This is a genomic window from Ochrobactrum sp. PL_is501, from assembly GCF_055816895.1.
The window spans coordinates 226,202-282,835 of record NZ_JBVPGR010000036.1 but is presented as its reverse complement, the minus strand read 5'-3'; the positions used below and the strand labels follow the sequence as shown (position 1 = coordinate 282,835).

55 protein-coding genes and 1 riboswitch (2 of these 56 only partly in view) are annotated in these 56,634 nt (G+C 56.9%); of the genes, 35 read left to right on the top strand and 20 right to left on the bottom strand.

Annotated features, from left to right (window positions below):
* The 3 genes in view from AC0TOF_RS14755 to AC0TOF_RS14745 are tightly spaced (each overlapping or abutting the next) and all read left to right on the top strand, a layout consistent with a single transcriptional unit that may run on beyond the window.
* Positions 1-485: the 3' portion of a polysaccharide deacetylase family protein gene (locus tag AC0TOF_RS14755; RefSeq protein WP_473768968.1), read on the top strand. Its footprint begins 304 nt before the window's first position; 485 of the gene's 789 nt are visible here — the last part of the coding sequence; the start codon falls outside the window, past its left edge; its stop codon occupies positions 483-485.
* A complete protein-coding gene (locus AC0TOF_RS14750) occupies positions 482-1,726 on the top strand; it encodes a glycosyltransferase family 4 protein (RefSeq protein ID WP_473768819.1) in 1,245 nt (414 codons plus the stop codon). Before AC0TOF_RS14755 ends, AC0TOF_RS14750 begins: the two co-directional genes overlap by 4 nt.
* Positions 1,726-2,865: a glycosyltransferase family 4 protein gene (locus AC0TOF_RS14745; RefSeq protein ID WP_473768818.1), complete on the top strand. Its 1,140-nt coding sequence runs from the start codon at positions 1,726-1,728 to the stop codon at positions 2,863-2,865. The genes AC0TOF_RS14750 and AC0TOF_RS14745 overlap by 1 nt, the downstream gene beginning before the upstream one ends.
* 197 nt (positions 2,866-3,062) lie before the next feature.
* On the opposite strand, the gene AC0TOF_RS14740 is transcribed toward AC0TOF_RS14745, so the two are convergent.
* Positions 3,063-3,602, bottom strand: coding sequence for a GcrA family cell cycle regulator (locus AC0TOF_RS14740; RefSeq protein WP_006471065.1), 540 nt, complete (start codon positions 3,600-3,602; stop codon positions 3,063-3,065).
* A gap of 740 nt (positions 3,603-4,342) precedes the next feature.
* On the opposite strand from AC0TOF_RS14740, the gene AC0TOF_RS14735 reads away from it, so the two are divergent.
* The 4 genes from AC0TOF_RS14735 to AC0TOF_RS14720 all read left to right on the top strand — a co-directional run bounded on the left by AC0TOF_RS14735 (position 4,343) and on the right by AC0TOF_RS14720 (position 9,791).
* Complete coding sequence (locus AC0TOF_RS14735) at positions 4,343-5,554, top strand: acetylornithine transaminase (protein ID WP_473768817.1); 1,212 nt, start codon at positions 4,343-4,345, stop codon at positions 5,552-5,554.
* A 4-nt stretch (positions 5,555-5,558) separates the two neighbouring features.
* Positions 5,559-6,485 (top strand): ornithine carbamoyltransferase, encoded by a 927-nt coding sequence (gene argF, locus AC0TOF_RS14730; protein WP_122000654.1) that lies wholly within the window; start codon positions 5,559-5,561, stop codon positions 6,483-6,485.
* 1 nt (position 6,486) lies between these two features.
* Positions 6,487-7,509 (top strand): Hsp33 family molecular chaperone, encoded by a 1,023-nt coding sequence (locus AC0TOF_RS14725; RefSeq protein ID WP_473768816.1) that lies wholly within the window; start codon positions 6,487-6,489, stop codon positions 7,507-7,509.
* Between the two features lie 185 nt (positions 7,510-7,694).
* A complete protein-coding gene (locus AC0TOF_RS14720) occupies positions 7,695-9,791 on the top strand; it encodes a glycoside hydrolase (RefSeq protein WP_473768815.1) in 2,097 nt (698 codons plus the stop codon).
* A 42-nt stretch (positions 9,792-9,833) separates the two neighbouring features.
* On the opposite strand, the gene apaG is transcribed toward AC0TOF_RS14720, so the two are convergent.
* Both apaG and AC0TOF_RS14710 read right to left on the bottom strand, forming a co-directional pair.
* On the bottom strand, positions 9,834-10,226 hold the full coding sequence (gene apaG, locus AC0TOF_RS14715) for a Co2+/Mg2+ efflux protein ApaG (protein ID WP_122000651.1): 393 nt from the start codon (positions 10,224-10,226) through the stop codon (positions 9,834-9,836).
* A gap of 240 nt (positions 10,227-10,466) precedes the next feature.
* Positions 10,467-11,660 carry an O-succinylhomoserine sulfhydrylase gene (locus tag AC0TOF_RS14710; RefSeq protein WP_473768814.1) on the bottom strand — a complete coding sequence of 398 codons (1,194 nt, stop codon included), beginning with the start codon at positions 11,658-11,660 and terminating at the stop codon, positions 10,467-10,469.
* A 91-nt stretch (positions 11,661-11,751) separates the two neighbouring features.
* A riboswitch (SAM riboswitch) is annotated at positions 11,752-11,831 on the bottom strand.
* Between the two features lie 194 nt (positions 11,832-12,025).
* Between AC0TOF_RS14710 and AC0TOF_RS14705 the strand changes: the two genes are divergently transcribed.
* From AC0TOF_RS14705 to AC0TOF_RS14685, 5 genes are all read left to right on the top strand, one after another.
* Positions 12,026-13,117, top strand: a complete 1,092-nt coding sequence (locus tag AC0TOF_RS14705; protein WP_122000649.1) for a 2'-deoxycytidine 5'-triphosphate deaminase — start codon at positions 12,026-12,028, stop codon at positions 13,115-13,117.
* A gap of 53 nt (positions 13,118-13,170) precedes the next feature.
* On the top strand, positions 13,171-14,181 hold the full coding sequence (locus AC0TOF_RS14700; protein WP_473768813.1) for a GlxA family transcriptional regulator: 1,011 nt from the start codon (positions 13,171-13,173) through the stop codon (positions 14,179-14,181).
* A gap of 191 nt (positions 14,182-14,372) precedes the next feature.
* On the top strand, positions 14,373-14,639 hold the full coding sequence (locus tag AC0TOF_RS14695) for a DUF6460 domain-containing protein (RefSeq protein ID WP_121982908.1): 267 nt from the start codon (positions 14,373-14,375) through the stop codon (positions 14,637-14,639).
* Positions 14,640-14,673: 34 nt separating this feature from the next.
* Positions 14,674-15,156 carry a CAP domain-containing protein gene (locus AC0TOF_RS14690; RefSeq protein ID WP_122000647.1) on the top strand — a complete coding sequence of 161 codons (483 nt, stop codon included), beginning with the start codon at positions 14,674-14,676 and terminating at the stop codon, positions 15,154-15,156.
* Between the two features lie 124 nt (positions 15,157-15,280).
* Complete coding sequence (locus tag AC0TOF_RS14685; RefSeq protein ID WP_473768812.1) at positions 15,281-16,636, top strand: MATE family efflux transporter; 1,356 nt, start codon at positions 15,281-15,283, stop codon at positions 16,634-16,636.
* On the opposite strand, the gene AC0TOF_RS14680 is transcribed toward AC0TOF_RS14685, so the two are convergent.
* On the bottom strand, positions 16,637-17,731 hold the full coding sequence (locus AC0TOF_RS14680; protein ID WP_473768811.1) for a quinone-dependent dihydroorotate dehydrogenase: 1,095 nt from the start codon (positions 17,729-17,731) through the stop codon (positions 16,637-16,639).
* On the bottom strand, positions 17,731-18,081 hold the full coding sequence (locus AC0TOF_RS14675) for a DUF952 domain-containing protein (protein ID WP_473768810.1): 351 nt from the start codon (positions 18,079-18,081) through the stop codon (positions 17,731-17,733). Before AC0TOF_RS14675 ends, AC0TOF_RS14680 begins: the two co-directional genes overlap by 1 nt.
* Before the next feature lie 113 nt (positions 18,082-18,194).
* Here AC0TOF_RS14675 and AC0TOF_RS14670 point away from each other — a divergent pair, with 113 nt between their 5' ends.
* Positions 18,195-18,653, top strand: coding sequence for a hypothetical protein (locus AC0TOF_RS14670; protein WP_473768809.1), 459 nt, complete (start codon positions 18,195-18,197; stop codon positions 18,651-18,653).
* 52 nt (positions 18,654-18,705) lie between these two features.
* Here AC0TOF_RS14670 and pip read toward each other — a convergent pair whose 3' ends face one another.
* Complete coding sequence (gene pip, locus AC0TOF_RS14665; RefSeq protein ID WP_473768808.1) at positions 18,706-19,656, bottom strand: prolyl aminopeptidase; 951 nt, start codon at positions 19,654-19,656, stop codon at positions 18,706-18,708.
* A 230-nt stretch (positions 19,657-19,886) separates the two neighbouring features.
* Between pip and AC0TOF_RS14660 the strand changes: the two genes are divergently transcribed.
* Positions 19,887-20,531, top strand: coding sequence for a response regulator transcription factor (locus tag AC0TOF_RS14660; protein WP_122000642.1), 645 nt, complete (start codon positions 19,887-19,889; stop codon positions 20,529-20,531).
* 51 nt (positions 20,532-20,582) lie between these two features.
* Here the strand turns inward: AC0TOF_RS14660 and AC0TOF_RS14655 are convergent, their stop codons facing one another.
* Positions 20,583-24,098 (bottom strand): PAS domain-containing hybrid sensor histidine kinase/response regulator, encoded by a 3,516-nt coding sequence (locus AC0TOF_RS14655; RefSeq protein WP_473768807.1) that lies wholly within the window; start codon positions 24,096-24,098, stop codon positions 20,583-20,585.
* Between the two features lie 319 nt (positions 24,099-24,417).
* Here AC0TOF_RS14655 and mscL point away from each other — a divergent pair, with 319 nt between their 5' ends.
* On the top strand, positions 24,418-24,831 hold the full coding sequence (gene mscL, locus AC0TOF_RS14650) for a large conductance mechanosensitive channel protein MscL (RefSeq protein WP_113475843.1): 414 nt from the start codon (positions 24,418-24,420) through the stop codon (positions 24,829-24,831).
* Positions 24,832-24,988: 157 nt separating this feature from the next.
* Positions 24,989-26,155 (top strand): pyridoxal phosphate-dependent aminotransferase, encoded by a 1,167-nt coding sequence (locus AC0TOF_RS14645; protein ID WP_473768806.1) that lies wholly within the window; start codon positions 24,989-24,991, stop codon positions 26,153-26,155.
* A 2-nt stretch (positions 26,156-26,157) separates the two neighbouring features.
* On the opposite strand, the gene AC0TOF_RS14640 is transcribed toward AC0TOF_RS14645, so the two are convergent.
* Entirely contained in the window at positions 26,158-26,580 is a 423-nt protein-coding gene (locus AC0TOF_RS14640) for a helix-turn-helix domain-containing protein (RefSeq protein ID WP_473768805.1), read from the bottom strand.
* Between the two features lie 73 nt (positions 26,581-26,653).
* Between AC0TOF_RS14640 and AC0TOF_RS14635 the strand changes: the two genes are divergently transcribed.
* Positions 26,654-27,136, top strand: a complete 483-nt coding sequence (locus AC0TOF_RS14635; protein WP_122000638.1) for a DUF2938 domain-containing protein — start codon at positions 26,654-26,656, stop codon at positions 27,134-27,136.
* Positions 27,137-27,187: 51 nt separating this feature from the next.
* Here the strand turns inward: AC0TOF_RS14635 and hemA are convergent, their stop codons facing one another.
* From hemA to AC0TOF_RS14615, 4 genes are all read right to left on the bottom strand, one after another.
* Positions 27,188-28,465 carry a 5-aminolevulinate synthase gene (gene hemA, locus AC0TOF_RS14630; RefSeq protein ID WP_122000637.1) on the bottom strand — a complete coding sequence of 426 codons (1,278 nt, stop codon included), beginning with the start codon at positions 28,463-28,465 and terminating at the stop codon, positions 27,188-27,190.
* A gap of 225 nt (positions 28,466-28,690) precedes the next feature.
* Entirely contained in the window at positions 28,691-29,392 is a 702-nt protein-coding gene (locus AC0TOF_RS14625) for a polysaccharide deacetylase family protein (RefSeq protein ID WP_473768804.1), read from the bottom strand.
* A 7-nt stretch (positions 29,393-29,399) separates the two neighbouring features.
* A complete protein-coding gene (locus AC0TOF_RS14620; protein WP_473768803.1) occupies positions 29,400-30,167 on the bottom strand; it encodes a glycosyltransferase family 25 protein in 768 nt (255 codons plus the stop codon).
* 190 nt (positions 30,168-30,357) lie between these two features.
* Positions 30,358-30,963, bottom strand: a complete 606-nt coding sequence (locus AC0TOF_RS14615; RefSeq protein WP_473768802.1) for a glycosyltransferase family 29 protein — start codon at positions 30,961-30,963, stop codon at positions 30,358-30,360.
* 335 nt (positions 30,964-31,298) lie between these two features.
* On the opposite strand from AC0TOF_RS14615, the gene AC0TOF_RS14610 reads away from it, so the two are divergent.
* Entirely contained in the window at positions 31,299-31,445 is a 147-nt protein-coding gene (locus AC0TOF_RS14610; RefSeq protein WP_122000730.1) for a YjiS-like domain-containing protein, read from the top strand.
* A 68-nt stretch (positions 31,446-31,513) separates the two neighbouring features.
* Here the strand turns inward: AC0TOF_RS14610 and AC0TOF_RS14605 are convergent, their stop codons facing one another.
* A complete protein-coding gene (locus AC0TOF_RS14605) occupies positions 31,514-31,699 on the bottom strand; it encodes a hypothetical protein (protein WP_122000634.1) in 186 nt (61 codons plus the stop codon).
* Between the two features lie 143 nt (positions 31,700-31,842).
* The gene (locus AC0TOF_RS14600; protein ID WP_473768801.1) at positions 31,843-32,733 is read right to left on the bottom strand and encodes a LysR family transcriptional regulator; all 891 of its coding nucleotides are present in this window, start codon (positions 32,731-32,733) and stop codon (positions 31,843-31,845) included.
* 109 nt (positions 32,734-32,842) lie between these two features.
* Between AC0TOF_RS14600 and AC0TOF_RS14595 the strand changes: the two genes are divergently transcribed.
* The 3 genes from AC0TOF_RS14595 to AC0TOF_RS14585 all read left to right on the top strand — a co-directional run bounded on the left by AC0TOF_RS14595 (position 32,843) and on the right by AC0TOF_RS14585 (position 35,839).
* The gene (locus tag AC0TOF_RS14595) at positions 32,843-33,250 is read left to right on the top strand and encodes a CidA/LrgA family protein (protein WP_473768800.1); all 408 of its coding nucleotides are present in this window, start codon (positions 32,843-32,845) and stop codon (positions 33,248-33,250) included.
* Complete coding sequence (locus AC0TOF_RS14590) at positions 33,237-33,932, top strand: LrgB family protein (RefSeq protein ID WP_122000632.1); 696 nt, start codon at positions 33,237-33,239, stop codon at positions 33,930-33,932. Before AC0TOF_RS14595 ends, AC0TOF_RS14590 begins: the two co-directional genes overlap by 14 nt.
* Positions 33,933-34,285: 353 nt before the next feature.
* Positions 34,286-35,839 (top strand): VOC family protein, encoded by a 1,554-nt coding sequence (locus AC0TOF_RS14585; protein ID WP_473768799.1) that lies wholly within the window; start codon positions 34,286-34,288, stop codon positions 35,837-35,839.
* 132 nt (positions 35,840-35,971) lie between these two features.
* Here the strand turns inward: AC0TOF_RS14585 and AC0TOF_RS14580 are convergent, their stop codons facing one another.
* Positions 35,972-36,925: a ring-cleaving dioxygenase gene (locus AC0TOF_RS14580; protein ID WP_473768798.1), complete on the bottom strand. Its 954-nt coding sequence runs from the start codon at positions 36,923-36,925 to the stop codon at positions 35,972-35,974.
* A gap of 224 nt (positions 36,926-37,149) precedes the next feature.
* Here AC0TOF_RS14580 and AC0TOF_RS14575 point away from each other — a divergent pair, with 224 nt between their 5' ends.
* From AC0TOF_RS14575 to AC0TOF_RS14535, 9 genes are all read left to right on the top strand, one after another.
* Positions 37,150-38,406, top strand: coding sequence for an alpha/beta hydrolase (locus tag AC0TOF_RS14575; protein WP_473768797.1), 1,257 nt, complete (start codon positions 37,150-37,152; stop codon positions 38,404-38,406).
* Positions 38,407-38,499: 93 nt separating this feature from the next.
* On the top strand, positions 38,500-39,369 hold the full coding sequence (panC, locus tag AC0TOF_RS14570; RefSeq protein WP_473768796.1) for a pantoate--beta-alanine ligase: 870 nt from the start codon (positions 38,500-38,502) through the stop codon (positions 39,367-39,369).
* A gap of 1 nt (position 39,370) precedes the next feature.
* Positions 39,371-40,198 (top strand): 3-methyl-2-oxobutanoate hydroxymethyltransferase, encoded by an 828-nt coding sequence (panB, locus tag AC0TOF_RS14565; RefSeq protein WP_473768795.1) that lies wholly within the window; start codon positions 39,371-39,373, stop codon positions 40,196-40,198.
* 59 nt (positions 40,199-40,257) lie between these two features.
* Complete coding sequence (locus AC0TOF_RS14560; RefSeq protein ID WP_473768794.1) at positions 40,258-41,208, top strand: NUDIX hydrolase; 951 nt, start codon at positions 40,258-40,260, stop codon at positions 41,206-41,208.
* 136 nt (positions 41,209-41,344) lie between these two features.
* Positions 41,345-42,316, top strand: coding sequence for a quinolinate synthase NadA (gene nadA, locus AC0TOF_RS14555; protein ID WP_473768793.1), 972 nt, complete (start codon positions 41,345-41,347; stop codon positions 42,314-42,316).
* On the top strand, positions 42,313-43,818 hold the full coding sequence (locus tag AC0TOF_RS14550; RefSeq protein WP_473768792.1) for an L-aspartate oxidase: 1,506 nt from the start codon (positions 42,313-42,315) through the stop codon (positions 43,816-43,818). Before nadA ends, AC0TOF_RS14550 begins: the two co-directional genes overlap by 4 nt.
* Positions 43,818-44,675, top strand: a complete 858-nt coding sequence (gene nadC, locus AC0TOF_RS14545; RefSeq protein ID WP_473768967.1) for a carboxylating nicotinate-nucleotide diphosphorylase — start codon at positions 43,818-43,820, stop codon at positions 44,673-44,675. Before AC0TOF_RS14550 ends, nadC begins: the two co-directional genes overlap by 1 nt.
* Positions 44,676-45,001: 326 nt before the next feature.
* A complete protein-coding gene (locus AC0TOF_RS14540) occupies positions 45,002-45,547 on the top strand; it encodes a hypothetical protein (RefSeq protein ID WP_473768791.1) in 546 nt (181 codons plus the stop codon).
* An 81-nt stretch (positions 45,548-45,628) separates the two neighbouring features.
* Positions 45,629-46,168, top strand: a complete 540-nt coding sequence (locus AC0TOF_RS14535) for a TetR/AcrR family transcriptional regulator (RefSeq protein WP_473768790.1) — start codon at positions 45,629-45,631, stop codon at positions 46,166-46,168.
* Positions 46,169-46,222: 54 nt separating this feature from the next.
* Here the strand turns inward: AC0TOF_RS14535 and AC0TOF_RS14530 are convergent, their stop codons facing one another.
* The gene (locus tag AC0TOF_RS14530; protein WP_473768789.1) at positions 46,223-46,999 is read right to left on the bottom strand and encodes a ferredoxin--NADP reductase; all 777 of its coding nucleotides are present in this window, start codon (positions 46,997-46,999) and stop codon (positions 46,223-46,225) included.
* Positions 47,000-47,171: 172 nt separating this feature from the next.
* Positions 47,172-47,780, bottom strand: a complete 609-nt coding sequence (locus AC0TOF_RS14525) for a superoxide dismutase (protein WP_473768788.1) — start codon at positions 47,778-47,780, stop codon at positions 47,172-47,174.
* Between the two features lie 243 nt (positions 47,781-48,023).
* On the opposite strand from AC0TOF_RS14525, the gene AC0TOF_RS14520 reads away from it, so the two are divergent.
* Positions 48,024-48,620, top strand: a complete 597-nt coding sequence (locus AC0TOF_RS14520; protein WP_473768787.1) for a helix-turn-helix transcriptional regulator — start codon at positions 48,024-48,026, stop codon at positions 48,618-48,620.
* A 6-nt stretch (positions 48,621-48,626) separates the two neighbouring features.
* Here AC0TOF_RS14520 and AC0TOF_RS14515 read toward each other — a convergent pair whose 3' ends face one another.
* The gene (locus AC0TOF_RS14515) at positions 48,627-50,057 is read right to left on the bottom strand and encodes an MFS transporter (protein WP_473768786.1); all 1,431 of its coding nucleotides are present in this window, start codon (positions 50,055-50,057) and stop codon (positions 48,627-48,629) included.
* 575 nt (positions 50,058-50,632) lie between these two features.
* On the opposite strand from AC0TOF_RS14515, the gene nspC reads away from it, so the two are divergent.
* Positions 50,633-51,730: a carboxynorspermidine decarboxylase gene (gene nspC, locus AC0TOF_RS14510; protein WP_473768785.1), complete on the top strand. Its 1,098-nt coding sequence runs from the start codon at positions 50,633-50,635 to the stop codon at positions 51,728-51,730.
* Positions 51,731-51,845: 115 nt separating this feature from the next.
* On the top strand, positions 51,846-53,087 hold the full coding sequence (locus tag AC0TOF_RS14505) for a saccharopine dehydrogenase family protein (RefSeq protein WP_473768784.1): 1,242 nt from the start codon (positions 51,846-51,848) through the stop codon (positions 53,085-53,087).
* Between the two features lie 57 nt (positions 53,088-53,144).
* Here AC0TOF_RS14505 and AC0TOF_RS14500 read toward each other — a convergent pair whose 3' ends face one another.
* A complete protein-coding gene (locus AC0TOF_RS14500) occupies positions 53,145-54,638 on the bottom strand; it encodes an anti-phage dCTP deaminase (protein ID WP_473768783.1) in 1,494 nt (497 codons plus the stop codon).
* A 70-nt stretch (positions 54,639-54,708) separates the two neighbouring features.
* On the opposite strand from AC0TOF_RS14500, the gene AC0TOF_RS14495 reads away from it, so the two are divergent.
* Positions 54,709-54,876: a hypothetical protein gene (locus AC0TOF_RS14495; RefSeq protein ID WP_473768782.1), complete on the top strand. Its 168-nt coding sequence runs from the start codon at positions 54,709-54,711 to the stop codon at positions 54,874-54,876.
* A 48-nt stretch (positions 54,877-54,924) separates the two neighbouring features.
* Here the strand turns inward: AC0TOF_RS14495 and AC0TOF_RS14490 are convergent, their stop codons facing one another.
* Positions 54,925-55,953, bottom strand: coding sequence for a trans-3-hydroxy-L-proline dehydratase (locus AC0TOF_RS14490; RefSeq protein ID WP_473768781.1), 1,029 nt, complete (start codon positions 55,951-55,953; stop codon positions 54,925-54,927).
* 452 nt (positions 55,954-56,405) lie between these two features.
* On the opposite strand from AC0TOF_RS14490, the gene AC0TOF_RS14485 reads away from it, so the two are divergent.
* Positions 56,406-56,634, top strand: partial view of an MATE family efflux transporter gene (locus tag AC0TOF_RS14485; protein ID WP_473768780.1) — the 5' end (the start) only. It continues 1,187 nt past the right edge of the window; the window shows 229 of its 1,416 coding nt (coding positions 1-229); the start codon lies at positions 56,406-56,408; its stop codon lies beyond the right edge, outside the window.

Sequence of the window (56,634 nt, the reverse complement as noted above, 5' to 3'; positions counted from 1 at the left end):
GCCATACCTATAGCCACCTCAATGTGCCTTACGTCAGTGCGCAGGAAATAGCGGCTGACCTTGATCGCAACACGGCCTATCTCGATGCGTTTGAGCCTGATCGCATCGAACAGCGCAGCTTTGCCTACCCCTATTGTGCTTCGTCCGTCATGTCGCGACGGCTTTTTGCCGACCGTTTCGCGACTTGTCGCGGCGGCGGCAATCGCATCAATCGCGGCATGATTGATCTTGCCTTTTTGCAGGCGGTGGAAATAAGACAGCCAGACGACGGGGCTGCGCGCCAGACCCGCTGGATCGACGATCTTAGTGCCAATCCTGGCTGGCTCGTCTTTTATACGCATGATATCAGCGATACGCCGACTGAATTCGGGTGCAGGCCTGAGACCTTTGAACGCCTCGTATCCCATGCGGCGAAGAGCGGAGCGGCTGTTCTTTCCGTTCGCGAGGCGCTGGCGCGCCTTGGCGTGCAACGAGGTGCTGCTTGACGCATGTAAATGACAGGGAACATCGCCTGCTGGCGATCAACAATTACTTTTATCGGCGCGGTGGCGCCGAAACAGTTTTTCTCGATCACATCAAGCTCTTTTCCGAAATCGGCTGGCAAACCGCACCCTTTGCCATGCAGCATCCAGATAATTTTGCGTCCGACTGGTCGTCCTATTTCGTGTCCGAAATAGAGTATGGACGGGAAAGCAGCCCGCTGACCAAAGTCGTGCAGGCGGGCAAGATCATCTATTCATGGGAGGCGCGGGACCGGATCAAGGCGCTGATCGAGCACTTTCGCCCCAATGTCGCCCATGCACATAATATCTATCATCATCTATCGCCGTCGATTTTCCCGGTTCTGAAAGACGCTGGAATTCCGACAGTCATGACGGCCCACGACCTGAAACTTGCCTGTCCGGCCTATAAGATGCTGTCCCACAACCAGATATGCGAGCGCTGCAAGGGCGGGCGCATCTACAATGTGGCGCTTCACAAATGCATCAAGGATTCCACGGCGTTAAGCGGTCTGGTGCTCGTTGAGACGGCAATTCATCGCATGCTCGGCCTATATCGCAACACGCTAGACCGTATCGTCGTGCCGAGCCGCTTCTATATTGCAAAGCTTGCCGAATGGGGCTGGCCTGAAGAGAAACTGGTCTACATTCCCAATTTCGCCCATACGGACGATCTGAAACCCTATACGGAGGAGGGCGATTATTTCGCCTATGTCGGGCGGCTGGCGCCGGAAAAGGGGATCGGTACGCTCATTCGCGCGGCGGCTCTTGCCGGACAGAAACTTGTCATTGCTGGCACGGGGCCGGAAGAACAATCATTGAAGGCACTTGCGACCGAGACGGGTGGCGATGTCACCTTTGCGGGCTATGTCTCTGGCGAGCGGCTGCATCGGCTGATCGGCGAGGCGAAAGCGCTTGTTCTGCCGTCTGAATGGTATGAGAACGCCCCCATCAGTATTCTGGAGGCCTATGCACTTGGGGTGCCGGTGATCGGCGCGGACATTGGCGGAATTCCCGAAATGATTATCGAAGGCGAGACCGGGATGGTTTCGCGTACGGGCGATATTGACGATCTCGCCCGCGTCCTGGGCGCTTTTGCGCGATTGGCTCCGCAGGCGCGGCGCAAGATGGGAGAGGCAGGCCGCCTCTGGGCGGGCAATGAATTCTCGCCACAGGCATACAGAAACCGCACGCTGGAGCTTTATGCCGAGTTGGGAGCACTTTGATGGTTCGAAACGACAAGCGGCCTCGCGTCATGATGCTGGGACTTCGCGGCGTTCCGAATGTGCAGGGCGGCGTGGAAAAACATGTCGAAGAGCTCGCCCGGCTTTATGTGACGAAAGGCTGGGATGTCGAGGTCATCGGACGCCGTCCTTATCTTGAAAAGAAGCAGCCCTATGTCTGGGAGGGGGTACAGGTGACGCCAGGCTGGGCGCCGACCTCCATGAAGTTCGAGGCAATTGTGCACACGGTGTTGGGCGTGCTGAGAGCCGGTTTCAGTCGTCCGGATATTTTGCACATTCACGCAATCGGTCCGGCGCTTGCCGTTCCGCTGGCACGCCTTTTCGGACTGCGTACGGTCGTGACGCATCACGGTTTTGATTATAACCGTCAGAAGTGGGGACGGCTTTCGCGCGCAATGCTGAAGCTTGGCGAATGGTGCGGCATGCGCTTTGCAAATGCGCGGATCGCAGTGTCCAACGATATCGCAAAAACCATGCGGCAGCATTATCACGTGCCGATCACCTTTATCCCCAATGGCGTCACGCTTCGGCCAGCCTGTACCGACACGACGTGGCTGGAAAAACACGGCCTCGCTCCGAAACGCTACATTGCTCTTGTGGCGCGGATCGTTCCAGAAAAACGTCAGCTTGATCTCATCGAGGCCTTCGCGAAGCTTTCCGATTCCTCTCTCAAACTGGCCCTGATCGGATCAGCGGAATATATGGCTGAATATGCCGCGACTGTTCGCGCAAGAGCTGAAACTGTGCCGGGCGTCGTGCTGACGGGCGCGCTGCGGGGGGACGAGCTCTCGGCATTGTTCAGTCAGGCGGCACTATTCGTGTTGCCTTCCAGCCATGAGGGCATGCCGATCGCGCTTCTCGAAGCGATGGGATACGGCTTGAACGTACTTGCAAGCGATATCACTGCGAATGTCGAAGTGGGGCTTTCGAAGGACAGCTACTTTCCACTTGGCGATATCGATGCTTTGGCGAGCGCGCTGCGGCAGAAAATCGATACACCTCTAACCAGCGAGCAGTCGCAGGAAATGATCGACTGGATTGCACGGGATTATAGCTGGAGCGGGATCGCTGATCGCACGCTGAAGGTCTATGAGGAAGGGAGTAGGGGAATAGGGGAGTAAGGGAATATGGATGGATGAACCTGTTCCCAAAAGTGGCCGGTGTGGCGGCAAATTGATCTGTACGCCCGGACCCGAAAGTCGCCCTTTCGCGCACATATGCCGTTCTTTGTTTCAGGCCCTGTGCAGGAATAGAAAAAGGGAGCTGCCGAACATGTTCGACATACTCCCTTATTCCGTTACTCACCTATTCCCTTAGATTATCGAGCCCGGCGACGCTCTGCCGTCGGCTGGAAGGCCAGACGCGAATGGTAGCTGCAATATGGGCTCGATTCACCGGATTCATGGCCGCAGAAATGGAAATCTTCGTTCAGCGGGTCACCGATCGGCCACTTGCAGGTGCGTTCGCTCAACTGCAATAGCGAAAGACGGCGTGAAATAGGCACAACCACGTCCGAAGCGGGCTTGACCACGGTCTCCGCCACGACGTCTACGGCGTAGTCCACCTGGAGGGCGGTGGCGCCGACCGTCTTGGTGACTGTGGCGGTGCGCATCGTCGTCGTATGCACGCCGGTTGAATGCTGTGCTGCAGGACGTGGCGCTGCGGCAACCGTATTGACTTTCTTGCTGCGCGGAGCAGCGGTCGTGGTCTTGCCACGACCCGAAAGCTTCAAACGGTGCACTTTGCCGATCACTGCATTACGGCTGACGCCGCCAAGCTGCGCTGCGATCTGGCTTGCGCTCAAGCCCTCGCTCCACAGTTTCTTCAGTAGTTCGACGCGTTCGTCTGTCCAGTTCATCGCCCTGGGCTCCAATCATTTTCGTTATCCGGAATCCGGCAGTGTTCTCGGATTACTCCGAGCAAAAACACCATATCTATCCGGGTGACTAGGTCCGCCGCACGAAATGTAGCTTTAATCTCTAAAAAGAAACTACAATATCCAACGACTCCATGACAAGGGATAGCCTTGTCAGGCGGATTCCATTTTTACGGTTTTCCCCAACTTGGGTGCCAAAGACGGTTTTTATTTGATCCGCCCGAAATTTTGCACGCAATTGCTTCTGAACTGAAAACCCGGATTGTTTCAGGATGGAACATCGCGGACTAACGAGCGCGTCGTCTGGCTGTCTCAGTCGAGGAAAGGTCATTCTCTATATGGTGTCGGGGTCCGCGTAAAGCCACCTTCGCCTCCCGTAGGTTACAAGAGTGCGAAAATGCATGAACTCATGCCGAAAGATGGCCTTCAAACCTCGCGCGCTTTGATTGACATTTTTTCTATGAACGCCAATATACGCGCGAGATAAATATGCCGCCCCGAGGGCGGTTTTTTATTTCTGCCGAGGCTCGTGCGAGAAGCATAAGTCATCGGCCCCATTCCTCTCATGTCTCATCGCATTTCGTGAGGGTTTGGAATGGGGTGTTGGGCGCTCATCGAACGGCGGGAACCGTTTCGGGCGCCTTGGGACTGTTAATGGGAAAACACAGCTTTGCCGGTACAGACGGGCAAGCTGCTAATAGAGGCTTTGGAGGCCTGACGCTATGACCGACGCTACGACCGTGCAACCGCTTTACGACACCTATAATCGTGCGGCTCTGCGCTTCGAGCGAGGTGAGGGCATCTGGCTTATTACCGAAAGTGGCGAACGCTATCTCGATTTCGCGGCTGGCATTGCTGTGAACTCGCTTGGTCATTCGCATCCGCATCTGGTGGAAACGCTGAAGACGCAGGCTGAAAAGCTCTGGCATCTGTCCAACGTTTACGAAATTCCGGCGCAGGAAAAGCTGGGGCGGCGTCTTGTCGAGAGCACTTTCGCCGACAAGGTCTTTTTCACCAATTCCGGCGCTGAAGCACTTGAGTGCGCGATCAAGACCGCGCGCCGCTATCATTATGTAAATGGCCATCCGGAACGCTTCCGCATTGTGACGTTTGAAGGCGCCTTCCATGGCCGCACGCTGGCCACGATCGCCGCTGGCGGCCAGGCCAAGTATCTCGAAGGTTTTGGGCCAAAGGTCGATGGTTTCGATCAGGTGCCGTTCGGTGACGAGGCAGCATTGCGCGCAGCCATCACCGATGAGACCGCTGGTATCTTGCTGGAGCCCGTGCAGGGCGAAGGTGGTTTGCGCGGTTTCCCGGAAGAATTCATGCGCATGCTGCGTACTATCTGCGACGAAAAAGGCCTTCTGCTGATCCTCGATGAAGTGCAGACCGGCGTTGGCCGCACGGGCAAGCTGTTCGCGCATGAATGGGCCGGCATCAAGCCCGACATCATGGCGGTCGCCAAGGGCATCGGCGGCGGATTCCCGATGGGCGCCTGCCTCGCAACTGCCGAAGCTGCCAAAGGCATGACGGCTGGTGTTCACGGCACGACCTATGGCGGTAATCCGCTGGCCATGGCTGTGGGCAATGCGGTTCTTGACGTTGTTCTGGCCGATGGCTTCCTTGAAAATGTCCAGGCTACGGCTCTGGTCATGAAACAGGGGCTCGCCTCCATCATCGACCGCTACCCGGATGTTGTTTCGGAAGTCCGCGGTCGTGGCCTGCTGATCGGTATCAAGTGCGTTGTGCCGAATACCAGTCTCATTCAGGCTCTTCGTGATGAGCATTTCTTGAGCGTTGGGGCTGGCGACAATGTGGTCCGTCTGCTTCCGCCGCTGATCACGACGCCCGAAGAAGCCCGCGAAGCGCTCAAGCGCATCGAAGCAGCGGTCGAACGGCTCGCAACTGCAAATCCGACCAGTAAGACAGCGTGATATCATGGCTAACGATAACGGGATCAAACACTTTATCGACCTCTCCGCTGTGCCCGCCTCGGAGCTTCGCGCGATCATGGAAGATGCCAAGGCGCGCAAGGCGCGCCTCAAGGCAGGAGAAATAGAAAGGCCATTCGCAGGCAAGGTGCTTGCGATGATCTTCGAAAAGCCGTCCACCCGCACGCGGGTGTCCTTCGATGTCGGCATGCGTCAGCTCGGCGGCGAGACAATCATGCTGACCGGCTCGGAAATGCAGCTCGGGCGCAGCGAAACCATCGCCGACACGGCCAAGGTCCTGTCGCGCTATGTCGATGCGATCATGATCCGCACCACATCTCATGACCGGATGCTGGAACTTGCCGAATACGCGACCGTTCCGGTCATCAACGCCCTGACGGACGACACGCACCCTTGTCAAATCATGGCCGACGTTCTTACATATGAGGAACATCGCGGCCCGATCAAAGGCAAGACCTTTGCCTGGATGGGGGATGGCAACAATGTCCTCCACTCGCTGGTCGAAGCTGCGGCGCGTTTTGATTTCAACGTCAATATCGCAACGCCGGAAGGCAGCGAACCCAAGTCGCAATATGTCGATTGGGCGAAAGCCAATGGCGCGAGCATCATGTCTACCATCGATCCGGAAAAGGCGGCGCAGGGTGCGGATTGCATCGTGACCGATACCTGGGTTTCGATGGGGCAGGAAGATCACGCTCGCGGCCACAACGTTTTCATGCCCTATCAGGTCAATGCGCGACTGATGGCAAAAGCTGATCCAAAGGCGCTTTTCATGCACTGCCTGCCCGCCCATCGCGGCGAGGAAGTGACGGATGAAGTGATCGACGGACCACAATCGGTCGTGTTCGATGAAGCAGAAAACAGGCTCCATGCCCAGAAAGCCATTCTGGCCTGGTGCCTGCAAGGAGCATAATTTGGCTGACAAGACCAGCAACGAGCATACCGAAGTCGAAACCATTCAGGTCAATCTGGGAGATTTCGGCTTCGCAGGCGATGATGCGGTTGTGCCCTTTCAGGTGGAAGGGCTCGACGTGCGTGGTCGCGCGGTTCAGCTCGGCGCCAGTATCGACGGTATCCTGAAACGCCATAACTACCCGGAAGAAGTGGCCCGCCTGCTGGCGGAAGCGACGGTGCTGACCGTATTGCTTGGCACTTCGCTCAAATTCGAAGGCAAGTTTATCTTCCAGACGCAGTCCGACGGTCCTGTGGATATGCTGGTGGTCGATTTCCGCACGCCGCGTTCGGTGCGTGCTTATGCACGTTTTGACGAAGAGCGTTTGAAGGAGGCGGTTGCCGCCCGCAGGACCAAACCTGAGGAATTGCTTGGACAAGGCACGCTTGCCTTCACGGTGGATCAGGGAGCCTATACCCAGCGTTATCAGGGCATTGTCGCGCTGGACGGCTCGACACTGGAAGAAATTGCCACGACCTATTTCCGTCAGTCGGAGCAGATTCCGACCGATCTCAGGCTGAGTGTTGCCAAGCTCGTCGAGCGCGGCATCGACGGAAAGCCTGTCGAACAGTGGCGCGCCGGCGGATTGATCATTCAGTTTCTGCCGGAATCCGAATTGCGCGCCCGTATTCCTGATCTGCCGGGTGGCGATGAGGATGAAGCCGAAGCCACCCTCCACCCGGAAGATGATGCGTGGGATGAAGCCCGCTCGCTGGTCGGAACGATTGAAAGCTCGGAACTGACGGACCCGCAAGTCGGCTCGGAACGGTTGCTTTATCGTCTGTTCCATGAGCGTGGCGTTCGTGTGTTCGACTCGGTGCCCGTGCTGGATGAATGCTCATGTTCGCGCGATAAGATTGCCGGTGTGTTGTCGGGTTTTACGGCCGAAGAAATTGCGGAAAGCGCGGATAACGGCAAGATTTCCGTAACCTGTGAATTCTGCTCGAAAATCTATGCGTTTGATCCGGCGGAGTTCGAGAACTGATGCTCTGGAGCGCATCCCGAAAAGTGCGAAGCGGTTTTCGGAACAAGATGCGCGGAGAGACAAATGGATAGAACGGTTGCGGCCATTTCGTTTTAATCGGAGCCGCAACACAAATTCATTAGGAATTTATCCCCGTATGCGGGCTGTCGGTTAATCCTTCACTGGTCAACAGTGGAGAATACGATATGCCCGACATTTGGTTACCGGTTACCCAGCAGAATCTCGAGATTGAGGCTGGTAGTCCGCTTGATTTTTCAACATTCCTATTGAATCCGCCGATTACCGAGGAACGACGGCTCATCGTCAATTCGGACGGTCACATCGCCTTGCAGAGCAATCCGTCAGCTCCTTATCGGCTGTTGTGCGGTGCCATCAGCAGCATTCCCGACAACGCGACTGCGGACAAGATGGCGGTCCAGTTGCGTCGTCATGGATATAATTGCGCACGGTTCCATTTTCTCGACATTGCCTTGATGGAGGGCCAGCTTCAGGATTTCGCATACCGGCAGGATATTCTTGATCGGTTCCGTTACTACATGGCCGCATTGAAGCAGAACGGCATCTACTGGATCATTGATGGCCTCACATCGAATGCCGGCGCGTTGGGCGGCGTAGCGGATCGTTGGGGAACGGAAGGCAGGCTGAAACTCAAGACGCATGTTGAAAATGCGGCTTTCGGCCACTGGCTGCGTTTTCAGGTCGATATCTTTGGGACAATCAATCCTTACACGGGGCTTGTGCCATTCGAAGACCCGGCGATGGCGGTTGTTGTGCCGTTCAATGAAAATGGCCTGTCGTTCAATTCGTGGGTTTACGCCCACGGCGACTTGCAAGCGCTGACGGAACTGAAGCGGCCATTCAATGCCTGGCTGAAGGAGCAGTATGTTGCCACAGCGGCCTTGCAGGTTGCATGGGGTGTCGAGTTGTTGGCGAGCGAGCAGATAGAAAACGCCACTGTCATGCTACCTGCCGACCGCTACGTTGCGTCCAGACGGCTGCGTGATTTTGCACGTTTTTGCGTTTCGGTCGAAACCGAGACTGCAAAGAAAATGAGCGACTGCATTCGTGCGATGGGCTTCAAGGGCATCATCGCACCATATAATAACGGATATGGTATCCAGACCATCCTGACCCGCCGCAATCAACAGGCTGCGGCGATGAATACCTATCATGATCCAAACGACAATATGACAGGTCCGATCCTCCAGACCAGTTCGTTTGAAGGGGCCGTGGCTTACATCCGGAATGCAGCTGCGACACGTCTGGCGGGCAAGCCGTTCGTAATAACGGAGTACGATCACGTTTTCTGGAACAGGCATCGCTATGAGGCGGGACTCGCAATGCCGGCTTATGCGGCTTTCCAGGATTGGAATATCTTGTGCCGCCACAGCAATGGAGCGCTTATCCTTGGTTATGGCGGCAGCGATTTTAACGAACAGTATATCCGTCCTTACAGAACGGCGTTGGATCCTGTTGCCCGTGCCGGTGAAACCTTGTCGGCACTGCTGTTCCGGCGTGGAGATGTTGCAAAGGCGTTGCACCGTGTGGTCGCGCAGATGCAGGATGTCGGAAATCTGGCCGGGCTGGACATGCAGGAACCGGATGCTGTGACGATCATGTCGCTGATGTCGAGTTTCGCGCAAGGCGATGCCTCGCTCACACCAGGCGCTGTGTCGGTCGGCTCTCCTCGCCAGATTGGCACCCGTGGGGATGCTGTCACATTCCTGCGCAACAATGGAGTTCTGGCTGCAACAAATCCAAGCGATGCGGCGTCGGGGATATATGTCAGCGATACCGGAGAAATCAGGCTTGATAGCGCGGCAAAACAGATGCGGGTCGTCACGCAGCATACGGAAGCGCTGGCATTCTCATCGATCACCCAGCCGGTACAACTCGGGCAGCTTTGGGTCGGCTCGGCGTCCGGTGCGGGTATGCTGGCGGTTTCCTCGCTTGATGGCCAGTCGGTAGCGGACAGCAGTAAGCTATTGCTGATCTTCACCACGGATGCACGTAATACCGACATGGCCTTCAGCGATAGCGAAGAAAAGACCGTCAGCAGCTTTGGCACCTTGCCGGTGCAGATCAAGGTTGGGCATATCTGGTTCAAGATGCCGATCAACACGGCTTGGCGCATATCCCCGGTCGGACTGGATGGCGTGGTGCAGCCTCCGGCGATTACGGGTAACGGATCGGATGGACTGAATGTCGAGCTTTGGAACAATGTTTCTGTTCTGCCGAACCCGCCCGGACCAACGACTTATTTTCTGATCGAACGCCTTTAAAAATCTTCTCACCGGGCGCCGGATTGCGCGCCCTGTTGAATCTCAATTCAATGTACGTCGCAGGTCCGGCATGTCAAGCGAGAAGGCGGGAATATCGACCTCGAACATGACGCCTCCGGTGCCCTGCATTTGGTACCGTCCCACCATTACGCCTGATGTGGTGCTCAACGGGCAGCCCGAGGAATATTGAAATGAATCGCCGGGCTCAAGTGTTGGCTGCTCGCCAACCACGCCCGCGCCGCGCACCTCTTCGACACGCCCGTTTGCATCGGTGATTTGCCAGTAGCGCGAGCGAAGCTGTACTGTTTCAGCGGAATTATTGGCGATCGTTATACGGTAGCCCCAGACATAACGGTTTTCGTCCGGCTCGGACTGGTCTTCCAGATAAAAAGGTTCGACCGAAACTTCGATCCCCCGCGTTACCGCTTTATACATGCGCACTGCCCTGCATTCACATCGGCCCTGACATCCTGCAATCTGGATCGCAAGGATGCTTGTCTATTTAACGGTTCGTCAGTTCAGTTTACGCCGCTATTCGCCCCTCCTATCGCCAAAGTTGCGGGAGAGGTCAACAATGTGGGACAGCAAATACGTCGCAATTGCCGAAATCTACGGCAATTGCGTCGTTTAGGTCTCTGTTTGCAGCCTAAAAGCCACAATATGGGGAGCCAGCGTTCAGCGAGCCACCTTCAACGCTGCTTCCACGTCTTCCACGAGATCGTCCGTATCCTCAAGGCCGAGCGATATGCGAAGCAGGCCGTCTGAAATACCAAGTTCGGCCTTGGCCTCGTCGGTAAGGTTCTTGTGCGTCGTGGTTGCCGGGTGCGTAATAAGGCTTTTTGCGTCACCCAGATTGTTGGAAATGCTGAAGACCTGCAAGGCGTTCTGGAACTTGAACGCAGCCTCCTTGCCGCCTTCCAGTTCCAGAGCGATGAGGGTTGAGCCACCGGTCATCTGCTTGGCGATAATGTCGGCCTGTGGATGGTCTGCCCGCCCCGGATAGATCACGCGCTTGACGCCTGGCTTGCCAGCGAGGAAGTCTGCAACCGCAGCCGCCGAATGCGTTTGCTGGCGCACGCGCACGGACAGTGTTTCAAGGCCCTTCAGCATGATCCACGCATTGAAGGGGCTGAGGCCCGGACCCGTGTGACGGAAATAATCCTGCAGGGTGTTTTCAATCCATTCGCGGTCGGAGAGAACTACGCCGCCAAGACAACGCCCTTGGCCATCGATGTGTTTGGTTGCCGAATAAACGACGATGTGGGCCCCAAGCTCCAGCGGCTTCTGGAAAAGCGGCGTTGCAAAAACATTGTCGACGATCAACTTGGCGCCCGCTTCATTGGCGACCTGCGCAACGGCAGCGATGTCGATGATTTCGAGCGTCGGATTGGACGGGCTTTCAAGGAACATAACCTTGGTGTTCGGGCGAACCGCCGCTTTCCAGTTTTCGATGTCGGAACCATCGATGATCGAGATTTCGACACCATATTTCGGCAGAAGCGTCTCGACGATATAGCGACAGGAGCCGAAGACGGCGCGGGCGGAAATCACGTGATCGCCGGCCTGCACCTGGCACAGAATGGCCGCGGCCACTGCCGCCATGCCGGATGCGGTGGCGCGTGCTTCCTCGGCGCCTTCCAGCGCGCACATGCGCTTTTCAAACATGTCCGTGGTCGGGTTGGCATAACGCGAATAGATGAAACCCGGGTCCTCACCCTTGAAGCGCGCTTCAGCAGCTTCGGCATTGGGATAAAGGAAGCCCTGCGTCAGAAACATTGCTTCCGACATTTCGGCAAATCCGGAGCGCAACGATCCGGCATGCACGAGTTCGGTTGCGGGGCGAAATTTGCGGGTACTCTCAGTCGTCATTTTTCCAACCTGTCGAAAAGCTGGTCGGCCGGGGCGGGAAGAAATGCCTCGGCGGCCAATAAAAAACCGGCCTTGCGAACACGCAAAAGGCCGGTAACGAACCGCGGCCTTTTTTAGCGAATTCTTTAACGTGGCTGCAAGCCGGCCGGCCAAATCACCACGGAACAGTTTTTCATTATGCCTGTTGGGCAAGGCCGTCAATGCCGAAACAGTCCCGTTTCAGGAAAAGCGCATCCGGGGCGCCACGAAAATACTCGGATTCCTGCGGAAAACCCGGTTTCCAGCTGCTCTAAGGGTTGGCATTGACGCCGCGACCGGTCAATGGTCTTTGTCAAGCAGTGCGTAGGCTACGGAGTATCGGGTTGATGATGCAGAAAGATGCTGGAATTCTGGCGGATGCGGATATTTCCGCGCTGTTTGAAAGCGGTTTGCTGGCGTCCCCACGCCCTCTCGATGCCGATCAGATACAGCCTGCGAGCCTGGATCTGAGGCTTGGCGCAAAAGCATATCGTGTTCGCGCCTCCTTCATGCCGGGCCCCGGCACGCCGGTCATAGATAAGCTGGAGCGGTTGAAGCTGCACGAGATCGACCTGACGGCAGGGGCCGTTCTTGAAACGGGCTGCGTTTATATCGTCCCGCTTCTAGAAGGCTTGGCGCTGTCGCCTGATCTTTCCGCATCAGCAAATCCGAAAAGCTCGACGGGCCGTCTGGATATCTTCACCCGCGTCATTGCCGATGGCGCGCAGGAATTCGACAAGGTGCCAGCCGGTTATAATGGCCCGCTTTATCTGGAAGTCAGCCCACGCACGTTTCCGATTGTGGTGCGTACGGGTTCGCGCCTGTCGCAGATACGCTTCCGCAAGGGGCGGGCCCAACTCGATGAGGCCGAACTCGCCGCGCTCCATGATGCGGAAACGCTGGTCGCTGCGGAAATGCCGAATATCTCCGGCGGTGGCATAGCGCTGTCGGTCGATCTCTCAGGCGGTCCTGACCGGCTGATCGGCTATCGCGGCAAGCACCATACGGCTGTGGTGGATGTGGACAAGCGTGCGGCGCACGACATCCTTGATTTCTGGGAGCCGATCTATGATCGCGGCGCGCGCGAACTCGTGCTCGACCCGGATGAATTCTATATTCTGGTCTCGCGTGAGGCCGTGCATGTGCCACCGCTCTATGCGGCTGAAATGACGCCGTTCGACCCGCTGGTCGGCGAATTCCGTGTCCATTATGCAGGCTTCTTCGATCCGGGCTTCGGGCATAGCGCTGCGGGCGGAACCGGCAGCCGCGCGGTACTGGAAGTCCGCAGCCACGAGGTTCCGTTCATTCTGGAACATGGGCAGATCGTGGGGCGCCTGGTTTACGAACACATGCTGCATCGCCCTTCGGCGCTTTATGGCGTCGATCTTGGTTCCAACTATCAGGCGCAGCAGTTGAAGCTTTCCAAGCATTTTCGTTGACTATAGTAGCCTCCTCCAAGCAAATATAATTCTGGTGGAGGAGCAAGGTCGACGTGACGAATGGAACTGAACGGGATCGAGACAAACGGCCTCAGGCGGCAACGGATGCTCCGCAACGCAGGCTGTCGGTGGGCGTTGTTGCGCTGCCGGGCTTTACGCTGACGGCACTCAGCCTTTTCCTCGATCCGTTTCGTCTTGCTGCCGATGAGCGGGACAAGAGCCGCCAGATACGTTGTGCATGGAAGATTTGCACACTGTCGGGAGATCCCGTCACGTCAAGCTCCGGCATGGTGATCGAGCCAACCGCTTCTATCGGCGAGCTTGATGATTGCGATTATGTTGCGGTTGTCGGCGGGCTGCTTGCGCAATATCGGCCGCGACAGCAGGCGTTGATCGATCTTCTCAAGCGCGCAGATCGACGCGGCAAGACTGTCGTTGGCCTTTGCACCGCTGCCTTTCTGCTGGCGGAAGCTGGCCTGTTGCCGGACCGCAATTGCTGCGTCAGCTGGTTTCATCGTGATGACTTTCTGGAGCTTTTCGACGGCTATACAGCCGATACGACGAGCCTGTTTCATCGTAGCGGAAGGCATTTTACCTGTGCCGGAGGGCTTGGCACGGCATCGCTGGCGCTTTCAATTATACAAAACGAGATTTCGGAGGAACTGGCGCGCAAGAGTGCGTCCATCCTCATGATCCCCTATGAGCTTGTCCGTTCCGAACAACCGGCGTTGAGCTTCAACGGGGTGCGCTCGCCGATGATCCGCAAGGCAATCCGCATTTTCGAGGAAACGCTGGAAGATCCGGTGCCCATGATCGACGTCGCGCGGCGATTGGGAATTTCCGTCCGCCAGATGGAGCGTGGCTTCAAGCTCGCCCTTGAGCGAACGGCGTTCGAGGTCCGTGAAGAGCTTCGGGTTAAAAAGGCCAAGGAACTTCTGTCGGAGACAAGCTTGTCGCTGCTGGAAGTGGCTGTTGCCAGCGGCTTTACCGATACGCGCAGCATGAACCGCTCGTTCTCGCGCCAGAAGCAGAAAGCCCCGCGCGACTACCGCAAGCAGCGCTGAGCGAGCACAGAACTTGCGAAGGCGGCAGGGACAGCCTATTTCTTGCGCGAAGAATCTGTCGCTTTAGAGCATGATTCCGAAAAGTGGGAACCGGTTTTCGGATAAAATCATGCTCAAACATAAGTTTAGAGCGGGATGGCGTTTCAACTTAAGGGCATCCGCTCTAATCAATAACCATACAGGAGATTTGCATGTCGGATGGTGTAAACCGTTTTCTTGGCGATACCCCGGCCCGCGTTCTGATCAAGCTGGTGCTGATTTCGCTGGTGGTTGGCGTGGTCATGAGCGCGTTTCACTGGACGCCCTATGACATCTTGTACGGCATCCGCGATTTCTTCCTCCGCCTCTGGAACATGGGCTTTTCGGCAATCTCAGGTTTTGTCGACTATCTGGTCCTTGGCGCGGCTGTCGTCATCCCTGCCTTTATTTTGCTCCGTATCCTCAGCTACCGGAAATGAACTCAATTCAATAATTGGATAGCTCAGACAGGCAATGCAGCAAAAACAAGGATTTATACTTAACCGGCGTGGCTTTCTTGTCCTCGCCGGAGGGGCGTTGGCACTGTCGGCAATGCCATTGAATAAGGCATCGGCTGCAGGAGACAACGATCCAACCGCGATTTTCAATGCGATCCGGAAGGCAAACGGCCTGCCGCTGATGGCAACGGATTCGAAGCTGGAGCAGGCTGCGCTCTATCAGGCAAAGCGCATGGCGAGTTACGGCAAGATCGGTCACAGCATCGGCTGGGGTAACGGTTTCGTCGCGCGGTTGCGCCAGGCAGGTATCCGTGGACCAGCGGCGGAGAACGTCGCGTCGGGACAACGCGATACGCAAGCCGTCTTCGACGCATGGATGAAATCGCCTGGCCACCGCAAGAACATGCTCGACCCGACTTTCGAGCATTATGGTCTTGCCTGGGCCACGCCTGAAAACAAACCAACCTATATATATTGGGCCATGATGCTCGGACTCTGATCGCGCATTCTCCTGACAGTTCGCTGTCAGGAGCTGCGACAATCCGGTGGCCGAATTATCTGTCGTTTCGATCGATTCCAGAGTAGATCAATTCGATCAGGGGGAAGCATTCGGGACAAGCACAATGGATCAGTCGCTGCAACGTAATGGTGGCGTAACAAGGCCGTTCGACGTAACGCACCGGATGGTGATGCTGATCGCCATTCCCATGACGCTTGCCGCAATCACGACGCCGCTTCTCGGACTTGTCGATATGGGCGTTGTCGGCCAGATGGGACAGGCTGAGCTGATCGGCGGTCTGGCGATTGGCGCACTTGTCTTCGATTTCCTGCTGTCGATATTCAACTTCCTCCGCTCCGGCACGACCGGGCTTGTCGCGCAGGCCGTGGGTGCCGAAGACGCCGTGGAAGAGCAGGCCATCTTCTGGCGCGCGATCATCATCGCGGTTATTGCAGGCGGTCTGATGATCCTGTGCCTGCCGATTATCATCGCTGTCTCTTCCAGCTTCATGCATCCGACATCGGCCACGCAGGAAGCGATGGCGACTTATGTTTCCATCCGCATGCTGTCGGCGCCGGTTGCCCTCATCAACTATTCGATCCTTGGGCTTATCCTCGGTCGCGGACAGGGCCTTGTCGGCCTCGGCCTTCAGGTGCTGCTCAATGGCATCAATATCGTGCTTTGCATCATTCTCGGGCTTGAATTGGGCTGGGGCGTCAGCGGTGTTGCCTGGGCGACGGTGACAGGTGAAACCGTCGCCGCATTTGTCGGCATGATCATCGTGCTGCGGCATTTCCGCAAGGATGCATCGCTGCGCCCCAACCGGGCACGAATATTCCAGAAAGAGGGAATTCTGCGCATGTTCGCGGTCAATCGCGACATCATGATCCGCTCGTTCCTGCTTCTCACGGCTTTCGCGTTCTTTACGCGGGCCGGGTCCGATCTTGGTCCCGTCACTCTGGCCGCCAATGCCGTTCTGATGAATTTCTTTCTCGTCGCGGGCTTCTTCCTGGACGGCATGGCGGCGGCGGCCGAGCAGATTGTCGGGCGGTCGATCGGGGCGCGTTACAGCCCGGCCTTTGTGCGCGGCGCCAAGCTCACTTTCGTCTGGGGGCTGGTCATGGCAAGCACCATTGCCTTTTGCCTGCTGGTTTTTGGCGATGCCATCATCGGACTGCTGGCCAAGGCGGAAGACGTCCATGCCGAAGCTCTGAAATATCTCCCCTGGGCAGCGCTGACAGGCATGACCGGACTGCTGGCCTTCCATATGGACGGCGTCTATATCGGCGCCACATGGTCGCGCGACATGCGAAACATGATGTTTCTGTCGCTCGCATTCTTCATGGTCGTTCTTTATGCGGCAAAGCCCCTGATGGGCAATCACGGGCTTTGGCTGGCTCTCAACCTGTTTCTGTCTATTCGCGGCGTCACGCTTCTGGCGATCCTGCCACGACGCTATCGAACAGAATTCATTGTCTGATTATGCCGACAGTTCGCGCCTGGCCCAGTCCTTGGTGTCCCGGTCGCGCAGTGCGGCGATGTTGGCAACGCCCTCGCGCTTGACCGCGGCTGACAGGCCGCGCACGATTTCAGCAGGCAGGCTTGGTCCGCGATAGATGAGGCCCGTATAAAGCTGCACGAGATCGGCACCGGCCTTGATCTTTGCCAGCGCCGTCTCGGCGCTATCCACGCCGCCGACGCCGATCAGCGGCATGTCAGGACCGACACGCTCGCGCATGCGGGCAAGAACGATGGTGGAGCGGTCGAAAAGCGGGGCACCGGAAAGCCCCCCCGTTTCATCGCGATTGTCGACGCTTTTCAGCCCGGCGCGTGAAAGCGTGGTATTGGAAACAATGATGCCATCCAGCTTCTGTTCGGTCGCCTCGGCGGCGATGTCGTCCAGTTCTTCATCCATCAGATCGGGTGCGATCTTGAGGAAAACCGGGCGTTTGAGGGTGCACATCTTGCCCTCTTCATTGCGGGCTTCCAGTACGCGGCTCAATAGCTCCCTCAGGCTGTCACGTGCCTGAAGGTTGCGCAGGCCCGGCGTGTTGGGCGAAGAAATATTGACCGTGAAATAGCGCGCCAGCTGGTAAAAACGACGAATACCGGCAACATAATCGGCAATGCGGTCTTCCGCATCCTTGTTGGCGCCGATATTGACGCCCACGATGCCGCTTTTGCCGGCGCGTTGCGACAGGCGTTTGAATGCCGCGTCATGGCCCTCATTATTGAAGCCGAGACGATTGATGACCGCCCTGTCATCCACCAGGCGGAAAATGCGCGGGCGTGGATTGCCGCTTTGCGGGCGCGGCGTGATGGTGCCGATTTCGGTAAAGCCGAAGCCCAGCTTCAACAGCGCGTCGGGCACTTCAGCATTCTTGTCGTAACCCGCCGCCATGCCAAGCGGATTTGGAAACTGGAGCCCTGCAACCTTGACGGAAAGAGCCGGATCGTTTGGCGCACCGCAGGTCACAAGACCGGTCTTCAGGCCAGCGATGGAAAGGCCATGTGCCTGTTCCGCATCGAAGGCAAAAAGGGCGCGTCGCCCGAGAGTTTCAAAAAGCCCGCTCATTAATCTTCCAGCTCCGGAAAAATGTGAAGACCATCGTCGCCCAGTGGCAGGGTTTCAACCTTCAAAACAGCTGCAAGCGGCAGCTGGCCATACAGATGGGGAAACAGGGCTCCGCCGCGTGAAACTTCAAACTTCAATGCTGCGCCAAGCACCGAGGCATTAACACTGATCAGAAGCAAATCCTGCTGGCCCGCAAAATGTTTGGCTGCCGTTTCCCGAACCTGCGTTGCAGTGGAAAAATGAATATAGCCATCGGCAATATCAACCGGCGCCCCGTTAAAACTGCCAGCCTGTTCTGCCTGCGCCCAAAGCCCGCGCGGGGCGATCTTATAGATGATCTCGTTGGTCATGGCTGCTCTCTAGACCGAATTTCTTCGGAAATCAAAGTCCCGCATGTTCGATTTTCGTCGTAAACCTCCCATATGATGGGGCATCGGAAAGAGAAGCTGAAGGGAATTGCATTATGTTCAACAGAAAGACACTGATGGTTCGTAATCTGGCTGCTGTTGTTCTTCTCGGTTCAGCGCTCGCCCCGGCCAATGCGCTCGCGCAGGAAAACGGGCGTTATCGGCTGGAAGGTACGGAAAACGGCTATGTCCGTCTGGACACACGAACCGGCGCGCTCTCCACCTGTGCGGAGCAGCAGGGGCAACTTGTATGCAAGATGGCGACCGAAGATCGCGAGGCCTATGAGAACGAGATCGCCAGCTTGCAGGATCGGGTGAAGAAGCTGGAAGACAAGGTTTCGGCCCTTGAAGGAAAGGGCGGAAGCGCTGCCTCGGGTCTTCCGACCGAGCAGGAGTTCGAGCAATCCATGAGCTATATGGAACGCTTCATGCGCCGCTTCATGGATATAGCGAAGAGCTTCGACAGCGAGCCGGAAACTCCCCGCAACGACGCCACTCCCGGCGGTCGAACCTGAGCCAAACAAAAGATTAGAGCGCCGATCTGATCCAGTCAGATCGGCGTTCTCATTACTGGGCGAAACGCTTTGTCGCCTCGATCAGTTCGTGGGTAATGCCGGGTTCCGTGACGGCGTGCCCCGCATCCTCAACGATTCTGAGATCGGCTTCGGGCCACATCTTCTTCAGCTGCCAGGCATTGATAAACGGCGTGCAGACATCGTAGCGGCCATGTACGATCACGCCGGGAATATGCCGGATGCGGTCCACATTGCGCAGAAGCTGATCGTCGGAATCGAGGAAGCCACGATTCTGGAAATAGTGGCATTCGATACGCGCAAAAGCGATGGCGTACTGGTCTTCACCGAAAGCATCGACGCGAGCCGGATCGGGCAGAAGCGAAATGACCGAGCCTTCCCAGCGTGCCCAGCGCCGCGCCGCTTCAAGCTGCACCTGCGGGTTGCGATCGGTGAGGCGCTTGTAATAGGCGGCTATCATATCGCCGCGCTCGGCTTCCGGTATATGCTCCTGATAGGCCTCGAAATGATCCGGAAAGAGAATGCTTGCGCCGTTGGAATACATCCAGTCAACTTCGAAACGGCGCACCATGAAGATGCCGCGCAGGACAAGCTCTGTGACGCGATCCGGATGGGATTGCGCATAGGCTAGACCGAGGGTCGATCCCCACGAGCCGCCGAACACCTGCCACTTGTCGATGCCGAGATGCGCACGAATATGCTCCATATCCGCGACAAGATCCCAGGTCGTGTTTTCGCGCAGTTCCGCGTGCGGGGTCGAACGGCCGCATCCGCGCTGGTCGAACAGGATGATGCGATAGCGCTCGGGGTCGTGCAGGCGGCGCATGGTGGGGGTGATGCCACCGCCGGGGCCGCCATGGATCATGATGACCGGCTTGCCGTCCGGGTTGCCGCATTGCTCGACGTGGATTCGATGCAGCGGAGAAACCTGAAGCATCTCTTCCTTGAACGGTTGAATTTCGGGATAAAGCGTATTGCGCGTCATGAAATGCCTTTTGGTTCCCTTCCATTTAGCTGGCGGGGGCCGCTTCTGTGTTATTTTCGATGTTTAGCCTAACATACAATGCGGCCAGATGGCGGCAATGAGGATTATGAAAAGGGGTTTGCAACGTGAATTTTGGTTGCCCGAGCCAAAAAACGGCATAAAACGGAATGGTCGACTGAATAGTCAGCACCGCGAGGGGAGGAGACCAGAAACAATGGCGCGCGAGGCTCATGCATTTCATCATCGCTGACGATCACCCGCTGTTCCGGGGAGCACTGAGGCAGGTCCTTTCAGGACAGTCGCAAAGTGTTGAAATCATCGAAGTCGGCGATTTCGACGCCGTCAAGAAGCTGGTTGGCGAGCGAGAGGATATCGATCTTCTGTTGTTGGATCTGACGATGCCGGGCGGAACGGGGCTTTCCGGTCTGGTGACGTTGAAGGCCTTGCAGCCAGCCCTTCCAGTCATCATCGTTTCGGCAACCGACGACGCGGCGACGATCCGCCATGCAGTGGAACTCGGCGCTTCTGGCTTCATTTCGAAATCCGCCAGCATGGAAACCATTGGCGAAGCCGTGCGCAACGTTCTGGCCGGTGATATCTGGACGCCAGCCGATATTGAGCTGGACCATCCGCACGACCCCGAAATTGAAGCGCTCATTGCGCGGCTGCGCACATTGACGCCACAGCAGACGCGTGTGCTGACCATGCTTGCCGAAGGCCTGCTGAACAAGCAGATTGCCTATGAGCTTGGCGTGTCGGAGGCGACCGTCAAGGCGCATGTTTCGGCGGTGCTGCAGAAACTGGGAGTCGATAGCCGCACCCAGGCGGTCATTCTTCTGTCACGCATCGGCAATGATGCGCTGAGTACGGATTAGAGCGGTCCAGCGATTCCGTTGAAACTGGGACCGCTCTGGATATTGCCCTTGCTACTGAGCGGCATTCTGCGCGGACTGGTTGTCCTGCCGCGCATGATGAAAATGCGATAACAGGGAGCGCAGGGCCGCAGGCCGAAGCGGCTTGTGCAAAACCGTGACGTTTTCATCTTCGGCGCGCTGGCGTACTTCCTTGGAACGATCGGCTGTCAGCAGAATGGCCGGTATCTCCATCCGAAACGTTTCGCGGGCAAAACCGATCATATCGAGACCGTTTTCGTTCAGCAGGTGATAATCGGCGACAATCACGTCGGGGGGAACGGAGTGGTCCGCGCAATAGCTTTTCAACGCAGCTCCGCTGTGCAGCGTCGTGACCCGGCATCCCCAGCCACGAAGCAGCGTCTCCATTCCCGACAATATGCTCGCGTCATTGTCGATGCAAAGAACATCGAGCCCCGTCAGTTCCAGCGCCCGTTGCAGGCCCCGGCGGCTCTTTACTTCGTCAGCGGGTACTTTTTCCTGCGAGACAGGAATGCGCAAGGTGAACCTCGTGCCCTTGCCGGGCGTTGACGCCAGAGCGAGCGGCAGCGACAAAAGCCTTGCGATGCGGTCGACGATGGAAAGGCCAAGACCAAGCCCTTCGGCTTCCCGCATTCCCTCATCCAGCCGGGTGAACTCGCGAAAGACGAGTTTCAGCTTTTGCGGAGGAATTCCTATGCCGGTATCGAGCACCTGCAATTCCACAAAGGCCCCACGGCGGCGGACGCCGAGCAAAATGCCGCCCTTGCGGCTATACTTGATCGAATTGGAGACGAGGTTCTGGATCAGGCGCCGCAGCATGTTGCGGTCCGTTTTGACGACGATGCTCGATGGCACAACGCGCAGTTTCAACCCCTTGGCGGCGGCAAGCGGCGTGAAGTCGGTTGCAATCTGGCTCATCAGCTTGTCGAGGCGAAACACCGAGAGTTCGGGTTTGAGCGATCCGGTGTCCAGCCGTGAAATATCCAGCACCATGCCGAGAATAGCTTCCACGGCTTCCAGCGAGGAATCGATATTGCGGGCGAATTCGCTGGTTTCGGAACGCCCCAGTCTTTCGGCAAGTGCGGTGCTGTACAGTCTGGCCGCGTTGAGCGGTTGCAGAATGTCGTGACCGGCAGCCGCAAGAAACCGCGTCTTCCCCTGATTGGCTTCTTCCGCTGCGGCTTGCGCCTTGGCGAGCTGCTGGTTGACACGGGTCAGTTCCGCCGTGCGATCCGCCACGCGCTGCTCCAGCATCTCAGCCGCCTTCTGGCGCGTGACATCCGCTTCAACTGCTGCCGTGATGTCGGTATAGGTCGCGACGATGCCGCCATCCGGCATGGGATTGGACTGGATTTCCAGCACCTTGCCGGTCGATTTCATGGTGATGCGCCATGGCTGGCGCGCAGCCGCAAGCGAGCGTATGGCGCTGTGCTGGCCGTTGAATGATATATCGCCGCGACGGTGCAGCTGTTCCACGATTTCCGAAACGGGTATTCCAACCTGCATCACCTCGTCGGGGAGATCGAAAAGCTTGCGGAATTGCCGGTTCCAGCAGGTGAGCCGCAAGTCCTTGTCGAAAACGGTGATGCCCTGTTCCATCTGGTCGAGCGCGGTTTGCAGCAGGTCGCGGTTGTGTTGCAAAGCCGTCGAAGCATCGTCCAGGAGCTGTCGCGCATCGCGTCCAGACGCATCGCCCTTTTGCAACAGAAGTGACAGAACAAGCCGTGCAGATGCAGAGCCGACTGCCGTGCCAAGCAATTGCTCCGCATGGCGGATCAAAGGCGTATCGACGGTCATGCCGGGGTCAAGTCGCCGCTGTTCCCTTCCCTCAAAGCGGAGGAAAGCGCGTTCCACGCGTTCGGCGCCTAGATAGCGCGCCATGGTGGCTTTCAGCTCGGCGACAGTGACAGTCGTGCGAAAACGTTTCAGCGTCGGTGTGCCGATGACATAACGCGGCAGGAAGATGCTGGCCTGAATGCGTTCCAGCGGCGTCGAGGCGCGCGAGAGCGAACCGAGAACGTAGAACAGCGTATTGGCCGCAAGGCTCCACACCACGCCGTTGGTCAGGGGAAGAGCATTGGTCCCGAAAAGCGCTTCCGGGCGCAATGCGGTAAAGCCAAGAAAACCCTCGCGCAAAATGGCGGCATTTTCCGGCGCCATGGTTGGCAGCAGCAACGTGTAGGCCCAGACCAGAAACCCGGCCGAAAGACCAAGCATGGCGCCGCGCCCATTGGCATTGCGCCAGAACAGCCCTCCAATGAAGGCTGGCACGAATTGGGCAATCGCAGCAAAGGAAACAAAGCCGATCGAAGCCAGATGGATGTTGTTGGAGGTGAAGCGATAATAGGCAAATGCCAGCGCCAGAATGCCAATAATGGTGAGACGGCGCGTGTTCAGAATGATTTTGGTCAGGTCGCGCTGTTCAGCGGCATGCTGCTTGGCCAGCCGCCGTATGAAAAGCGGCAGCACCAGATGGTTGGAAATCATGATCGAAAGCGCCACGCAGGCGACGATGACCATCGCCGTTGCAGCAGACAACCCGCCGAGAAAAGCCACCAGTGCGAGCCAGTGCGCACCTGCTGCCAGCGGCAGGGCCAGAACATACAGGTCTCCGCTGACATTGCCTCCGAGTGTCATCACGCCAATCAGCGCAATGGGAAACACGAAAATATTGATGAGGATCAGATAAAGCGGAAACAGCCAGGAGGCGGTTCGCAGTTCCTTTTCGCTGCGACTTTCCACGACTGTCACGTGGAACTGTCGCGGCAGCATGATGATGGCCGCGGCGCTGAGCGCACTTTGCACGATCCATGTGCCGATGGACGTCTGATAGTGAAACGCTTCCAGCGCCTCCGGCGACTGGGATATCTGGTTGATGAGCTGCGACGGAGCGCCAAACAGGAAGAAAGTGCACGCAAAGCCAACGGTCAGGAAGGCGCAAAGCTTGATGACGGATTCCAGGGCCACCGCCAGAATAAGGCCGTTCTGGTGCTCGGTGGCGTCGGTGTGGCGCGTGCCGAAAAGGATCGCAAAGACGGCGAGCACGGCGGCAACGGGCAGGGAGATATCACCGAACAGGAACACGGACGGGTCGATGGCCGACCCGTAGTGCTCCATGACGAGGCCGACGCTTCCCGAGACGGCCTTGAGCTGTAGCGCGATATAGGGGATCGAGCCGACGGCTGCGATGCAGGTCGCAAGTGACGCGACGCCAAAGCTTTTGCCGTAGCGGGCGGCGAGAAAATCGGCAATCGATGTGATGTGTTCGGATTTCGCCAGCCGCACGATATGCCGCAACAATCGGTTGCCGAGCGTGAAGACGAGAATAGGCCCGATATAGATTCCGAGGAACTCAAGGCCGCGCTGGGCGGATAAGCCGACAGAGCCGAAAAACGTCCAGGAAGTGCAGTAAACGGCCAGGCTGAGCGCGTAGATATAGGGACGTGGCGCGCTGTTCCAGCGCGACGTGCGCCGGTCGCCGATGCTGGCTACCGCGAAGAGCAGCAGCAGATACAAAAAGGCGGCGCCAATGATACCCCAGCCCTGCATAGCCGGCTTGTTCCCTCACTCCTCGATGTGGAATGACGCAAGCACTTTCAGTGCGCTCGCGCAAGATTATTGATCAAAAACAGTGCGTTTTCGCCGCTTTATCTTTTCTTTGGTAATTTTCGTCTACACACTGACAGTGTGATCCTGAAAGTGCAGGGCCCTTTTCAGGACTGGTTTGAAATGACAAGGCGCTTTTCGGTTGCGCTTTTGGAAAACGGCTTTGCCATCCACTGCCAGTTTATCTGGTGCCCAGGTTGATTTGGCGAGCGCCGCCGCAGCAGGACGGCCCAAGCGGTCCGCGTTCGTGAGGGAGACAGGAATGTTAAAGGAATTCAAGGAATTCGCCCTGAAGGGCAATATGGTCGATCTGGCCATCGGTGTTATCATCGGCGGGGCGTTCGGCGGCCTCGTCAATTCCATCGTCAATGACATCATCATGCCGATCATCGGTCTTATCACCGGCGGTATCGACTTTTCGAACATGTTCATACAGCTGGCGGGTGAACCCAAGACCACCCTGGCTGCCGCCCGTGACGCCGGTGCGACCATCGCCTATGGCAACTTCATTACGCTTCTCATCAACTTCCTGATCATCGCATGGGTATTGTTCCTTGTGGTGAAGGGAATGAACCGCATGAAGAAGAAAGAAGAAGCAAAGCCGGAACCGGAAGCACCGCGCGAAGAGGTCCTGCTGACCGAAATCCGCGATCTTCTGGCAAAGCAGAAAGCCTGATCTATCAAAAACGGCTGAATGAGAGCGGGGCCCTTGTGGCTCCGTTTTCTTTTGATCCATAAAAGCGTTTGATCGGACCATCACAAAAAGCCGCGTGATTTCGCTGACGGGCCTTGATAAGCACGAAATCAAAATCAAAGTCCAACGCGGGGAAAACATGACGCTCATTGCCAATCTTCGTAGGGAAGCAGCCCAGTCGCCGGAAAGCGGAATTGTGACGGTCGCCAATCACGGGCGCGGGCGCGAAGGGCTTATTCCGCTTTGGGTGGGCGAGGGCGATCTATCGACGCCCGATTTTATTCGCGCAGCGGCCCAAAAAGGCATCGCTGACGGAGAGACTTTCTATACCTGGCAGGCGGGCATACCCGAATTGCGGGAAGCACTGGCTCGCTATCACGCCCGCCATTTTCCGCGGCCTCTGAAGCCGGAGAACTTCTATGTCACCGGTTCCGGCATGCATGCCATCGAAATGGCGCTGACCGCAACCGTGGGAGCGGGCGAAGAGGCGATTTACCTTTCGCCGGCGTGGCCCAATTTCGTCGGCGCCGCTGGTCTCGCTGGCGCCATTCCGGTTCCGGTCGAGCTGGAATTCGGCGCCAATGGCTGGATGCTCGATCCAGAGAAGATTGCTGCCGCCATTACGCCGCGCACGAAGGCGCTCTTCATCAATACGCCGTCCAATCCCACTGGCTGGACGGCGGATCGGGAAACATTGCAATTCGTTCTCGATCTGGCCCGCAAGCATGGTCTGTGGATCATCGCCGACGAGATTTATACTCATTTCTATTATGGCGGAGGCCGTGCTCCGTCCTTCATGGATATCATGGAGCCGGATGATCGCATCATCTTCGTCAATTCCTTCTCCAAAAATTGGGCTATGACAGGCTGGCGTATAGGCTGGATGACGGTGCACCCGTCTTTGGGGCCGGTTATTGAAAACCTGATCCAATATTCGAATTCGGGCGTCGCGCAATTCATGCAGCGTGGTGCCGTTGCCGCGCTTGATGAAGGGGATGACTTTATTTCGATGCAGGTCGAACGCGCGCGTTCAACGCGTGATCGCCTGTGCGCTTCGCTATTGTCGACAGGAAAAGTTCGACTGACGCCGCCACAGGGCGCATTTTATCTTTTCTTCGGCGTGGATGGGGTGGGGGATTCCGTCAAGGCAGCCATCGATATGGTGGACAATGCCGAGGTGGGGCTGGCGCCCGGCGGCGCATTCGGTCTTGGCGGAGAGGGCTTCTTCCGCCTTTGTTTCTGCCGCGATCCACAGCAGGTGGATGAAGCCGCATCGCGGTTGGTGCGCTGGATCGAAAAGCTGTGAGCTTATCGCTTGCCGGTTGAATTGGCGCGAGGGCCACGGTTTGCCGCGGCTTTCATCAGGCGCTGGAAGGTCGGGCACTCCATATGACTTTCGGCGGGACAGGTGGCCGCATGACGCAGTCCGTCTCGCAGTGCTATCAGATGCGCGATTGTACGGTCGAGATCATCCGCCTTCGATGACAGGGTTTCACGGCTGATCGAGATGTGGCCATCTGGCCCGAACATGCCCGCAATATCATCAAGCGAAAAACCAGCCGCCTGTCCGAGAGCGATCAGGGACAGCTTGGTCACAACGCCGGGATCAAAAACACGACGCAAGCCCCGCCGGCTATGCGACGCAATCAAGCCCCTTTCTTCATAGTAGCGCAGGGTCGATGCGGGAACGCCCGTCACTTTCGCGACTTCTGCAATGTCCAGATCTTTCATGTTGACCTCAAGTCGACTTTAACTTGTAGAATCCGCCTTTTCAACGATCCGCGCAAGTGGAAAGGAAAGGTAAATGTTTGTTTTTCAGGTCGTTTTCATTGGTGTGGGAGCGACACTCATCACGGATGTCTGGGCGGTGGTCAGAGGGCGGTTGTTCGGCGTTGCGAATTTGGATTATGGGCTGGTGGGGCGCTGGTTCGGCCATATGCTGCAGGGACGCTTCGTGCACGAACGCATCGTCGCCAGCGCACCATTTCAGGGAGAGAAACTTCTCGGCTGGGGCCTTCATTATGCGATCGGTGTGCTGTTTGCAGCTATTCTGGCTGCCGTCAGCGGGGGGGAATGGGTGCAGTCGCCGCAGTTCCTGCCAGCGCTTGCCTTCGGATTGCTGACCGTGGCCGCTCCGTTTTTTATCATGCAGCCGGGGATGGGCGCGGGAATCGCCGCGCGGAAGACACCCCAGCCATGGGTTGCCAGGGGTTGGAGTGTCGTGATGCATCTATGGTTCGGAGCTGGGCTTTATCTTGCGGCTCTGGCAGCCAAGCTCATCTTCTGAGGCAGCAAAAAGGCCGGTTCACCCGGCCTTTTATTCGAATAATCCTGTTTGTCAGCCACCAGCTTTGGAGACCATCAGCGGAATAATCCGCTCAGAACTGGCGGGCTGTGAGACCGCAGGCTCGGCAAAAGGAATACCGAGTGTATTCCACACCTCCTGCAAGGCATCCTTGAGACCGTCAATCAAAGCGTCGTCATGCAGAGGCGACGGTGTGATGCGCAGCCTTTCGGTGCCGCGTGGAACGGTCGGATAATTGATCGGCTGGATATAGATGCCGTGCACTTCAAGCAAACGGTCGCTGGCCTTTTTGCAAAGTTCAGGGTCGCCAACCAGAATTGGTACGATATGGGTTTCCGATGGCATGACGGGTAAACCCGCCGCGGAAAGCACATCCTTGGCACGCTGGGCCTGGCGCTGCTGGCCGTCACGCTCCGTCTGCGACGTTTTCAGATGCCGGATCGCAGCCGTTGCGGCGGCGGCAACTGCCGGAGGCAGAGAGGTGGTGAAGATGAAGCCCGGCGCGTAGGAACGCACCGCATCGACAATTGCACGTGAGCCGGTAATGTAACCGCCGAGAGCGCCAAAGGCCTTTGCAAGCGTGCCTTCGATAATATCGATGCGATGTGCGAGGCCATCGCGCTCGGTAATGCCACCGCCGCGTGCGCCATACATGCCAACCGCATGAACTTCATCGATATAGGTCATGGCATTATATTTGTCGGCCAGATCGGCAATCTTCTCGATTGGCGCGATATCGCCGTCCATCGAATAGACCGATTCAAACACGATCAGCTTCGCGCGTGCAGGATCGGCTGCCTTCAGAAGCTGTTCCAGATGCTCGACGTCATTGTGACGGAAAATCTTCTTTTCCGCTCCCGAACGACGCACGCCTTCGATCATCGAAGCATGGTTCAGTTCGTCGGAAAGAATAAGACAGTTCGGCAGCAGCCGGGCAATCGTGGAAATCGAGGCTTCATTGGAAACAAAGCCCGATGTGAAGACGAGACCGGCTTCCTTGCCGTGCAAATCGGCTAGTTCGTTTTCCAGTTCGACCAGCGGATGATTATTGCCAGAAATATTGCGCGTGCCGCCCGAACCTGAACCCGCATTGCCAGCGGTGTCGCACATAGCCTTGATGACGTCCGTATGGTGTCCCATGCCCAGATAGTCATTGGAACACCAGACGGTGATTTCACGGGCAGTGCCATTGTTGCGCCAGATAGCTCGGGGGAAACGTCCGACAATGCGTTCAAGATCTGCAAAAACGCGGTAACGCTTCTCGGCGTGCAACTGGTCGATCGCTTCTTCGAAAAAACGGCGATAGTCCATAATGCGCTCCTTAATCTGTGCCCTAACTAGCGCTTTTGGCACTTGCCGTCCATGGCGCATCGGGGGGCAATTTGCCACGTTTGCGTGAAGCAGCATTGATCGAAATCAAGCCTATAGGCTCAACACTGGTAATAATGACAGTCAATTTTCATCACGAACCATAAGCGTGGGGGCATGGCTGACTTGCGTGACATTGGGCATGCACCACACCAACGCGCCCCCGGCTCAGCGCATAAAGGTCTTCAACAGGAATTGAGGTAATATGTCATTACGCCTGATGGTGAGGCGCGGAATGCCGAACGGATCGTCAGTTGATCGTGCGCGGCGCTTTTCTGTCGTCGTCGCGTTTTTATAACCTGCCGCTTCGACGATCTTGCGTGTCGCTGCGTTTTCTCCGCCATAAGGATAAGCGAAAGACGTGACTTCGCTACCGAGCAGGTCTTCGATCTTTGTTCGCGACTGCTGAATCTGCTCTATGGCATCCTTTTCGCTCGTGTCTGGAAGGAAGACATGGTCGAGCGTATGGGAACCCACCTCGTGACCAAGATCCGCCCATTCGCGCATTTCGGCGACGCTCATGCAGTTAGCGGGCGCAACGCCGATCCCCTGGTCCCATAGATTGAAGCCGCCGATCTGGTTGGCGACGAAATAGTTCGTTGCCGTGAAGCCAAATTCCTGGAGAACAGGCAGGGCATTGCGAAAAACATTCGCGAAGCCATCGTCAAAAGTGATCACGGCGACTTTTCCCTGCTTTCCGCCGTAGATGTAAGGAATTGCGTCCCGCACTGACAGGCCACGATAGCCCAACCTTTTCAGCCAGGCCATCTGCTGGCGAAACCGATCCGGACGGACGGTCATGCTGCGAAACGGGGCGCGATGCTTCGGCGGGACATCGATCTGGTGATAAAGAAAAATCGGAACAGACACAGGAACCTCAAATAGCTGCACGCGAGCGCGATTTTATCTTCCAGCGATAGAGCGGGCGCAGGATTTCGCGCTTCAGCTTATCCGGCAGGGAACGCGATTTCTGGATCGTGCTTCCGCCCAGTTGCACCGATATTTCTTTCACGCCGCCCGGCAGGACGGACAATGGTTTCAGCCCGGTGACCCAGTTCATTTGCGCAGTGGTGTCAACGGGCCGGTCGAAAATTTCGGTTGCTGACAGCAACCGTTGCGCTGCATCGCGCCCGACAAGCTGGGCGACCATGCCAAGGCCGACCGGCATCGGCTCGATGATCCTTGAACTTTCCGTTGTCAGAACGGTGCGTCCGCTTTCACGCTCGCGAAAGGGAAAGCGGATAAAACTGTCGGACTGAAGAACTTTGCAAGCTGCCGAATAGGCTGCGGCAAATTCCAACGTCAGTTCCACATCGTCTTCAAGTACGAGACCAGCATCCAATCCTTGGTCAACAATTGCCTGCCAGGCCTTTCGATGCGAAAGAAAGCAGGCGATTTCGTTCGTGCTGAGTTGAAATGGATAGCGGGGCGTGTGCACCGACCGCCGATAGACGCGGGTAATCGTCTGCGCATCGAGCGTGCGCCCGTCGACGGCGTTTACCACTTCGGTCTCGACAGGCAGCTTTCGCACCAGCTCTTCAACTTGCGGCTGCCGGTCGCTCGCGCGCTCCAGATGAATGATGAAAGCTTTGACGGCTCCAGACGGGCCATCAGGCGGGGTGATGTCGGGACGCGTTTCGCTCATGGTCCTTATCTATCTTGAAGCGCCTGAAAAAGCTCCAGGAAATTTTCGGGAGACAGGTTTCCAGCCCAGCTCGACAATATCGGCGTAGTCGACATCCTGCCAATCCTTGGTCTATCGCCGGCACCAGCCTTCCGGCGAGCTAAAAGCCGTTGCCAAGGCACCAGTTTCGCGCCCCATGTTTCGGACGCGGTTATTGGATAAGGCTGATCCGACCGGACTTGATTTTCTGTTCAACCCAGCTGCGCTCATCTCCCCAGGCGTGGCGTTTCCATCCTTCCCAGGTGAACCCGCAGATTTTCACGTCCCAGCTTTCCTCCGGGCACTTTCCGAGCATGTACCAGATGCCGAAAAAGCCAGTACTTGGAAAGATTTTGCTTAAATTCTCTTCAGCTATGCCCAACTCTCTGCATCCGGCCAAATAGAATTGTGGTGGCATGATCCGAATTTCCTTGCCGGCGGAACCAATGATTTCGACGGTTTGCATCGTCCAATCGCTACGCCGTCCCTTGAGGCGGGAAAGAAAGTTCGGCACCGGGTGATATTTGCGAATGATGCTGGGATGATAGGCAAGCATCACTTCCTTGGCTGCCTTGAAAGTCGGCGTCTGGAGGAAGCTCGGATCGCTGAGGCGCCGCTGCATGGGCTTGCTGGTGGTTGCCAGCATCAGCAGATCGGTGCGGGTGCCGCTCATCCCGATCGGCTCATTGAAACGGACAACAAAATCCGCCGCATCCACTTCGGCAGAAAGGTCGCGCGCCAAAGGCGCGTTGCCGACGATGATCAATGTCTTTTTCATGCATTCTAACTCGAATTAGGAGCATGCCTCCCGAAAGTGAGAACGCTTCGGGATAAAGACATGCGTAAAATAGATAAAGCAGCTCCAACGGTTCCGTTTTAGCCGGAACCGCTCTGGAACGAACCGGTGCCGGTTGTGAAACGGCAGCTATATCTAAACCAGCATTACACAATGATTACGATATTGGGAGGCTATTTCTTAAGGGAAAAGGAAATCCGGTGGAAATGCTGGGATTTCGCTACGGTCACGGCAGCCATGCAGGAAACGCACTTCTCAAAAGACCGGGAAAGGCGGAAGCTCATTATCGGGAGGAAGATAAAAAAGGGGATACCGCAATGACTCTTCGTGCCCATTTCCATCGCTGGATGCAATATCGCGAAAACGTGCGTGAACTCAATGGCTGCACCGACCGCGAGCTTTCCGATCTCGGACTTTCACGCGGCGACATTCATCGCGTTGCCCGCGAAGCTGCTTTTGCTTGAACTGGCAAATGGGGGCCGTTTCCCCTTCGGGAGCCGGCCCTGCTTCAATCCGCACGATCTTCCAAAATCTACACGTCACCCGGTTTCTTGAAGCGGATGTGAATATTGTCGCCTGCGAGGTCGAAGCCTGCATAGTTGCGCTGGAAAGCGATGAGCGCGTCGTTGACGCCCTTTGAATAGTCGTCTTCCTGCACGTCGATATGGTGCCGGTAGATGATCCTGTCGTCCTTATAGAATATAACCTGACCTTCCATAACAGCCTCCTTCTGATGAAGCGCAGAACAGAAATCCGTCAGCGGTTTCAATGTTCAACAATACGGGCCTATGGCTGAAATGGCGCCAAAAGGCACTTATCCAGTCGGGATATCTCTTTGAGATAGGCGATGGGGCGCGGGTTTCAAGACGATACGGTGCCGGTTCCGGCCTTGCTCAGCTCAAGCCATGCGCGCGCGGCATGAGACAGGAATGCGCCTTTTCGCCAGATCAGAGCCAGATGCCAGCTCACATCGGCGCCCTTGATCCTGTGTATGCGCACGCCTGGATGATGCCGCTGTTCCGCAATCATTCTCGGCAGGAAGCCGATGCCCATGCCTGCAGCAACAAGCTCCACGATGAAATCAATCTGACTGGAGCGGACAGCAACGTTGGGAGAAAATCCGTGCGAACGACAAGCGTCGAGGATGATATGGTTGAGGGCAAAACCGCTCTCGAAGAGGATGAAGGGCAAGCTGGCGATATCCTGCAACGAAACGCCGTCGCCCTGCGCCACCGCGTGGCTGGTCGGAAGCAGCGCAACAACCGGTTCGCATCGCACATCCTGCCATTCGAAACTGTCTGCGACCGGGAGAAGCGAAGCCGCGAGTTCCACATCCCCGGCAAGCAGAAGCTCCTCAAGCCTTCGGCTGCCATGCTCGACCAGTTGAATGTCGATCTCGGGATAAAGCTTCGTATAGGCCGCAAAAACAGGCGCGAAAAGCACGCTGGACCCGATCGGCGGCAGGCCGAGTTTCAGGAGACCACGCTTGAGGCCGCGCAGTTCATCAAGCTCGGCCAGCATGTCGTCCCTTTCGGCCAGCATCGCAATTGCGCGCCGAAAGACGATCTCACCTGCGGTCGTGAGGCGGGAGGGCGAGATTTCGCGATCAAGCAAAACCAGCCCCAGCTCATCCTCAAGCTGCCTGACCGCCTTGCTGACGGTAGACTGGGTCGCGTTGATGGTTTTTGCGGCGGCGGAAAAACCGCCTTGCCGCACCACTTCGACAAAAGCCTGGAAGCTGCGCAAGTTCATGAGCTATTCTATTACGGAATGGCTGCAATGAAATCAATTCATTTCTAGAATAGAGATGAAGAGCCTATATTCGCTGGTGAAAATGCCTCAGTTCCTATTGGAAAAGCCCATGAATGCCCACAGCCTCCTGATCCGGTTTCGTTACGCCCTGCATCACAGCCGCCTGATGCAGATCGCGACGCTGGTCGGCTTCTGGCTGGCGGGCGAGTTGTTTGTCCGGCTCGTCGGCCTGCCTCTTCCGGGCGGCATTGTGGGTATGGCGCTGGTGCTGGCGCTTCTTTTGAGCGGGCGTATCAGCCTGTTCAGCATGAAGCGCGGAGCAGAATGGTTTCTGGCTGAAATGTTGCTCTTTTTTGTTCCCGCAGTGCTCGCAGTTCTTGAGCATCGGGAGCTGATAGGACTGCTTGGCCTCAAAATCATGGCTGTAATCTTGCTGGGCACATTGACGGTCATGAGTGTTACCGCATTGACGGTCGATCTCTGCTACCGCTGGAGCCTGCGCTATGTCGCTAAGTAATCCGCTTGTAGCGACACTTTTCTGGTCTGCCGCAACGATCCTGCTTTATCTTGCCGCCAAGCGTGTCTATCGCCGCTTTCCCATGTGGTGGCTGACACCGCTTGCCGTCACGCCCTTGCTGCTGATGGCGCTGGTCATTGGGCTCAATCAGAATTATCGCGGCTATTTCAGCGCCACACATTGGCTGGTCGCGCTTCTTGGGCCTGCAACAGTGGCTTTTGCAATCCCGATTTACCAGCAGCGCGCCACGATACGTCGCTATTGGCCGGTTCTTCTGGCGGGCGTGGTCGTCGGAAGTTCCTCTGCCATGGCATCGGCCTGGGGGCTGGCGCATCTGCTGGGACTGAACGAGGCAATCAGCCTGAGCCTCATGCCGCGCTCGATGAGCACGCCCTTTGCGATGACTGTCTCGGGCGACATCGGTGGCACGCCGGACCTGACTGCGATCTTTGTGGTTCTCACCGGCGTATTCGGCGCGGCGCTCGGTGAAGTCATGCTCAACTGGCTGCCGATCCGCTCGACATTGGCGCGCGGCGCTCTTTTCGGTATGGGCGCACACGGCGCTGGCGTGGCCAAGGCCCACCAGATCGGCAGTGAAGAAGGTTCGATCGCCGGGCTGGTCATGGTGCTGGTCGGGCTGGTGAATGTACTTGCCGCACCCTTGATTGCCCATTTTCTGTAAGCGCCTGATTTTCAAGGATGAGTCTGCTTCCAACCCGAGCGCCAGCGTCTTTGCATAACTGATATGCATTAATGGCCGTTGCCGCGGGCGAGGGAGCCGGGTAAACATCTGCTCATCGAGTTCACTCCTCCTCCCAGAACTCGATAAGGAATACGGCACTCCTCCTCCCAAGCCGTATTCAAGATCAGGCCGCGCATCCTCCTCCCGCGCGGCCTTTTTCTTTTTCAACCCTCCTGTATTTCCACTTCGTTTTCGCTCCATGCGTTGACAATGCGTAACCGCGCGTCCCCATAGGCAAGCCGCAGCATCTGGTCTATTTCTGGTGCAAGTTCTAAATCGGGGAGACAGCGTCCATGACAAGCGGCATCCACCACATCACCCTCATCACCCGAAAAGTGCAGGCGAACGTCGATTTCTATGTCGGCTTTCTGGGATTGCGTATCGTCAAGCAAACGGGCGGGTTTGAAGATGCCGAGCAGCTGCATCTGTTCTATGGCGACCGTTCGGGCACACCCGGATCATTGATAACGTTTCTGGTGTGGGAGGACGGGTCCAGGGGGCGTGTCGGCCACGGGCAGGTCAGTGAAATTGCGCTCGCGATTGATCGCACCGCCATCGGCTTCTGGCTCGAGCGTGCCTTGCGCTATCATGTGCCGTCCGAAGGGCCGGTTCAAGAATTCGGTGAACCTGTCCTGCGCCTGCGTGACCCGGACGGTGTGATCGTCAAGCTGGTCGGCTGCGATCTTGCCGCCAACGATGCGTGGGAAAGCGAAGGCATTCCAGCAGCTTTCGCGGTCAAGCGTCTGCGTGCCGCGACCATTCTGTCCGAAGCGCCGGAACAGACCGCCGGTTTCATCGAGCGCTATTTCGGTTTCAGGCCTTCGGCCAAAGAAGGCACGATAGATCGCCTTCTCTCGGATTCTGGCGATGCCATCGATGTGCGCGATGCAGGTGGTTTCTGGCCGGGCATTCCCGGTGCGGGAATTGCCGATCATGTGGCTTTCCGTGCGGCCGATATGGGTGACGTGGAAAAGGCCGAGAAGGAATTGTCGAAGCTGAATTCCAGCGCCGTCAATGTTCACGACCGCAAATATTTCACGTCGCTCTATGTACGCGAGCCCGCCGGAACGCTGTTCGAATTTGCAACCGATGCACCGGGCTTCACGATAGACGAGCCTGTTGAAATACTGGGGGAGTTTCTGTTCGTGCCGCCGGGCAATGAGGAAAAGGCTGATGCTATCCGGGCGCGGATGCCGCAATTTGCCCTGCCGGGCGAAGAGCGCGTCATCTATCGCGACCTGCCTTTCGTTCATCGGATACACCAGCCCGAAGATCCGGATGGCAGTACGCTGGTGCTCTTGCACGGTACTGGCGGGAACGAAAATGACCTGATGCCTTTCGCCCGCAAGGCCGCGCCGCGCGCGACTCTTCTGGGCGTGCGTGGACGCAGCACGGAAGAGGGTATCCAGCGCTGGTTTCGCCGCTTCGATCTGAAAAAGTTCGATCAGGCCGACATCCGTTTTGAAGCACAGGCGTTCGAGGCTTTTGTCGAGGGCGCCGCCGCCGCTTATGGCATCGACCTGAGCCGGACAGCCTTCATCGGGAATTCCAATGGCGCCAATCTGTTGGCTGCATTCATGCGCCTTCACCCGCATGTGGTTCGCACGGCGGTTCTTCTGCGCGGTCAGGAGGTTCTGGAAGAGCAGCCTGAAGGGGCGGATTTGTCGGACGCTTCGGTGCTTCTGATGAATGGCGCTTCCGATCCCTTTGGGGATGGGAGCGGAACGCTGGAAAAAGTTCTGAAAGACGATGGAGCTGCGCTCACGGTAAGCACGGTTGAAGCCGGGCATGCTCTCATAGATGAAGACATCCGCATCGCGGGCGACTGGCTTCGCGACAAGATATAAACAACAAGGGCTGCGGAGAATTCCGCAGCCCTTGTACTATGTTTTAATGAACTGGACTGGTTAAGCCCCTGCCGCGATTGAGCATTTTCAGGTCGTGATGCATTGGCATCTTAGCGCCCTGATATTGTTGCATTAATCGAGCGGTTTCAGGCTTCGCTCGATGGCTTCGCGTTTTCCTTCAAGGAAAGGCGGGAGCGACAGGCTTTCGCCGAGACTTTCGAGCGGTTCGTCAACTGCGAAGCCGGGACCGTCGGTCGCGATCTCGAACAGGATGCCATTCGGCTCACGGAAGTAGAGCGAGCGGAAATAGTAGCGTTCGACTTCGCCGCTTGACGGCATACGCACGGACCGCAGACGATCCACCCATTCCTGCATGCTTTCCTGATCGGGCGTACGGAATGCAACATGGTGAACCGCACCCGCGCCCTGCCATGCGGTTGGCAGGTTCGGCTGTACCGCGACATGCAGTTCCGCTGCGGCACCGCCCGGGCCCATGGAGAAGATATGGACGTGACCTTCACCATCGGGAGAAACATAGTCGCCCGTCTGGCGCATGTTCATGACCTTTTCCAGAATGATCTGAGTCGGTGCCAGTTCGGGAACGCTGAGCGTGATCGGTCCGAGCCCGCGGATCTGGCGTTCTGCGGGAACAGGGCTCCTGTCCCAGCTATGCGCTTCGCCCGCACCGCCATCGTCGGTCAGGCGCAGGCGCTGGCCTTCCGGGTCCTCGAAGTCTAAAACGGCCCGTCCTGCAACTTCGAAAATATCGCCTGCCTGGATTCCTTTATCGTTCAGGTGCTTGCGCCACCATTCCAGACTTTCGACCCCGTTGACGCGCAGGCCCGTCCGGGCGACGCTGTTCGTGCCGCGCTGTTCACGCTGCACCGGCCAGTCGAAAAACGTTATGTCGGTGCCGGGCGAGGCCAGTCCATCCGCATAGAAGAGGTGATACGCGCTCGTATCGTCCTGATTGACGGTCTTCTTGACCAGCCTCAGCCCAAGCGTGTCGGTATAAAAGCGCCGGTTGCCAGGCGCGTCGGCGGTAATGGCTGTCAGATGGTGCAGCCCTGTCAGTTCCAATGCCATAGTGTGCCTCCTTTGGAAGCGGAGTTGCTGTTGGCGGATATATCGGACTGTGCTGACCAAGAGGAAAGTATCACGTGTTGAACAGTGTGTAACCCATAAGCCGCAATCGCCCCGCGTTCCGACAATGGTGGATAATTGGGGCTTGGCAGAAAGTTTCACGTAAAGAATATATTAACCTTCAAGATTCCGGTGTAAGAGGCCTGCTGGCGTAGCGTTGAGGGAGTTTGGTTTTGCGGCGCATTTTTTCTCGGACTGCCCCTGCGTTGCTTGTTCTGATGTCTCTGCTCGCCGGTTGTGCCAGTCGGCCTGAAGGTGTGCTCGTCCCCATTGGCGATGTCGCTTCTCCCGGGACAACCAAGGTCAACCTTGTCGTTGCAACCACGCGCCGCCCATCCGATAATCCGGGCATACTTTTCTCCGGCGAGCGCGACAAGCTTGTGTCGCTCAACGAGATCGTCGTGTCCATTCCGCCGGAAAAGAACCGCAAGGCGGGTGAAGTGCAGTGGCCGAAGAAACTGCCGCCCAATCCGCAGACAGATTTCACCACCGTCAGCGTGACGCCAGTCAAGACCGATGTGGAAATGGCGGGTTGGGTCCGTCCTCATCTGACCAAGAGCCGCCGCGTGATGGTTTTCGTGCACGGCTTCAACAATACGTTTGAGGATTCCGTCTATCGCTTTGCCCAGATCGTGCATGATTCCGGTGCCGATGTCGCGCCGGTGATCTTCACCTGGCCGTCGCGCGCCAGCGTGTTCGACTATAATTACGACAAGGAAAGCACAAACTATTCCCGCGATGCGCTGGAGCAGATTCTGCGCGCCATCGCGCGTGAGCCGGAGGTCAAGGATATTACCGTCATGGCCCACTCAATGGGGAGCTGGCTGACGGTTGAAGCCCTGCGGCAGATGGCGATCCGCGATGGCCGCGTGAATGCGAAGGTAACGGACGTCATTCTGGCGTCGCCCGATCTCGATGTCGATGTGTTTTCGAAGCAGTTTCTTGCGATGGGCAAGGAGCATCCGCGCTTCACATTGTTCACCTCCCGGGATGACAAGGCGCTGGCATTGTCACGGCGTATTTCCGGCAATATTGACCGTCTCGGCCAGATCGACCCGTCCGTTGAGCCGTATCGTTCCGAGCTGGAAAAAGCAGGCATTACCGTTATCGACCTGACGCAGCTGAAGGCGGGAGACCGTCTCAACCATGGCAAGTTTGCCGCAAGCCCGGAAGTCGTGCAGCTGATCGGGCAGCGCCTTGTTGCCGGTCAGACCATCACGGATTCGCAGGTTGGCCTCGGTGACCGACTGGGCGCGGTGGCAATCGGTACGGCACAGGGTGTCGGCACGGCAGCTTCGCTGGTGGTGACAGCGCCGATTGCCGTGTTCGATCCGAACACACGCAAAACCTATGACGAACAGATTGATCGTTTCGGTCGCGCTGTCGGCAATACAGTTGGTGCCGTGACGATCCCGACGCAGTAAACCGACTGGAAGGCGTTTGCCTTGGCGGTTGTCATATTTCAGCTGACGCTGTAGGACTCGCGGCCAGAAAATTCGGGCCGCGAGGAGGACCTCATGCAGATCATCCGCACCATTGAGGAATTGCGTCAGGCTTTGACGCCCGCAAGAAGGGCCGGAAAACGCATCGGCTTCGTGCCGACCATGGGCTATCTCCACAAAGGCCATCTGGAACTGGTTCATCGGTCGCGCGCCGACAATGACGTGACGGTCGTGTCGATCTTCGTTAATCCGCTGCAATTTGGCGCCAATGAAGATCTCGACAAATATCCGCGCGATCTGGAGCGCGACGCGGCTCTGCTGCGCGGAGCAGAGGTCGATTACCTCTTCGCGCCAGCGGTCAGCGACATGTATCCGCGCCCGATGCAAACCGTGGTGGATGTGCCGACGCTTGGCAACCAGATGGAAGGCGAGGCGCGTCCCGGCCATTTTGCCGGTGTTGCGACCGTAGTGAGCAAGCTCTTCAATATCGTTGGTCCCGATGCCGCCTATTTCGGCGAAAAGGATTTTCAGCAGCTCGTCATTATCCGCCGCATGGTGGACGATATGGCCATTCCGGTGCGCATCGTCGGTGTCGAAACGGTGCGCGAGGATGATGGTCTCGCCTGTTCGTCCCGTAATGTCTATCTGACGCCGGAACAGCGCGCCGCCGCCATCATTGTGCCAAAAGCACTGGACGAGGCTGAACGGCTTTATCGTTCCGGCATGGACGATCCTGATGCGCTGGAAGCGGCAATTCGCGCTTTCATCTCTACTGAATCGCTGGCTACGCCGGAAGTGGTGGCGCTGCGCGATCCCGATACACTGGAACGCGTGACGGCGGTGCAAGGACGTCCAGTGCTGCTTGCGCTGTTCGTGCGGTTCGGCACCACGCGGCTCCTCGATAATCGTGTCATTGCGCATGTCGCACAGGAACGGGCGGCCTGAGATGAGTGCCCCCGCCAAGCAAAAGCGACTGACGCCCAAGGCCATTTCGGCCCTCAAGGGCGAACGCCCCATTGTCAGCCTCACCGCTTATACGACGCCGATTGCGCGGCTGCTCGATCCGCATTGCGACCTGTTGCTGGTGGGAGATTCGCTTGGCATGGTGCTCTACGGCATGGATTCCACCCTTGCCGTGACGCTCGACATGATGATCGCTCACGGACAGGCGGTGATGCGCGGCGTCGAGAGCGCCTGCGTTATTGTCGATATGCCGTTTGGTTCCTATCAGGAATCGAAGGAACAGGCGTTCCGCAATGCCGCCCGCGTGATGCAGGAAACCGGCTGTGACGGCGTCAAACTCGAAGGCGGCGAGGAAATGGCCGAAACGGTCGATTTTCTGGTGCGTCGCGGCATTCCCGTGTTCGGCCATGTCGGGCTTATGCCGCAACAGGTCAACACTGTTGGCGGTTTTCGCTCGCTTGGGCGCGGCGATGAAGAGGCCGACCGCATTCGCGGCGATGCACAGGCCATTGCCGATGCCGGTGCCTTTGCGCTGGTTATCGAAGGTACGGTCGAGCCGCTGGCGCGTGAGATCACTGCATCGCTTGCCATCCCGACAGTCGGCATCGGGGCGTCTGCTGCGTGCGACGGGCAGATATTGGTCTCCGACGACATGCTGGGGCTGTTTCAGGATTTCACGCCGCGCTTCGTGAAGCGTTTCGCGCATTTGGCACCGCAGGTGTCCGATGCGGCGAAAGCTTACGCCGAAGAGGTTCGGGCGCGCACATTTCCGGGGCCAGAGCATGTTTTCGGCGCGAAACCGAAAGCCTAACCCCTAAATTCTGTGCCATGCGGCGGTAGCGCCTTGTAATTATTCGTCAATCGCGTTCAATGACGGAACTGTTTTCCGGAGTTGCCGTGACTGACGATATTGCCCATACCGAATTGATAGCCGTGCTGGCAGCTGTTACCGGCGAACAGCCGCGCGTCATGACCGTGCGGCAGGGGCAGGCTTTACCGTCCGGCCCGTTCGAAAGCGAGCATCGTTCGTTGCAGTCGGGTCTGCGCGCCTGGGTGCAATCGGAAACCGCCCATCCGGTCGGCTATCTGGAGCAGCTCTACACCTTCGCCGATCGTGACCGCCATGCGCAGGGCGAGCGCATCATCTCGATCAGCTATCTTGGCCTTGTGCGTGAAAGCGATGCGGCTGCGGGGCAGGCGGGATGGCGCGGCTGGTATGATTATCTGCCGTGGGAAGATCACCGTCAGGGCGAACCGGCCATCATGGAGCATCTCAACAATGCCTTGCTCGTCTGGGCCTACCGGGCTGAAACGCCGGAACTGACGGCGCAGCGCATGCGGCGGATCGCCTTCACTTTCGGCTTTGAGAGCGGAGATTGGAGCGGGCGCTGGAATGAAGACCTTGTGCTCCAGCGTTACGAGCTTCTTTACGAGGCTGGCCTGGTAGCGGAGGCCGGCATGCAGGAAGACGAGAACGGCCGTTCCATGTTCGCCGATCATCGCCGCATCCTTGCCACGGCGATTGCGCGGCTGCGCGCCAAGATCAAGTATCGTCCGGTGGTGTTTGAGCTGATGCCGGAAAGTTTCACCCTCCTGCAATTGCAGCGAACCGTCGAAGCGCTGGCGGGTCTGCGTCTGCACAAGCAGAATTTTCGCCGCCTGATCGAACAGCAGGATCTGGTCGAGGAAACCGGCGAAAGCGACAGCGAAACCGGCGGTCGCCCGGCGAAGTTATTCCGTTTCCGCTACTCGATTGTCGAAGAACGCGCCCTTTCCGAGCGCCATCTGGCCGGAGCCAAGCTGCCAATTTCCCGCGATTGACAATATACTCGAATCGAGTATAAGTTCGTGAATATTAAATACTCAAATTGAGTATAATGGGTAGGCAAGCATTTCCAGCAAAAGTGTGAAGCGGTTTTGCGCGGGACAATGCGTAAGTGACCTTGGAGATCCAGCCATGAATGATCATGTTCCCGTCTCGCAACTTTATGACCGCGTGTCCAAGGTGTTGCCAAAGGCAGAGTGGCTCGGCTTCGAGGACGATGTCGCTGCTATCCTTGAGCTGAAGAAAAAGCGCAACGCGGTCATCCTTGCGCATAACTACCAGACGCCGGAAATCTTCCATTGCGTGGCCGATATTGTCGGCGATAGCCTCGCGCTGGCGCGCAAGGCGGCGGAAGTCGATGCCGATGTGATCGTGCTGGCAGGCGTGCATTTCATGGCCGAGACGGCCAAGCTGCTCAATCCCGGCAAGACGGTGCTGATCCCCGATATGGCTGCGGGCTGTTCGCTGGCCGACAGCATCACGCCGGAAGATGTGGCGCTTCTGCGAGAAGCACATCCCGGCGTGCCGATCATCACCTATGTCAACACGTCCGCTGCGGTGAAGGCGGCTTCCGACATTTGCTGCACCTCCGGCAATGCCAAAAAGGTCGTGGAGTCGCTCGGTGTGCCGCGCGTGCTGATGATCCCCGACGAGTTTCTGGCGCAGAACGTGGCGCGTGAAACCAACGTCGAAATTCTCGCCTGGCATGGCCATTGCGAGGTGCATGAGCGTTTTACTCCCGATGATATCCGCGAACTGCGCGAAAGCCATCCGGGCGTCATGGTTCTGGCCCATCCCGAATGTCCGCCGGAAGTGGTGGAAGCCGCCGATTTCGCCGGTTCCACGGCAGTCATGTCCGACTATGTCGGCGAGAAGAAGCCGCAGCGCGTCGTGCTTTTGACTGAATGCTCGATGAGCGACAATGTCGCCGTCGATCACCCCGACGTCGAGTTCATCCGCCCGTGCAATCTATGTCCGCATATGAAGCGGATCACGCTCGCCAATATCCGCGATGCACTGGAAAACAATCGCCATGAGGTGACCGTCGATGCAGCATTGATGGAGCCGGCCCGACGCGCTGTCGAACGGATGTTGATGGTATGAATACGGCCCCGGTCCTCATCATCGGCAGCGGCCTCGCCGGGCTGATGACGGCGCTGACGCTGTCTCCGCAGCCGGTGCTGCTGGTGACGGCGGGAAGCCTAGGGCTTTCCGGTTCCAGCACGCTGGCGCAAGGCGGCATTGCCGCAAGCGTTGGCGCGGATGACAGCGCGGCGTTGCATCTGGCCGATACGATTTCGGCAGGCGATGGCCTGTGCGACGCGGCCGTGGCTGCCGAAATCGTTGCGGCGGGCGCCGAAGTGATCGCGGCGCTGGAAGCTTACGGCGTGCGTTTCGACCGCAAGGCCGATGGATCGTTTTCGCTCGGTCTGGAGGCGGCGCACAGCCGCCATCGCATTGTGCATGTTGATGGCGATGCGACAGGCGCGGCCATTATGCGCGTATTGGCGCAGAAAGTGCTGGCCACACCGTCCATCACGGTCATGGAAAACACCCGCGCCCTGAGGCTCATCAGGCAGGATGGCCGTGTCGTCGGTGCCTGCCTTGAAAATGTAGGCCCGATTGCCGCGCGCGCCGTGGTTCTGGCGACCGGCGGGATCGGCGGGCTTTATAACGCAACAACCACGCCGCTTGGGAATCTGGGGCAGGGTGCTGCTTTGGCAGGTCGCGCAGGTGCTGTGCTTGCCGATATGGAATTCGTGCAATTTCATCCCACGGCACTTGCAGTCTCGACACCGCGTTTGCCACTGGTCAGCGAAGCGGTGCGCGGCGAGGGCGCCACGCTCGTCAACGATCGCGGCGAGCGGTTCATGGCCGACATTCCGGGCAAAGAGCTGGCCCCTCGCGATGTGGTCGCCCGCGCCATCGGCAGCGAGATCGCACAAGGGCGCAAGGTTTTTCTGGATGCGCGTGCGGCTCTGGGCAAGCGTTTCGCAACCCGTTTTCCCGGTATCGACGCGCTTTGCAAGCAGCATGGCCTCGATCCCTCCAAGGATATGATCCCGGTCAGGCCAGCCACCCATTATCACATGGGCGGCATCAAGACCGACGCGAATGGGCGCAGCAGCTTGCCGGGTCTCTGGGCCGTGGGCGAAGCGGCCTGCACCGGCCTGCATGGTGCGAACCGGCTTGCCAGCAATTCGCTGCTCGAAGCTGCCGTCATGGGACTGCGCGCCGCCCGCGCGCTTGGTGATGAGGATGCGGTTGCCGTGCGGCATCCCCTGCCGGTCAGCCTGCCGCAAAATGCCGGTCCCGAATGGGTGCGGCGCGTTGTTTCCCGTCATCTTGGCCTGCTGCGTGATGAAGAAGGTTTGCGCTCTGCAATCACCACCCTTCTCCCAATCGCGGAGACCGACGATGCCGCAGCCGTGGCGCTGGTCGCCGCGGTTGCGGCATTTGACCGATGCGAGTCGCGCGGCAGCCATGCCCGCACCGACTATCCCGGCAAAAGCGCGAGCTCGGCCCGCAGCTTTTTCACCTTTTCGGCAGCTTTTGCTCTGGCTCGCGAAATTACCGTACCTCACCCTGTTACAAGGACTGCATGATGAACCTGCCGCGCCTGTCTCCGCTTGTCGTCGAACCGCTGGTGCGCGCCGCACTTCTGGAAGACCTGGGCCTTGCTGGCGACATAACCAGCAATGCGGTGGTGCCGGAAGAACACCGCTCGGCCATGCTGTTCCGTCTGCGCCAGCCGGGCGTCGTCGCCGGGCTTGATGTGGCGGAAATGGCGTTTCGTCTGGTCGATCCGGATGTCACGTTCGAACGTCTGGCGCGGGATGGCCAGTCTCTTGAAAAAGGGGCTGATGTCGCCCGTGTTTCCGGTTCGTCCCGCTCTATTCTGGCGGGTGAGCGCACCGCGCTCAATTTCCTCGGCCACCTGTCCGGCATTGCCACCGCCACGGCCAATCTGGTGAAGGCGGTCGCCGGAACCAGAGCATCCATCGTCTGCACGCGCAAGACGATGCCGGGGCTGCGTGCCTTGCAGAAATATGCGGTGAGGGCGGGCGGCGGCATGAACCACCGTTTCGCGCTCTATGATGCAGTGCTCATCAAGGACAACCACATCGCGGTCGCTGGCGGCGTGCGCGAGGCCATCGAGCGCGCCAAGGCTGGCGCCGGTCACATGGTCAAGATTGAGGTCGAAGTCGATACGCTGCAACAGCTTGATGAAGCCATGGCCGTCGGTGTGGACGCAGTTCTGCTCGACAATATGTCACCGGCGCAATTGCGCGAAGCTGTATCGATCATCGATGGCCGTGCTATTTCCGAAGCTTCGGGCGGCATCACACCGGAAACGGTGGCGGCGGTGGCGGCAAGCGGGGTTGACCTGATTTCGGTGGGCTGGACGACGCACAGCGCGCCAAACCTCGATATCGGGCTTGATTTTGAGCTGAACGGATAGGGGGCATTTTCGAGACTTTTCGACAAAATAACCGGGCGGATGGACCACATCCTCCGGACACCGAAATGGCTGGCGATCTGCTGCGTCGAGCCGCTCTTGTCATTTCAAGGCCATTTCCGTAGGCGATAGCCCGCAATCCCTCCAAAATACCCAGCTTCTTTCGCTGCGAAACCCAACACGCGTCGGGGATGGGGCTTGAGGCTTGGGGTTTGCCAATCCGCGTCCACTGCTCCCAAATTCAGTCAGGAAACTCGCCCTCAAAAACATGATTGAATTATTCATATTTTCGTGCCACAAAATGACTGACTGATAGTCAGTCAGGAGTCGTGCGGCGGTTCGGACATCTGCTTGTGTGCGTGCCGGTTGCCGGATCGTCGTCACGGCTCAAGGCAGCATTCGTTGCTGCGAATTTCGTGAATATCGAGCAGGAGGGGAGCGTAATGCTTCACCATATGGAAAACTGGCCATACGTCGTCACGCTGTCGAAGGGCGCATCGACCATGGAGGAGACACGTGAATTCTTCGATATCTGGAACCGCTGGCTTGATGAGGGGAAACCCTTTGTCACGATCCGCCGCTTTCTGGATGAAGATGCTCTGGCGCATCCCGAAGGTTCGGCCCGTGAAGTCAAGCAATGGTTCCAGCAGAATGCGCAGCGCATTCGCCAACAGGTGCTGGGCATGGTGAACATCGTGCCGGAATCTGTTTATGAACAGGCAAGCCGCATGGATGCTGAAAAACTGTTCCGCGTTCCGGCTGGCACATTCTCCAATGTGGAGGCGGCGTTGCACTGGCTGGAGGATCGCGTTGTTCGACCAAACAGGCTTGCTTTTGACAGGGCGGCAATCCGGGATAAATTGGCGGCATCCTGAGTTCCGGAGACTGATTTGCCGTCAACTGCCATTAAGCCCAAGCCCCGCACCAAACCAGCTGAAATACGTCGCGAAGAACTGATGGCGGCAGCCGAAGCCCTTTTCCTGGAAAGGGGCTTCGCGGCGACGAGCGTGGATGAGATTGTCCGTCTTGCCGATGTTGCCAAAGGCACGTTTTATCTGCATTTTCGCAGCAAGGACGACATCCTGATCGCCCTGCGGCAGCGATTTATCGATGGATTCTGCGAAGGGCTGGAGCGTCAGCTGGGCCAATATCCGGCTGATGACTGGCACGGAAAGCTGGTAGCGTGGGCTGAGACAGGCATTGCCGGTTATCTGGACAATTACAAACTCCACGACATGGTGTTTCATGACTTTCATCCGCCCATGCGGCGTATGAAGCAGGAAAATCCGGCAGTCGTCCGGCTTGATGCATTGTTGACCAGCGGCAAGGCTGCGGGCGCATGGAAAATCGCCGATACCCGTCTGACTGCGGTGCTTCTGTTCAATGCACTGCACGGTGCGGTCGACGAGATTATCTCAAACCCGGATATGATGGACCGTGCGGAAATGGTAGCCGGTGTGAAGGCTTTCTTCCTGCAGGCGGTGCGGGAGCAGTAGTAAAAGGGAAGCTCGATGCCTCCCTTTTCGGTGTTTCAGTGCTGCGGGCCGCGCTTACTTTTCAACGAAAGCCTTTTCGATGACGTAGTGTCCGGCTTCGCTCTGGCTGCCTTCCTTGAATCCGCGCTCTTCCAGAATCTGCTTTGTCTCGGCCAGCATTTCCGGGCTGCCGCACAGCATCATGCGGTCATCGTCGTGGTTGAATTCGGGCAGGCCGACATCGCTGAAAAGCTGTCCTGAACGAATGAGGTCGGTCAGGCGGCCACGATTCTTGTAGGGCTCACGCGTGACTGTCGGATAATAAATGAGCTGCTTCTTGACCATTTCGCCGAGGAATTCATCCTGCGGCAGTTCGTTGGAAATGAAATCCGTATAGGCAAGTTCCGCGACCTGACGCACGCCATGAACGAGGATGATCTTTTCGAAACGTTCATAGGCTTCCAGATCGCGAATGATCGACAGGAACGGCGCAAGACCGGTGCCGGTCGAGAGCAGCCAGAGATTTTTGCCCGGCTTCAGATTGTCGTAGAGCAGCGTGCCGACCGGCTTCTTGGAAAGGATGATCTGGTCGCCAACCTTCAGATGCTGGAGCTTGGAGGTCAACGGACCGTTCGGCACCTTGATCGAGAAGAATTCCAGGCCGTCTTCATAAAGGCTCGAGGCAATCGAGTAGGCGCGTGTCAGCGGCTTGCCGTTCACTTCCAGGCCCATCATGATGAACTGGCCGCTCTGGAAGCGAAATCCGGGGTCGCGCGTCGTGCGGAAGGAAAACAGCGTGTCGGTCCAGTGATGGATGTTGGTGACGGTTTCCTGATTGAAATTGCTGCTCATTTTCGGAACTGTCTCTGTCTTGCTTCTGCACCGCTTGGGAGGACGGCGCCATGGAATGGATTGTTGCTCAGTTTTTATCGGTCATTGCTGCATTTTGCCCACAGGCACGCAACTCCGTGGAGACTGCATCCGCTGCAGGCAAAACGCTTTGATCGCAATCAATACTAGCGCGTCATGCTGCCTTCAGGGTGGCTTCCGCGAATTCGTAATTGGCCAGCTTGTCGAGGAAATTCGTTACATAGTCAGGCCGACGATTACGGAAATCGAGATAATAGCTATGCTCCCAGACATCAAGCCCTAATAGTGCCTTGCCTTCGCCGGTTGCCAGCGGATTGGAGCCATTTGGCGTCTTGGTGACCTTGAGCTTGCCGTCACTGGCCAGAACCAGCCATGCCCAGCCCGAACCGAACTGGCCGACGGCTGCCGTCTTGAAGGCTTCCTTGAACTGGTCGACGCTGCCGAAATCCTCAACGATCTTCTTTTCCAGCGCGCCGGGCAGGCGTCCGCCGTTTGGTGACAGGTTCTGCCAGAACAGATCGTGGTTCCAATGCTGGCCGGCATTGTTGAACACGGGAGCCAGATCAGCCTTGTCCTTGGCAAACAGCACGATTTCCTCGAGCGACTTGCCCTTGAGCGCGTCGTTCTTTTCCACAAAGCCGTTGAGTGCGGTCACATAGGCCTGATGATGCTTGCCATGATGCAGCTCCAGCGTTTCCGTGCCCATTCCGACGCCTTCAAGCGCGTTGGTTGCGAAGGGAAGTGGTGGCAAAGTGAAGCTCATTTTAAAACTCCTGATCGCTTGAGCCTGATCACCGTTCAGCGTCCCGAGGGTCGCTTCCGGTGTCGACTCCGGCTTTTACGAAAGCCGGTTTGAATATTGAAAATTCAGAATTATCTTGCCTCAACGGGCTTGGTCGCCTATTTAACAAGATAATCCTTCTTTAAATAGAAAACAGCGCATATGTCAAGGAATGACTTTCTAAATACCGATGAATCAGGAGTACGTTCTCCCGCTGGGCGGATCATGCTTTCGCTGAAGATGCGGGGCGCGCAGACAGCCGCCACCATCGGGGAGCATCTGGGAACCACGGGCGAGGCCGTTCGCCAGCAGTTGGTGCGTCTTGCGGAGGAGGGGCTTGTTTCCTCGCATTCCGTATCCCAGGGCGTCGGTCGGCCTTCATTATTCTGGGACCTGACCGAAGCCGGTAACAAACGTTTTCCCGACACGCATGCCGATTTGACCGTTCAGCTTCTGCATTCCGTGCGCACCATTCTGGGCGATGATGCGCTGGATACGCTGGTTGCCCATCGCGAGACCGAGACCCGCCGTCAGTATCAGGCGCGCTTGCAGGATTTGTCGCTCGATCAGCGTGTAAAGCAACTTGCCGATATCCGCTCTGCCGAAGGCTATATGGCTGATGCGGAAAAGCGGGAAGATGGCTCGTGGCTGCTCATCGAAAATCATTGCCCCATCTGCGCCGCCGCAGATGCCTGTCAGGGCTTCTGCCGGTCAGAGCTTCAGATATTCAGGGCCGTGCTTGGCCCTGATGTTTCGGTAAACCGCACCGAGCATATTCTGGCGGGCGCGCGGCGCTGCGCCTACGTTATTTCGCCCGCCTGATAATTCTCAGCATCGTGCCGTTTGCGGCTGCCTTGCGCTGCGGACGAGAGCGAGCGCCGACACGAATGCCAGCGCAGACAGAATGGCGAAGCCGGAGAAGAGCCAAAGTGCTGCATTTGCCGTGCCGGTAAACCCGCTAGGATTGGTGAGTCCGGCGATATTGGCAACCATTCCGGCAAGCGCGGCACCAAGGGCGGTCGTGAAAAGCTGCACCATAGTCACGGAGGCGGAAGCCAGATTTTGATCCTCAGCGTCGGCACGCTTGAAAATGCCGGTCAGCAGGTGCGGCCATGTCAGGCCGACGCCGAAGCCGATCACGGCCAGCGCGATGCAGATCGGCAGCAGATCGTTCCAATGGCCTTCGCTGCCTGCTGGAATGAGAAGGGCCAGCGTCACCATGCCGGCCACACCCATGACAGGGGCGGCAAGAATAACGCGGTCGGTTTGCCCGGCAGCGGTCCCGGACGACCCGATGGAGCCGAGCGTCCAGCTGCCACCCATGATGGCTGCCAGATAGCCCGCGACAAGCGGGGACTGGTTGTGCAGCACCTGAAAGAACAGCGGCACGAAGACTTCGGAACTGGTGACGGACGCGCTGAGGAAGGAGAGCGTCAGATAAAGTGCGCCGAGTTTCTGGATACTGAACGAGCCTTTCGGGAGGATACGTCGGCTGGCTTTCTTTTCCACGACAGCGAGGAGAAGCAGCAGGACGACGGCGAGCGCGACGCCACCGGCATTGAGCGCCAGTTCCGATGAAATGCTCCCGGCAGAAACGGCAAGGACAGCAGCGGTCAGAAGGACGAGCTGCGGCCACGCCAGCCGGTCATTGCTGGCTGCGGAACCGGATTCACGCGGCAGCACCGTCATGGCCATGATGGTGAACACGGCAATCACGGGTGCCAGCGACCAGAAAGCGGCGCGCCACATGCCGAGCTCTGCAAAAACGCCGCCGATGGCAGGGCCGACAAGCGTGGCCACACCCCACATGCCGGAAACAAGACCAATGGCGCGCGGCCATAGCGCTTCGTCGAAAACGATGCGGATCATGGAATAGGAAAGCGCCAGCATCATGCCGCCGCCAAGGCCCTGTATGGCGCGTCCTGCCAGCATGACCGGCATGGAAGGAGCAAGGCCGCAGGTCAGGGTTCCCGCAGCAAAGATGCACGCAGCGATCAGATAGGCGCTGCGCGGGCCTGCCTGCGAAAGCAGGCGCGGCACGAGGGCCGAGCCGAGGATCGATGCAGTCACGAACAGCGCCGTGTTCCATGCGTAATAATCCATGCCGCCAATATCGGCGACCACCGTTGGCAGGATGGTTGTGGCAATGAACACGTTGATGGCATGAAGCGCCACGCCGCCAACGAGCGTCAGCGATACGATGGCGTTCCTGCCAGCGAACAGGTCTCCCCAACCGGCAGTCGGCTTGTGATCCTGCATTCTATTTTCCTTTGACTATCATGGTGCGGGCGACGCCCGAACTGGCGTCCCGAATATGAAATAATGGCTACGCCTGCGCTTATAATTTGTCAAGCAAAGGCTTGTTTAATTAAATTGATGGTGGCATTGGAACTCTGGAGTATTTCCAGCAAAAGTGCGAAGCGGTTTTGCGCTGGATAATACGATAAAACAAAAGGTTAGAGTGGTTTCGGCGACTCGGTTTTATCCGAACCACTCTAGCAAGCCGCAATGACCGGCAGAAGCGGCTCCTTCTGCCAAAGAGTTTCAATGAAAACCACGGGGCGCGTGGGAAGCAAGCGGGAAGGGGTTCAAATTCCCTCAGAAAGCTCTATATGAGACGCGAACCTGAAGGCAGGGGAAGTAGTCCGCGATAGCTTGTGGGGAAATTTTTCCCGATAATGCTGTGGCGGATTTGTGTTTCTGTCACAAGCTTCCTATAAGCCTTCAAATAATTTGGGAAACTACTTGTGTGTTTCCTCAACATGGCCAACCAGCCTTGCTGGCGAGGCCTGATTTCCCCAACTGACGACCCGGCCAGATAACTCGGAACACTCATGATCCAGACGCCTTACTACCTGATCGACAAGACCAAGCTGAAGCGCAACATGGAAAAGGTTGCCTATGTGCGCGAGAAATCCGGCGCCAAGGCGCTGCTGGCGCTGAAATGCTTCGCCACCTGGTCGGTGTTTGATCTGATGAGCGAATATATGGACGGCACCACCTCGTCTTCGCTCAACGAAGTGCGTCTCGGTCATGAAAGATTCGGCGGTGAAACCCATGCCTACAGCGTGGCCTATGCCGATAATGAGATCGACGAGGTTATCAGCCACGCCGACAAGATCATCTTTAATTCGATCAGTCAGCTGGAGCGTTTTGCCGACAAGGCGTCGGGCATCAAGCGCGGCCTGCGGCTCAATCCGGGCGTGTCGTCTTCGAGCTTTGATCTTGCCGATCCGGCACGCCCGTTCAGCCGTCTTGGCGAATGGGACGTGGCGAAGGTTGAGAATGTCATGGATCGCGTGACCGGCTTCATGATTCATAACAATTGCGAAAATTCAGATTTCGGCCTGTTCGACCGAATGCTGACTGATATCGAGGAAAAGTTCGGCTCGCTGCTTCATCGCGTTGAATGGGTCAGCCTAGGTGGCGGCATCCACTTCACCGGCGACGATTATCCGGTCGATGATTTCTGCGCGCGCCTGAAGGCGTTCTCGGAAAAATTCGGCGTTCAGGTCTATCTGGAGCCGGGTGAGGCCTCGATCACCAAGACCACCACGCTGGAAGTCACCGTTCTGGACACGCTTTATAACGGCAAGAACCTTGCTATCGTCGATAGCTCGATTGAAGCACATATGCTTGATCTGCTGATTTATCGCGAAAAGGCAAAGATGGCGCCGAATAATGGCGAGCACAGCTATATGGTCTGTGGCAAGTCGTGCCTTGCGGGCGATATTTTCGGCGAGTTCACTTTCGACAAGCCGCTCTCCATCGGCGACCGTCTCTCCTTTGAGGATGCGGCCGGTTATACCATGGTCAAGAAGAACTGGTTTAATGGCGTGAAGATGCCAGCCATTGCCGTGCGCGAACTCGACGGCACGGTCAAAGTCGTCCGCGAATTCGATTACGCGGATTTCGAGGGTTCGCTCTCCTGAACCCTGTGTCGCAGTATTGATCCGCGACGCGAAACTGAACCTGTTCCGACCGGAAGGCAGTCGGGACGTATAATAGATGGCGGGAAACCGCTGGAAGAGGAAGCATCGACAGAAAATGAAGAAGAACGTTCTCATTATCGGCGCCGGGGGCGTGGCACAGGTTGTTGCACATAAATGTGCGCAAAACTCTGACATATTGGGCGATATCCATATTGCGTCCCGCACGGTTGAGAAATGCCGCAAGATTATCGATAGCGTGCATGAAAAGAAAAGCCTCAAGACCGAGGTGAAGCTGGAAGCGCATGCGCTGGACGCGATGGATATTGAAGCCACCAAGGCTCTGATCCAGAAGACGGGCGTTCAGATCGTCATCAATGTCGGCTCGGCCTTCCTCAATATGTCGGTTCTGCGCGCCTGTATCGATACGGGCGTTGCCTATATGGACACCGCGATCCACGAAGACCCGAAGAAGATCTGCGAGACCCCGCCATGGTATGGCAATTACGAGTGGAAGCACCTGAAGGAATGCGAAGAGAAGGGCATCACCGCCATTCTCGGCATCGGCTTTGATCCGGGCGTGGTCAATGCCTATGCGCGGCTGGCTGCCGACGATTATCTGGATGAAGTCAAATCCATCGACATCGTCGACATCAATGCCGGTTCGCATGGCCGCTGGTTCTCGACCAATTTCGACCCGGAAATCAATTTCCGTGAATTCACCGGCACGGTCTATTCCTGGCAGAATGGTGCCTGGCAGTCGAACAAGATGTTCGAAGTCGGCCACACGTTCGATCTGCCGGTCGTCGGCCCGAGCAAGGCTTACATGACGGGCCATGACGAAGTGCACTCGCTCTCCAAGAACTACCCGAACGCCGATGTGCGTTTCTGGATGGGCTTTGGCGATCACTACATCAATGTCTTCACCGTCCTGAACAATCTGGGCCTCTTGTCCGAACAGCCGGTCAAGACGGCTGAAGGTCTGGAAGTCGTGCCGCTTAAGGTGGTCAAGGCCGTGCTGCCCGATCCGTCATCGCTTGCGCCGGACTATACCGGCAAGACCTGCATTGGCGATTTCGTCAAGGGCACCAAGGACGGCAAGGAAAAGGAAGTCTTCATCTATAACGTTGCCGACCATAAGGACGCTTATAACGAAGTGGGTTCGCAGGGCATTTCCTACACCGCCGGCGTTCCGCCGGTCGCGGCGGCAATCCTGATCGCTTCCGGCGAATGGGACATGAAGAAAATGGTCAATGTGGAAGAGCTGAACCCTAAGCCTTTCCTCCACATCCTGAACCAGATCGGCCTGCCGTCGCGCATCAAGGATGAAGACGGCGACCGCGCTCTCGACTTCGCGTAAGCGCGAAAAGTAAGAATGAAAAAACCCCGCTTGGCGGGGTTTTTTTGGAGTATTTTACTATTCGGTTGCGTCTCTTTTCTGGAAGAGGTGATCGAGAATATATGACTCAGTATCTGCGTATAGTGGTTCGATAACAGGGAATATTACCCTTGGGCCGTTAGGATAAAATTCTTCAAATTTTCCGTTCCGTTTGCGTTTTTTTCGGTAGAAAAATTCACGGTATCGACGCGGTGTAATTCCGTAGAAAGGAATAAATTCTGACGCTGGGAACTTATTGTACTTACCACGAGACGCCCCTTCGATGTGTACGGCATCCGAATGTAAATCGGCTGTAAGACTTTTAGGGTAAGGTTCCAGAAATATGACTTTCGCAATGCCACTAGCGACAATGTGTTTGGCGCACATATGACAAGGAAATGTTGTGCAGTAGAGAACACCATCTTTTAACTGAATGCCTAGCCGGGCAGCGTCGCTGAGCGCGTTCATCTCTGCGTGGACTATTCGACCATATTCAAGTGCATCCATGAACTGCGAATCTTTAAGACGGTCTTTTTGAGTTTGAGTAAGTTCTTTTCCATCAGATAGAATATCTACAACCTCATTTAGCAACTCGTCCTTTCGAATGTCATTGCTATCGTGCCCAAGCATATATTCTCGGGCATCGAACGGGTCATCGCACCAGTAAGTGCCTCCTCCAGCTTTAGGTACCTCATTAGCTCCAAGCGTCGCTATTTCTCCGGTGGCTCTGAATATTGCAGCGCCCACTTGGCGTGAAAGGTCAAGGCTCCTTAATGCGGCAGAATGGGCTAAGTACATCCCATATTCAAATCGGTTTGGAGAAATGGAGTTCGAAGAAAAAAGTAAATGAACAAATCTTTCCACTTGCTCAAAAACAGGTTTTGTGCTTGCTCTATCTACGTTCACAACAAAATCAGCAAGTTGAAAAATTTCCCCAACCTGTTGTCCGTTATTTTTATTTTCATTCTCGTCTATGTTTACAAGTTTCTCCGCTCTATCTCTGCAGGGGTTGCTGTCTCTTTTATTTTCATTATGCGCAATTGTTTTTGCCAGGTGGTCAACTCTAATATCTCTTGCAGAGTATACGGATATTTGAAAGAAAGCTTCACCGTAGCATCTCCGTAATAATTCTATCTCTCCGTGTGTTTTTAATTGATTTATAATAAAAACGTTTCGGGAATACTTTTCCTTATTGCTTTCTTTTGATGAAAGTCGTTTATTAACGACTTCCCAAATCGCGAGTCTCGAAAGAAAATTGTTGCCAAAAACTTCTCGTAAATAATTTCCGAATTCGATGAATTTTTCAGTTCGCGAAGATTTCTTTTCAACTGGGATACCCTCATACCCCATTTCACCTGCTAGTGTTTCAAAACGATCTGTAATTTTTATGTGGTGAAAATCATATTTAAAATGTTCAAACGATTTCTGTAATGCATTAATCACTGGTTGCAGATCGGTGCCCACCGGTGACACGAGTCCGATTACAATTTCTGGATCAGTTGTGGCTGGACGAAATTTCGAAATGGTGTTCATATGGTTGAGCATCTGTTAAGCGTTGCGTGCGAATCTGATAGCAAATTGGCACTACAAAGGTTGGAAGACAATGACACAAGCAGTGGAAAAAAGGGCAGAGGCTCACGAACAGCCATCGCAAAAATTGTTGGATCAGCTCAGTGACCTTGCTAAAAAAAATTTAGATGCTTCGAAAGAAGCAGTTCAGGATTTTAGAGATCATTATAACTTGAACTCTTATCGTGCTTTCGGACAATGAAATTTGCAGATAAATCCCCTAAAAACCCCGCTTGGCGGGGTTTTTTGTTTAAGCCATGTTCGGCCAAGTATCAGAGAGACGATAACCACCCGGAAACGGGTCGCTCGGATCGAGCATGAGCTGCGACGTGCCGGTCACCCATGCACGACCGGAAATGATCGGGCTGATGGCGGGCTTGCCGCCGATTTCGATCACCTTGTCGAGCTTGCAGTGGAATTCGGTGCCAAGCACCGATTTGCCGATATAGCGTTCGCCCGCTTTCATCTGGCCCTTGGCGTGCAGAACGGCCATGCGTGCCGAACAGCCGGTGCCGGTTGGCGAACGATCCAGCTTGGCCGGGCGAATGGCAACCGTGTTCACGCCGGTCAGCACATCGCCCTCGCGTGTCACCGGCTCGGTGATCTGGCAAAACGAAATGTGGTTCCAGTCTTTTTCGGGATGGCGGAAGCCCAGCTGTTCATTGGCGGCCTTGGTGATCTTCACGCCGATCTCGGCCAGCTCCCGCGCCTGATCCGGCTCGATCTTCATACCGATCTGCGCCGCGTCAATAATGACAAAACTGTCGCCGCCATAGGCCGTATCGACCGTGGCCGTGCCGATCCCTTCGACTTCCAGCGCCGCATCCAGCCGGTCGGCGAAGGACGGCACGTTGCGAACCGAGATACGCTCGGCCTTGCCGTTGCGGCATTCGGCCTCCACCTCGATGATGCCGCCGGGCGCTTCCAGCACCATGCGCGTCATCGGTTCCTGCATAGGAATAATGCCGCTGTCGAGTAGAACGGTCGAAACGCAGATCGAATTGGAGCCGGACATGGGCGGTGTATCGGCCGGTTCCATGATGATGAAGCCCATCTGCGCGCGCGGGTCTTTCGGCGGCACCAGCAGATTGACGTGACGAAACACGCCGCCGCGCGGCTCATTGAGCACGAAATTGCGCAAGGTTTCGTCGCGGGCGATGAATCGCGACTGTTCCCACAGCGTATCCCCCGGCGGCGGCGTTACACCGCCAACGATAACGTCGCCAACTTCCCCCTCCGCATGACAGCCGACAATATGGATGACCTTGGTGCTGCGCATGACGCCTCCCTGCAATAAATGCAATCATTCCTATCGGTTAGGCCGCAAGCGTCAATCCTTTATCGGACGGGCAATTGCGCTTTCGCGTCAGAATGAGGATTTCATTCCTCTTTCGGTCAGGAGATGAAAAATCCGTTTCGAGACGTGTTGCTTCTTTGGGCGAGTCTGGTATCCATGTTGCTCTAATTTTGTGCAAATCGATGCGCAGCCCGCTTGGCTCCGGATCAGTTTCTGGAACATACACAACGTTCCCGATAGAAATTGAGCAACCCGAAAAGTGGGGGCGTGGTCGCTTTTTGAGCGATGAACGCCCTTAGCCGGCATGGGACGGTCGATGATCGTATTTCCGCGCCTCTTCTCAGATTGACCTGGTCTCTGATGTTCCGGGGTGTGGCCTCAGTCAAATGGAACATCCGGCGGACGACGGCTCCGGATGCTTCGGGGAGCAGACTATGGACAGGACAATCGATGCGGGCTTTCAGGAGCCCCATGAATCCGGCACGCAGCGCTGGGGCCGGGAGATGGCCACGGCGCTGAAACTTGGCTGGCCGCTGATCTTCACCAATCTTTCGCAGGCGGCATTGACCGCGACCGACGTCATCTTCATTGGGCGTCTGGGTGCAGACACGCTTGCCCCGGCCCTGCTGGCAACGAGCTTTTATCATACGCTCATGATCTTCT

Coding starts and splice junctions, on each gene's coding strand:
- AC0TOF_RS14745 (WP_473768818.1), top strand. CDS start 1,726: ATGGTTCGAAACGACAAGCGGCCTCGCGTCATGATGCTGGGACTTCGC.
- AC0TOF_RS14740 (WP_006471065.1), bottom strand. CDS start 3,602: ATGAACTGGACAGACGAACGCGTCGAACTACTGAAGAAACTGTGGAGC.
- AC0TOF_RS14735 (WP_473768817.1), top strand. CDS start 4,343: ATGACCGACGCTACGACCGTGCAACCGCTTTACGACACCTATAATCGT.
- argF (WP_122000654.1), top strand. CDS start 5,559: ATGGCTAACGATAACGGGATCAAACACTTTATCGACCTCTCCGCTGTG.
- AC0TOF_RS14720 (WP_473768815.1), top strand. CDS start 7,695: ATGCCCGACATTTGGTTACCGGTTACCCAGCAGAATCTCGAGATTGAG.
- apaG (WP_122000651.1), bottom strand. CDS start 10,226: ATGTATAAAGCGGTAACGCGGGGGATCGAAGTTTCGGTCGAACCTTTT.
- AC0TOF_RS14710 (WP_473768814.1), bottom strand. CDS start 11,660: ATGACGACTGAGAGTACCCGCAAATTTCGCCCCGCAACCGAACTCGTG.
- AC0TOF_RS14705 (WP_122000649.1), top strand. CDS start 12,026: ATGATGCAGAAAGATGCTGGAATTCTGGCGGATGCGGATATTTCCGCG.
- AC0TOF_RS14695 (WP_121982908.1), top strand. CDS start 14,373: ATGTCGGATGGTGTAAACCGTTTTCTTGGCGATACCCCGGCCCGCGTT.
- AC0TOF_RS14690 (WP_122000647.1), top strand. CDS start 14,674: ATGCAGCAAAAACAAGGATTTATACTTAACCGGCGTGGCTTTCTTGTC.
- AC0TOF_RS14685 (WP_473768812.1), top strand. CDS start 15,281: ATGGATCAGTCGCTGCAACGTAATGGTGGCGTAACAAGGCCGTTCGAC.
- AC0TOF_RS14680 (WP_473768811.1), bottom strand. CDS start 17,731: ATGAGCGGGCTTTTTGAAACTCTCGGGCGACGCGCCCTTTTTGCCTTC.
- AC0TOF_RS14675 (WP_473768810.1), bottom strand. CDS start 18,081: ATGACCAACGAGATCATCTATAAGATCGCCCCGCGCGGGCTTTGGGCG.
- AC0TOF_RS14670 (WP_473768809.1), top strand. CDS start 18,195: ATGTTCAACAGAAAGACACTGATGGTTCGTAATCTGGCTGCTGTTGTT.
- pip (WP_473768808.1), bottom strand. CDS start 19,656: ATGACGCGCAATACGCTTTATCCCGAAATTCAACCGTTCAAGGAAGAG.
- AC0TOF_RS14660 (WP_122000642.1), top strand. CDS start 19,887: ATGCATTTCATCATCGCTGACGATCACCCGCTGTTCCGGGGAGCACTG.
- AC0TOF_RS14655 (WP_473768807.1), bottom strand. CDS start 24,098: ATGCAGGGCTGGGGTATCATTGGCGCCGCCTTTTTGTATCTGCTGCTG.
- mscL (WP_113475843.1), top strand. CDS start 24,418: ATGTTAAAGGAATTCAAGGAATTCGCCCTGAAGGGCAATATGGTCGAT.
- AC0TOF_RS14645 (WP_473768806.1), top strand. CDS start 24,989: ATGACGCTCATTGCCAATCTTCGTAGGGAAGCAGCCCAGTCGCCGGAA.
- AC0TOF_RS14640 (WP_473768805.1), bottom strand. CDS start 26,580: ATGAAAGATCTGGACATTGCAGAAGTCGCGAAAGTGACGGGCGTTCCC.
- AC0TOF_RS14635 (WP_122000638.1), top strand. CDS start 26,654: ATGTTTGTTTTTCAGGTCGTTTTCATTGGTGTGGGAGCGACACTCATC.
- hemA (WP_122000637.1), bottom strand. CDS start 28,465: ATGGACTATCGCCGTTTTTTCGAAGAAGCGATCGACCAGTTGCACGCC.
- AC0TOF_RS14620 (WP_473768803.1), bottom strand. CDS start 30,167: ATGAGCGAAACGCGTCCCGACATCACCCCGCCTGATGGCCCGTCTGGA.
- AC0TOF_RS14615 (WP_473768802.1), bottom strand. CDS start 30,963: ATGAAAAAGACATTGATCATCGTCGGCAACGCGCCTTTGGCGCGCGAC.
- AC0TOF_RS14610 (WP_122000730.1), top strand. CDS start 31,299: ATGACTCTTCGTGCCCATTTCCATCGCTGGATGCAATATCGCGAAAAC.
- AC0TOF_RS14605 (WP_122000634.1), bottom strand. CDS start 31,699: ATGGAAGGTCAGGTTATATTCTATAAGGACGACAGGATCATCTACCGG.
- AC0TOF_RS14600 (WP_473768801.1), bottom strand. CDS start 32,733: ATGAACTTGCGCAGCTTCCAGGCTTTTGTCGAAGTGGTGCGGCAAGGC.
- AC0TOF_RS14595 (WP_473768800.1), top strand. CDS start 32,843: ATGAATGCCCACAGCCTCCTGATCCGGTTTCGTTACGCCCTGCATCAC.
- AC0TOF_RS14590 (WP_122000632.1), top strand. CDS start 33,237: ATGTCGCTAAGTAATCCGCTTGTAGCGACACTTTTCTGGTCTGCCGCA.
- AC0TOF_RS14585 (WP_473768799.1), top strand. CDS start 34,286: ATGACAAGCGGCATCCACCACATCACCCTCATCACCCGAAAAGTGCAG.
- AC0TOF_RS14580 (WP_473768798.1), bottom strand. CDS start 36,925: ATGGCATTGGAACTGACAGGGCTGCACCATCTGACAGCCATTACCGCC.
- panC (WP_473768796.1), top strand. CDS start 38,500: ATGCAGATCATCCGCACCATTGAGGAATTGCGTCAGGCTTTGACGCCC.
- panB (WP_473768795.1), top strand. CDS start 39,371: ATGAGTGCCCCCGCCAAGCAAAAGCGACTGACGCCCAAGGCCATTTCG.
- AC0TOF_RS14560 (WP_473768794.1), top strand. CDS start 40,258: ATGACGGAACTGTTTTCCGGAGTTGCCGTGACTGACGATATTGCCCAT.
- nadA (WP_473768793.1), top strand. CDS start 41,345: ATGAATGATCATGTTCCCGTCTCGCAACTTTATGACCGCGTGTCCAAG.
- AC0TOF_RS14550 (WP_473768792.1), top strand. CDS start 42,313: ATGAATACGGCCCCGGTCCTCATCATCGGCAGCGGCCTCGCCGGGCTG.
- nadC (WP_473768967.1), top strand. CDS start 43,818: ATGAACCTGCCGCGCCTGTCTCCGCTTGTCGTCGAACCGCTGGTGCGC.
- AC0TOF_RS14535 (WP_473768790.1), top strand. CDS start 45,629: ATGGCGGCAGCCGAAGCCCTTTTCCTGGAAAGGGGCTTCGCGGCGACG.
- AC0TOF_RS14530 (WP_473768789.1), bottom strand. CDS start 46,999: ATGAGCAGCAATTTCAATCAGGAAACCGTCACCAACATCCATCACTGG.
- AC0TOF_RS14525 (WP_473768788.1), bottom strand. CDS start 47,780: ATGAGCTTCACTTTGCCACCACTTCCCTTCGCAACCAACGCGCTTGAA.
- AC0TOF_RS14520 (WP_473768787.1), top strand. CDS start 48,024: ATGCTTTCGCTGAAGATGCGGGGCGCGCAGACAGCCGCCACCATCGGG.
- AC0TOF_RS14515 (WP_473768786.1), bottom strand. CDS start 50,057: ATGCAGGATCACAAGCCGACTGCCGGTTGGGGAGACCTGTTCGCTGGC.
- nspC (WP_473768785.1), top strand. CDS start 50,633: ATGATCCAGACGCCTTACTACCTGATCGACAAGACCAAGCTGAAGCGC.
- AC0TOF_RS14505 (WP_473768784.1), top strand. CDS start 51,846: ATGAAGAAGAACGTTCTCATTATCGGCGCCGGGGGCGTGGCACAGGTT.
- AC0TOF_RS14500 (WP_473768783.1), bottom strand. CDS start 54,638: ATGAACACCATTTCGAAATTTCGTCCAGCCACAACTGATCCAGAAATT.
- AC0TOF_RS14495 (WP_473768782.1), top strand. CDS start 54,709: ATGACACAAGCAGTGGAAAAAAGGGCAGAGGCTCACGAACAGCCATCG.
- AC0TOF_RS14490 (WP_473768781.1), bottom strand. CDS start 55,953: ATGCGCAGCACCAAGGTCATCCATATTGTCGGCTGTCATGCGGAGGGG.